We start from the raw sequence: 43,931 nt of genomic DNA on the forward strand, positions 1-43,931 counted from the left end.
ACGGATGCAGTACCGCCCCGGACTGCTGGTCGGCTTCCTGGCCAGCACCGGCTTGGAGTTCGGATCGTTCCTATAACAACCGCCCTTAATGATCTTTAGATCGTCTGCGGGTCTGCCACTCATCGAGTCGGACCCGTGACCCCTCCGAGTCCATAGGCAGTAGCGGCTTGATCGGTCACCCGACGCACACACTTCTCTCCCGCGAGACTTCCTGCCTCGCTGCTCGCCGCCGGTCGGGACGGCGACGCCGTCACGCTGCACCGCATCGCAGTTGATGCGCACCTGTTCGACCTGGGCAAGGGCCAAGCGCGGTCGTCAGACCCCGGCAGGCACGCCGTCGGCCGGGAGCCGACGGGCGGAGCTGAGGACGGCCCGGCCAGGCGCATCGACCCGGTGTCCCGCCGCCGCAGCGGGTCCTCGGCGGAAGGCTCGACAGACGGCGCAGCCGCCAGCTCCGCAGGGCGCGCCGCCGCCACGGTCAGCCGCGACTCCTCCATCAGCTTCCCCATCCCGCCGTCCCCGGCGTCGCGCAGCGCGCCAGCTGCGACGTTCCGCCGCCGAGGCGGCCGCCACCGTGACGTCCAGGGGCGAGCCCCGAGGGCCACCGCCGCGACGTTCCCGGTTCGGACCGGTGCTGGAGTGCCCGCTGATGCTCACGAGACGCCGGTGCCGCCGACACGCGCCCACCACGTCGCCGTCCGAGGGTCGCCGCGCCGCCGCCGTACACAACGGTTAACGTGTCTGGCAAGTGACCTAGGTCACCGTTAACGATCCGACTCCGCGACAGGCAGGCCGATGCTCTACACCGCTTACGAGATGAACCGCCGAGTGGGGGCGCCCGTCGTGGCGGCGTCCGAGCTGACCGCCCGCGCACTGCAGGCCCTGCCCACCCCGCTGGCCAAGGCACCGGCCGTCCGCCACATGCGCGCGGCCTGCGACATCCTCGCCAAGGCGCGGCCCACCCACGACCGCCCGGCGTTCGGCATTCCGACCGTGCCGGTCGACGGCCGCGAGGCCGACGTCTTCGAGCGCCCGGCGCTGACCACGCCCTTCGGCACCCTGCTGCACTTCGCCAAGCCCTCGGTGACCGGCCAGCCCGGCGTGCTCGTCGTCGGCCCCATGTCCGGCCACTTCACGACGCTCATCCGGCCGACGATCCGCACGCTCCTGTCCGACCACGACGTCTACGCCATCGACTGGCACAACGCCCGCGACGTCCCCGCCGAGCACGGGCCCTTCGGGCTCGACGAGTACATCGACCACGTCATGCAGGCGCTGCGCCACCTCGGCCCCGACACCCACGTCGTGGCCGTCTGCCAGCCCGCCGTCCCCGTGCTCGCCGCCGTCGCCCTGCTCGCGGAAGCGGACGACCCCGCCCAGCCCGCCAGCGTCACGCTCATGGCCGGCCCGATCGACACCCGGATCAACCCCAACCGGGTCAACGACTCGGCCACCACCAAGCCGCTCTCCTGGTTCGAGCGCCGGGTCGTCGACACCGTGCCGGCCCGGTACCCGGGCGCCGGACGGCGGGTCTACCCCGGCGTCGTCCAGCTGACCGCCTTCATGTCGATGAACCCCCGGCGACACGTGAGCGCGCACATGCGGATGTACCGCGACCTCGCGGCCGGCAACGCCGCCGCGGCCGCCACCACCCGCGCCTTCTACGACGAGTACGGCGCGGTCATGGACGTCCCCGCCGAGTTCTACCTGGAGACGGTCGGCCGCGTCTTCCAGCAGCACGAGCTCCCCCTCGGCCGCTTCACCTGGCGAGGACGGCGCGTCGACCCCGGCGCCATCCGCGACACCGCGCTGCTCACCGTGGAGGGCGGGAACGACGACATCTGCTCCCCCGGCCAGACCGAGGCGGCCCACCGGCTGTGCACCGGCATCCCGGAGGAGCGCAAGCGCCACCACCTGCAGGACGGGGTGGGCCACTACGGCGTCTTCAGCGGGTCCCGCTGGGAGGCCGAGATCTACCCCGTCGTCCGCGAGTTCATCGCCTCCGCCCGCACCGCCGAGCGGGCGACGGCCCTCGGCTGACCCGCACCCGCCAGGGGCGGGCGGTCGCAGAGCCGTCCGCCTCTGGCGACGCGGACGTCGCCGAGCGCACGGTTCCCATCCGGACCACCGGATCGGGAAGTCGCCGTGTACCTCACCCAGGGGCTGCACCGCCACGTCCAGCAACCCCCGGACGAGACCGCCACCGTCTGCACCGGTCGCACCCGGACCCATGCCGAGTCGGTCGACCGGATCGCCCGGCTCGCCGCCGCTCTCCGGCAGCTCGGGGTCCGGGACGGCGAGCGCGCGGCCATCCTGTCCCTGAACTCCGACCGCTACCACGAGTTCCTCGCCGCCAGGCTGTGGGCCGGCGGCGTCGTCGTCCCGGTCAACATCCGGTGGAGCGTCCCCGAGATCGCCGACTCGCTCGCCGAGGTCGACGCCCGGGTCCTGGTCGTCGACGACGTCTTCACGGCGTGCGTCGACGGCATCAGGTCAGCGCACAGCAGGCTGCAGCACGTCGTCCACTCCGGTGACGGACCTCCCCCCGATGGCATGCTCTCCGTCGAGGAGCTGGTCCATGCGCACGAGCCGGTCGAGGACGCCCGCCGCGGCGGTGACCAGCTCGCCGGCATCTTCTACACCGGCGGCACGACCGGCCGGTCCTACCGACCGCCTCAAGGACATGATCATCTCCGGCGGCGAGAACGTGTACTCGGTCGAGGTGGAGAGCGTCCTCGCCCAGCACCCGGCGGTGGCGACCTGCGCGGTCATCGGCATCCCCGACGAGACCTGGGGCGAGCGCGTGCACGCCGTCGTCGTCCCGGCGGCCGGCGCCGCCGTGACCCTCGACGAGCTGCGCGCCTTCTGCGCCGACCGGCTCGCCGGCTACAAGACGCCGAGGTCGACGGACGTCGTCGACGCGCTGCCGCTCTCCCCCGTCGGCAAGGTGCTCAAGCGTGAGCTGCGCAAGCCGTCCTGGGCCGGGCAGAAGCGCGCCGTCCACTGACCCCGGCTGCTGAGGTCGTGGAAGCGGCCCTCGGGCGTCCGGCGGAGTGATCAGCCGTCCCAGCGTCGTCGGTGCCGAGGTCGCGAGGCGCCACACGGCTGGCATCACTCCATGCGGCTCCCCGGTGACGCACCCGTCTCCTACTCTCGGGCCGTGTCCGTCGCCGACTCACTCAACCGTCTGCGCGCCGCCGCCGACGACGGGCGGCTCGACCATCTGGCCCGTCGGCACGGCATCGCGCTGATCACCGTCTTCGGCAGCGCCATCCGCACCCCGGAGCGGGCCCGTGACCTCGACGTCGCCGTGTCCCTCCCCGCAGGAACGCAGGGGCTGCTGGCGCTGGTCGGAGAACTCGCCGACCTGACCGCCAGTGACGACGTCGACGTGCTGGTCCTCGACGACGCCTCCCCGACGGCACGGTTCTCCGGACTGGTCGGCGCGCGACCGCTGTACGAGGCATCGGCCGGCCTGTTCGCACGAACGCAGATGGCTGCGGCCCTCGAGTTCTACGAGACGGCGTGGCTGCGCGACCTCGACCTGCAGCGGATGGCGACCTCGTGACGCCCCGCCCGGTCGACGTCGCCTCGGTGCAGGCCAAGCTCCGGTCGCTCGACGAGCTGGTCGGTGCGCTGCGCCTGGTCGGGGACGTGGACTCCGCCCGGCTCGAGCACGACGTGCTGCTCCGTCTGGCGGTGGAGCGAGCCCTGACCCAGGCCGTCGACCTGATCGTGGCGGTGTGCAGCCATGTGCTGGCCGCCGAGACGACGACGGTTCCGACGACGTACCGCGACGCCGTCCGTGCTGCGGCCGAGCACGGCCTGATCAGCACCGATCTGGCCGGGTCGCTGGTGGCCGCCGTCGGCCTGCGGAACATCCTGGTGCACGAGTACGCCCGTGCCGACCTCTCGATCGTCGCTGCGGCCGTACCCGTGGCGCAGCGGGACCTGGCGGACTTCGTCCGGCAGGTCGCGAGCTGGTTGCAGCACCGGAGGTGAGCCGACCTGACCCGCTTCGGGCACGCCGAGCGCGGACTCCGGCAGGAACTCACGGACGACGCACTGGCGGCCGTCGGCGCATCCGCCGGCGCCTTCCTCGCGGCCGCGCGCGAACGAGACGAGGACGATGCGGACCGGCCTCGTGCCGCGGAACTGATCACGAGCCGTCGGGCGGCCGCCCGCGCCACCCGCTGCTGGAGCGCGTGACCGTTGCCCTGGCCGGTGATCGAGACCTGCTCGCGGCCTGGCAGCACGAAGGTCTGCAGGTCCTCGACACTCGGTCCTGACCCGGCCGCCACTGCCGAGCCGGGACTCGCCAGCCGGGGCAGGAGCGCGCCGGCCACCGACCGCCCTGGTCGGCGCTACGGTCCGCCGGTGACCTCCGAGGACGGTGGGCCGCCGCGGGGCCGCCTCGCCCGGACGGCGCGGCTCGCCGCGCTGCCCGCGGCGTACGCCGGCCGCACCGCCCTCGGGATCGGCAAGCGCCTCGGCGGCCGCCCCGCGGAGGTGGTCGCCGCGCAGGTGCAGCAGCGCACCGCCGAGCAGCTGTTCGCCGTCCTCGGCCAGCTCAAGGGCGGCGCCATGAAGGTCGGCCAGGCGATGTCGGCAATGGAGGCCGCGCTGCCCGAGCAGCTGGTCGGCCCTTATCGAGAGGCGCTCGTCCGGCTGCAGGAGGCGGCGCCGGCCATGCCGACCGCCCTGGTGCACGGGCAGCTCGACACCGCGTTCGGACCCGACTGGCCGCAGCAACTCAAGAACTTCGACGACCGGCCCGTCGCGGCGGCCAGCGTGGGGCAGGTGCACCGCGCTACGTGGTCCGACGGCACGCCGGTGGCCGTGAAGGTCCAGTACCCGGGCGCCGCCCAGGCGCTCGTCGCCGACCTTCAAGTGCTGCAGACGCTGACGCCGATCGTGCAGGCGGCCGTGCCCGGCCTCGACGCCCGCCGGCTGCTCGCCGAGCTGCGCGACCGACTCGTCGAGGAGGTCGACTACGTCCGGGAGGCCGACGCTCAGACGGCGTTCGCCGACGCCTACCGCGACGACCCGGACATCGCCGTCCCCGACGTGCTGGCCGTCGAAGGCCAGGTCCTGGTCACCCGCTGGGTCGAGGGAACACCGCTGTCACGGGTCATCGCCGACGGCACCCAGGATGACCGGGACCGCGCCGGTCAGCTGCTGGTCCGACTGCTCGCCTCCGCACCCGTGCGCGCCCGCCGGCTGCACGGTGACCCGCACCCCGGGAATTTCCGGCTGCTGCCCGACCGCCGGCTCGCGGTCCTCGACTTCGGGGCGACCGAGGCTCTGCCGCACGGCTGGCCCGCCCGGCTCGGACCGCTGCTCGCCGCCGGCCGGGACGGCGACGCCGCTGCGTTGCACCGCATCGCCGCCTCCGCGGGACTGCTGCGGCCGGAGCAGGTCACCGCCCACGCCCTGCTGGCGCTGCTCGACCCCTACCTGCAGCCGCTGCGCAGCCCCACCTACCGGTTCACCCGGGCCTGGATGCAGGAGCAGACCCGGCTCGCCTCCGACCCGTTCAGCGCCGCCGCCCGCATCCAGCGCCGGCTGACCATCCCGCCGCGCCACCTGCTGCTCCAGCGCGTGGCCGCGGGGCTGGCCGGCGTCCTCTGTTCACTGGACGCCACGGTCGCCGTCGACGCCAAGCTCCGGCGGTGGCTGCCCGGCTACGACTCCCACCAGCGCCCGGGCACCCGGCGCTGACGGGGCGCGGTTCTCCGGCCACCGACCGTCTCCGCTGGTCACGCACGGGGACCGCACCGTCACTCAGCCGTCTGTCACACCCTCGTCGATGATGTAACGGAGATGACCAGGACCGATTGCGTCGACATCACGCTCTGCACGAACGGCGTGTTGACGTACGACGAGATCGGCGGACACCTGCGCCCTGCGGGCCCCGGACCCGTCGAGATCGACCTGACCAGGCTCAGGTTCATCGACCCGGCGGGTCTGGTGAGCCTCGCCGTCATCGCCGAGCGGGCGACGCTCCTGCGCCGTCCCATCCGCTTCCGCAAGCCCGAGGGTGGCGACGTCGCCAACTACCTCACCCGGATGCGGCTCGGTGAGCAGCTCGCCGGACTCGACGTGGTCCACGACCTGCCGGCGGTGCGGGAGCGCCGACTCGGCCACCGCCTCGTCGAGCTGCGCCGGTTCGACGGGGAGGCCGGGCTCGACACCGTCGCCGCCGCCCTGGTGCAGACCTACGTCGACGACCACCCCGAGCTCATCCAGCCGCTGTACGCCGCACTCGACGAGATGGCCCGGAACGTCCTGGAGCACAGCACCCGGACGCACGGCTACGTGGCGCTGCAGCGCTACGACAACAGGAGGGACATCTCGTTCGCCGTCGGTGACAGCGGCATCGGTCTGCGTGCGCGGCTCGCCGAAGCGATCCCCGTGCCCGACGACCGGACGGCGGTCGTGCGCGCGGCGCAGGTGCACGTCACCTCCATCGGCCGCCCCGGGCGCGGGCGTGGGATCAGCCGGGTCATCGGCATCACCGGCGAGCACCGCGGGAGCGTGACGCTGATGAGCGGAGCGGCCAGCGGCACCTTCCGGAGGGGTCAGCCGGATCCCGAGTTGACCGATCTCCCGGCGTCCTATCCCGGTACGCTCGCCCACGTGCGCCTGAGCCTGTGAGGAGGTCGATGACCGTGCCTGCAGTCCTCCCACCGATCGAGGTCCCCCAGCTGAGCGGCGGCCGCGAGCGCGCCCGTGCCCTGGTCGACGGCCTCGCGGACCGCATGGCCGGCGCCACCATCGTGGTCGACTTCCGCCGCATGGTCGCCGGGACGCCGTCCTTCGCCGACGAGCTGGTCACCCGCGTGCTGGTCGACGGTGGCGCCGCGCTGCTTCGCGCGGAACACGTCACCCGGGAGTTCGGCGAGTACCTCGTCGAGGCCGCCCGCGACCACGGCGTCGCGGAGCGCCTGAAGACCGTCTGACGGCACTCAGTCCGTGACGCGGACGGCCTCGCCGGTCACCCGCATCGCCGTCGCCCACGCCTCGGCCTCCGCCGCGGCGGTGCCGGAGTCGTCGCCCTGGAACCAGGGCAGTGCGGCCGTCTCCCAGGCCAGCGCGGCCTCCCGCGCAGGGGACGACGACACGCGGTGCACGAGCATCTGGTACCTCGACCGGGCGGCCGAGAGCTGCATGTCCGTGGCGCGGGAGGGCAGGATCTGGCTCCTGTCCCGCACCAGCGCCGCCCGGTAGTCGGCCATGGCGGCCTGCAGCTCGATCAGGGTCTCGCGCTCGAACTCGCGCGACGCGCGCTCGCGCTGGTCCTGTCGTGCCCGCGCCGCCGCGCGGGCCCTGAGGGACTCGGCCGTGGCCTGGGCGGCGACCGTGAGCAGCCCGCCGGCCACCACGCCGATGAAGGCCCAGACGGCTGTGCTCACTGCGCTCCCCCTCGCCCACCCAGAGTGAAGGCTAGGACCGGGTATGACAAGCGACCTCCGGTCGAGGTCCACTCTCAGGGGGAGCCTGGAAGGACACCGCCGCCTCGCCCCGACGCCTTGACGGAGGCCTCCCCCGGCGAGATCGTCGATGCGCTCCGGCCCCGAGGGGAGGCCGGCATGCAGACGCGCTTCACCGAGCTGGTCGGCTGCTCCGTGTCCGTCCAGCAGGCTCCGATGGGGACGATCTCCTCGCCGGACCTCGCCGTGGCGGTCGCCGATGCCGGTGGGGTCGGCACGGTCACCGCGCTGGGCCTTGCTCCGGAGGCCCTGGTCCGGCGCCTGGACGAGATGCGCCGGCGCACGTCCGGCGTGCTGTCGGCCAACGTCGTCAGCGAGGAGGTCGGCGAGCAGCTGGTCGTCGACGTCGCCGAGCGGGTGCGGCTGGTCGACTTCTTCTGGTTCGACCCGTCGCCGCGGATCGTGGAGCTCGTCCACCGGTCCGGGGCGCTCGTGGGGTGGCAGGTCGGCTCGGTCGCGGAGGCGCGCGCCGCGGAGGACGCCGGCTGCGACGTCGTCACGGTCCAAGGAGTCGAGGCCGGTGGCCACGTCCGGGGCTCCACGCCACTGCGCCGCCTGCTCCCAGAGGTGCTCGACGCGGTCGACGTCCCCGTGCTGGCGGCCGGCGGCATCACGGACGGACGGTCCTTCGCCGAGGTGCTGGCGGCCGGTGCGGCCGGTGCCCGCATCGGCACCCGGTTCATCGCGACCGTCGAGTCCGGCGCGCACCCGGCGTACAAGCAGGCCGTCGTCGACGCTGCCGGTGACGCCACGGTCATCACCGACGCCTTCGCCGACTGTCCCCTCTGCGCCACCAGCCCACGGGCCCGGGTGCTGCGGGCTGCGGTGGAGAGGGTCGCCGAGCTGGACGACGACGTGGTCGGGACGGCGACCATGGGCGGTACGCAGGTCCCCGTGCCGCGCGGGTCCGGCGTCCCGCCCGTTGCCGGTGCCGAGGGCCACCTGGACGCGATGGCCATGTACGCCGGGGCCGCCGTCGGCTCGGTGACCGACATCCGTCCGGCCGCCGAGGTCATCGCCGAGCTGGTGGCGGAGCTCGAGCGGCGTCTGCCCGCCGCACGCCGGAGCGGCGTCCGCTGAGCGCCGGGCCGGTGCACCTCCGTGGGCAATCGTGCTCTGCCCACCGTGGTGGGCAGAGCAGGAGTTCCCCGGGACGACCCCGGGGCCGGAGAGCCTGCGGGACGTCAGACCGCCCTCGGGACAGCGCCTCGTCGGCTGATCGGCTGCTCGCGTCGGAGGGCCGCAGTAGCGTCTGTCGGCGAGCCGAAGAGCAAGAAGCGAACCGAGCGCCGCCGTCCGGCTCAGCGCCGGACGTCGCCCGAGACGGAGCTGATGGACGCTCTGGCCGCCGGGGTCGACAGCCCCACCCCCAGTCCGCTGCTCGGCGTCGTCGGCCTGCTGCTCAGTGTGGCCGCGGGCAGCAGCCGGCCCATCGGTCAGACGACGGTCTGGACTCGACTACGGCCGGCCCGGAACAGTGTCGTGGCCGCGTCAGCGGCGGCGGTAGCCGCCGCCGTGGTGATCGGCTGGGCGTTGTAGCGCTGCCTGTTGCGGTCGCGACGCATCCGGTCGTAGTGCTGGGACGCGGCGTTCTCCGGCGGGGAGTCGAAGATGGCAGCCAGGAATCGGCCGAGGGCGTCGTGCTGGCCGGGGCCGTGTCTGGTGCGGCAGCCGTACGCCGCGAGCATGGCCTCGCCGACGTCGTGCGCGGCGTCATAGGCGAGGTTGTACGTGTTCTGCGCATGGGTGACGTTCGGCAGGTCGCTCAGCGCCGTCTCGGCCTGACTCAGGAACGCCGCGCAGCGCTGTTCGTCGACCGGGACCCGCTCGAGCCGGCGCGCCGCCACGAGCGCCTCGACGGCGCGCTGCTGCGCGGTCGTCAGGAGCATCACTGCCACGGCAGGTCTCCGATAATCGGCACGGTCGCGCTGCGTCGGACCTGGGCGAGGAACCCGCTGTGCTCCTGCATCTCCTCGGGGGTCATGATCGTCGCGTTGACCTCACGGCCGACCTGGTCACCGACCCGCTGGCATGCCTCGTAGACCGCCATCGGATCGGGGGTGCCCACCACCATGACGTCGATGTCGTTGGGTGCCTCACCGGGCTCGGCGCGCATCCGGGCGGCGAACGAGCCGTACAGGAACGCGGCCTGGACGCCGTCGATGTCGCGCAGCTCGGCGGCCAGCAGCGGGACCGGCCCCGCAGAGACCAGCAGCAGGTCTCGGACCGGCTGGGTCAGCGGGGACTCCGGGTTGGGCCGGACGAGCCGGGCCTGACCGACCCGCCGCTCGATGAGCAGCCCCGCCTCGAGCAGTCGGCGCACTTCCCGATGCACCGTGCCGTAGGCCAACCCAGCCCTGGTGGCGAGTTCGTTCAGGTTGAGCTCGTCCGCCCCGGACAAGAACAGCTCGGCCAGCAGGCGGGCCTGTCCGTCCGAGCGGAACAGGGGTGCCACGAGCGGCGGCGCAGTTCTCACAATGATGGAGGCTACTATCAAAGATAGAGATATCAAGTGGAGGTCGGTCCTCGGCCGGAAGCGAGCTCCATGTCCTCCGACACCACTACCCGGTCGGAGTTCAGGCGAACAGTCCGCGGATGTCCTCGGCCGTCAGGGCACCGGACAGGGCGCCGCCGTCGTCGTCCAGCACGCGGGCGAACAGGTCCCGCTTGCGCTCCTGCAGGGCCAGGACCTTCTGTTCGATGGTGCCCGCGGCCACCAGCCGGTACACCATCACCGTCTTGTCCTGGCCGATCCGGTGCGCCCGGTCGACCGCCTGCGCCTCCACCGCCGGGTTCCACCACGGGTCCAGCACGAACACGTAGTCGGCCTCGGTCAGGTTGAGCCCAAACCCGCCGGCCTTGAGGCTGATCAGGAAGACCGGGGCGCGCCCGCTGCGGAACTTGTCGATCCGCCGCTGCCGGTCCCGCGTGCGCCCGTCAAGGTAGGCGTACGGCAGCCCTGCGGCGTCCAGCCGCTGGCGGACCGTGCCGAGGAAGCCGGTGAACGAGCTGAACACCAGCGCGCGGTGCCCTTCGGCGACCACCTCCTGCAAGTGCTCCAGAAAGGCGTCCGCCTTGCTCGACCGGATCCCGGCGTAGGCCTCGTCCACCAGCGACGCGTCCAGGGCCAGCTGCCGCAGCAGGGTCAGCGACCGGAAGATGGTGAACCGGTTGCGCTGGAGGTCGTCGACGAGGCCGAGCACCTTGCGCCGCTCCCGCTGCAGGTGGGTGTCGTAGACCTTGCGGTGTCTCGGGTTGAGCGCCACCTCGAGCACCTGTTCCTGCTTGGGCGGCAGCTCGGCGGCGACCTGCTCCTTGGTGCGGCGGCGCATGAGCGGCCGGATCCGGCGGCGCAGCGCGGCCAGCACGTCGGCGTCCCCGCCCTTCTCGATCGGCGTCCGGTAGTGCTCGGTGAACTTCTGCGGGCTCGGGAAGAGCCCGGGCGCCACGATCGACAGCATCGACCACAGGTCCATCAGGTCGTTCTCCACCGGGGTGCCGGTGATGGCGAGCTTGAACCGGGCCGGCAGCCGCCGCGCGGCGGCGTAGGTCTTGGCTGCGTGGTTCTTCACGAACTGCGCCTCGTCGAGCACCAGCCCGCTCCACGGCAGCTCGCAGTAGTCGTCCTCGCCGAGACGCAGCAGCGTGTACGAGGTGATCACCAGGTCGGCACCGCCGACCGCCTCGGCCAGCGGCATGCCGAGCTTGCGGCCGGTGGCCTCGATGGTCCGGACGACGAGGCCGGGCGCGAACCGCGCCGCCTCGCGCGCCCAGTTCGACACCACGCTGGTCGGGGCCACCACGAGCACCGGCGCGGTCAGCTCGCCGGCCTCCTTCGCCCGGCACACCAGCGCCAGCGCCTGCAGCGTCTTGCCCAGACCCATGTCGTCGGCGAGCACGCCGCCGAGCCCGGCGTCCCACAGCACCGAGAGCCACTGGTAGCCCTGCAGCTGGTAGGGGCGCAGCTGCGCGGCCAGCCCTTCGGGCGCCACCGGCGGGACGGCGTCGTCGACGTCGAGCAGGGCCCGGACGTCCCGCGCCCACCGCTCGCTCTGCTCGGCCACCACCCCGAGCTCCACGAGCTCGTCCCACAGCCCGGCCTGGTAGCGGCTGATCCGCAGGCCCGGCCGCTCGGCGTCCTGCAGCGCCCGCGCCTCGTCGATCAGCCGGCGCAGGCGGTCGAACTCCGGACGGCGGATGTCGAACCACGTCCCGCTGGGCAGCACCAGGTGCGAGTCGCCGGCGGCCAGCGCGGTGAACAGCAGCGCGAACGGGATGTCCTCGCCGTCCACCGTGACCGTGACGCCGAGGTCGAACCAGTCGGCGTCCGGCCCGTCCGTGGCGGAGACCCGCACGACCGGGGCCGCGTCGGTGTGCCGGTAGTCCGCGGGCTCCCCGGTCACCTCCACCAGCACGCCGGCGTCCGCCAGCCGGGGCAGCACCTCGGTCGTGAGGACGACGGTGTCCATACCGGACAGCACCGCGGTCGGCGCCAGCCGCCGCTCCGGGCCGTTCTGCCAGAGCCGGGCCAACCGGTCCGTCGGCAGCGGCAGGGACCGCACCAGCCGCTCCTCGGCGGCGACGTCGCGGCCGGCGTCCGGGGCGGCGCCGTCCTCTCCTGCCAGCGGCAGCCGGCGGACGTCCTCGCCAGTGCGGTACTGCACCGACCAGGTGAGCCGCGCCCGGTGGTCCCCGGCGTGGTCGACCTGCAGGCACAGCCGCGGAGGGAGCACCTCCGGCAGCTCCACCGACCCGTCGGAGGAGCGGACCGGCAGTGCGCGGTGCAGTGCCGGGTAGAACCCGGTCAGGAAGCGCGCGCGGTCGCCCGCGGGCACGCGCAGGGACCCGGCGGTGAGCAGCTTCTCCACACGCCGGGGGACCGGCTGCACGGGCACGAGCAGCAGCCCCCGCTCCGGCACGAGGTCCGGGGGCAGCGCCGGGTCGCCGGGGAGCAGCACGGCGCCGTGCGGCGGGCTGCCGAGCAGGCCCACCGCCGCGGCGGGGACGCAGACGCCGGAGCCCAGGTCGACCACCGGCTCGATGCGCAGATCGGGGTCGGCATCGGGACCGGCATCGGGATCGCCGTCCCGGCGCAGGTCCACGGCGAGCGACACCGGCTCCGGGGCCACCCGTACGGGGCCGCCGCGGGTGGTCACAAGGGTCACCCCCTCGTCCACCACCTGCTGCAGGGCCGGCCACAGCGCGGGGCCGAACTCCTCGAGCCGCACCGGCGCGTCCCCGTAGCCGTAGCCGTAGTACCCGGGGCCGTCGTCGGCCGCCTGGTGGGTGCGGTGCAGTGCGCGCAGCGCGGCGGCGTGCGCCGGATCGCGCTGCGCGTGGTAGTCGTACTGCAGGTCGCGCCAGGACACCCCGGAGCGGATCCAGCGGCCCTTCGCGCCCGGCACGACCGGGCGCAGCCGCACCGACACCCCGGACGCGGCGGCGCGGCGGTTCGCCGCGTTCTCGACGTCGAACTGCAGTCCGATGGGGGTGCCCGTGCCGGAGCCGGACGGCGCCGCGGGGACCAGGTCGGCGAGCGCCGTCTCCCAGTCCGGAGCGCGGGCAGCTCCCGTCGGCGGCGCGTCGTCCAGGAACTCCCGGCCGGTGATCAGGACGGCGGCGACGTGCTTGCAGTCCGCGCCGACCGGGCAGCTGCACTCCCCCCACCAGCGGGCGCTCTCGGCGTCGTAGGCGACGATGGTCTCGTACCGGCGTCCCCCGCTACCGATCACCGTGGCGTCGAACTGGCCGAGCGTGCGGGAGCAGGCGATGTCCGAGACGCGGCCCTCGCCCGCGTAGGCCGCGCCGCGGCGGAAGGCGTCATGGCCGACCGAACGGCGGATGACGGAGTCGGTGAGCGTCGGCTGCAGCTCGTCCAGCACCCGTCCGAGGCTAACCGCGGCCAGTGTCACGGGAACCGTTCGTCCACAGCCGGCCGGGCGGCGTTCGTGCCGGCAGAGCCGATCGCGTCGGAGGGCCGCAGTAGCGTCTGCCGGCGATGCCGAAGAGCAAGAAGCGAGCCAACCGCCGCCGTCCGGGTCAGCGCCGGACGTCGCCCGAGACGGAGCTGATGGACGCCCTGGCCGCCGGGGTCGACAGCCCCACTCCCGGTCCGCTGCTCGGCGTCGTGGGTCTGCTGCTCGGTGTGGCCGCGGGCGGCGACGACCCGGCCGCCTCCCTCGACGACCTCGTCCGCAGCTTCTCCGCGGTGGACCGGGCCGAGACGTCGGCCGCCCTGCTCGCGATCGCCACGCTGACCGTCGAGGCCGACCTGCGGCGACGGGTGCGCCGCGAGATCGCCGAACGCGGGCACGTGCTCCCCCGCTGGCTCGCCGAGCTCGACCGCACCGAGCCGGTCGACCGGGCGGTCGAGATCAGCACGGTGTTCCGGGACGACGACGAGGTGCTCGTCGGGGTCACCGTGCCCGGCGGCCATCCCCTCACCGCCGTCGTGCGCATCGACAACGAGCTCGGCGCCGTCGCGACCGACGGGTACGTCGTGGAGTCCCCGCTCGCCTCGGTGGTCCCCCTGCTGGTCGAGGAGGACAACCCGGACGTCCGCGTGCGCGACGTCTCCCCCGCCGACGCCCGCGCCCGCATCACCGCGGCCCTCCAGGAGCTGGACCTCGGTCCCGGGCGGCTCGGCTCCGAGAACTGGGCCGAGTCGCGCCCGCTCGTCGAGTGGATGCTGTCGTTGCTGCCCGAGGGCGGTCGGGACGACGTGCTGCAGGAGCTGTCGGAGGACGAGCTCGACGAGATCGCCGGCCGCTTCCTCGCCACCGGCGCACCGTGGTCGGGCGACGACCTGCGTCCGCTGCTCGACGAGGTGCTGGTGGCCGGCTGCGCCAACGGCATCGGTGATCCGCTCGTGTGGAGCCCGCACAACGTGCACCGGCTGCTCGATCCGCGGCTCCTGCTCCTCTCCCCCGAGACGCTGTATCCCGACCGCGCACCGGACCTGCTCCGCGACCTGATCCGCTTCGGGCACGCCGAGCGTGGCCTCCGGCAGGAACTCACGGACGACGCGCTGGCTGCCGTTGACGCATCCGCGGGCGCCTTCCTCGCGGCCGTGCGCGAACCGGACGAGGACTGACCGCGAGCCCTCGCTGAGCTGCGAGAACTGTCAGTGCTGCTCGCTACGGTGCGGGCATGGAGGACGAAGGGGTGCCGCGGCCGCCGGAGGCCGGCGAACCGCTCCCCGTCCTGCCCTCGGAGGTGGTCTCGCCGCAGATCGGTGAGTTCGAGCTGGTCTGTGACATCTGGTCGGCCGATGCGCACATGGCCCGCGAGCACGCCCGTCAGGCGGCGACCATCGCCGAGCTGGCGCGCAGGCGCTCGGCCGAGCGGGACACCGCCTTCGGCGCCCGGGGCGGGCCCGGACCGGACTCCCGGGCGATGCGCCCGGCCGCACTCGCCGGCGTCTCCGACGACTTCGTCTCCGAGCTCGCGCTCATCCGCCACTGTTCGGAAGCCGAGGCCGGCCGGCTGGCGGCCGAGTCGCTGCTGCTCACCACCAAGCTGGCCGCGACCTGGTCGGAGCTCTACGCCGGGCGGCTGACGGTGCGCAAGGCGCGGATCCTGCTCGATCTGCTCGGCGACGCCGACGACGGCGTCGCCGCCGGGGTGCAGGCCCGGGTGCTCCCGGGTGCCGAGAACTGCCCGCCGGGCCGGCTCGGCGACCGGGCCCGCTACCATCTGTACCGGCTGGACGCCGACGCCAAGGAGCGCCGCCGGAAGGAGGCCGAGTGCAAGGCCGACGTGCACGTCGAGCGCACCGCTGACGACCTGGGCCGGCTGGTCGTGGAGGGGCCGCTGCCGGCCGTGCACGCGGCTCGTGACGCGGTCGACCAGTACGCGCGGTCGATGCGCGCCGACGGCGACGACCGCCCGATCGGCGTGCTGCGCTCCACCGCCGCCCTGGACCTGATCCTGCGGCCCTGGAACACCAGCCGCCCGCCCGTGACCGCCCATCTCCACATCCATGCCGCACTGCCCTCGCTGCGGGCCGACGCGTCGGCCGGCGCGGCCCCGGCGGAGATGGACGGGCAGTGGATCTCCGCCGCCCAGTGCCGCGAGCTGCTCCACTCGCTGGACATGCTGAACCTCGGGTCGGCTCCTGCGGGCGGGTCGGTCCACGTCGCGATCGACGATCCCGCCACTGGCGAGACCATCGCCGTGGCCACCCGAGCCGAGCTCCGCCGCGCCGCCGGCCGGGGACGCCGCATCCGCCGCCGCGGCCGAGAGAAGAGCAGCCGCGCCGCCGTGGGCACCGAGCGCGACGCCGGCGCAGCAGGCGGGACGCCCCCGGCCGGCGGGACAGGTGACGGACCCGGCCTGCGCCCTCCGCCGCCAACCGGCAGGTACCGGCCCACCGCCGCCCAGCGCCGCCTCGTCACGGCCCGCGACAGGCACTGCCGCATGCCCGGTTGCCGCCGCCGTCCCGGCCGCTACGACATCGACCACGGGCAGGCGTTCGCCGCCGGCGGTCCCACCGCCTGCTGGAACCTCTGTTGCCTCTGCCGACGGCACCACCGAATCAAGACCTTCGCCCGCGGATGGTCCTTCACCCTGCTCCCCGACGGCCGGCTCGTCGTCAGCACCCCGTCGGGGGTCTCCCGGACAACCCGCCCGTCCGGCTGGTGCCACGATCCCGAACCCGACCCGCCCTGGCTCGACGACCTCTCCCCACCTGATCCGCTCCGCATGTGACCGGCTCATCCACCGCCCGCGACGACCCCGCTCCTGCCGACATGTCGACCTGTCGAGACGCCGCCATGTCCACCGCCGGCGAGGTCCGGGGCGATGGCCCGCTCACGCCGCTGCGCACCGTGCCCGACAGGGACCGGCCGAAGGCCCGCACGGCCGAGGTCCGGAACGCAGAACACCCCGGCGACCGTGGTCGCCGGGGTGTTCGTGCTGGTCCGTCAGACGCCGGCGGGCACGCGGTCGGCCGGGCGACGGCGGGCGCCGAGGACGGTGCGGGCCAGGCGCATCGGGCCGGTCTCCCAGGGCCGCAGCGTCTCCACCGCCGACGGCAGCGGCGCCTCGGCCGCCGCAGCAGCACGCTCCGCCGCGCGGGCAGCCGCCGCCCGCTCGGCTGCAGCGGCCGCCTCGGCGGCCTCCCGCCGGGCGACGATCGCGGCCTTCTGCCGGTCGATCCGCTCCTGCTCGGCCATCACCAGCATCTCCTCGCGGGCTGCGGCCACGGTCAGCCGCGACTCCTTCTGCAGCTCCTCGATCTCCACGTCGCCGGAGTCCCGCAGCGCCGCGAGCTTGTCGTAGGCCGAGGGCGGGCCGAAGTTCAGCAGCAGCTTCATCAGCACGGGCAGGATCTCGATGCTCATGAACAGCAGCGACAGCATCACCTGCGCCGCGGCCAGCGTGGCGTTGCGGTCGCCCAGCCGGTCGAGGGCCTCCAGCCGCGCCAGGATCCCGTCGGCGTCCTCGACCGTCGCGTCGAACGCCGTCTGCAGCCGAACCTGCTCCGCGGTCAGCCGCTCCAGCTCGGCCCGGTCGGTCTCCAGCGACGCCGACGCCAGCTGCGCAGCCCGCCCCTCCGCCGCCGAGGCGGCCTCCGTCGCGGCGTCGAGCGCCGACCGCGCCGACGCCACCACAGCCGCCTGCGCGTCGGCCGCCGCCCGCGCCTCGACGTACGCCTGACCCGTGCCGGCCTCCCCGGTGCCGCAGGTGCCGTCCAACTCGCACTGCGCCTTCGCCTCGAGCTCGCGCTGGGTCGCCAGCGCCGCGTCGTAGGCCTGCTGCGCCGCCGTCGCGTCGCCGTGCACGACCGCCAACTGCGGGTCCGCGACACCACCGGAGGCCACGATCGACTCGCTCAGCGCCACCTCCTCGCGCAGCTCCGCCAGCCCGGCGAAGCGGGCGTCGGTCTCCAGCGACTCCCGGTAGGCGTCGGCCGCCTCGGCCTGCATCGCCTTGACCTCGGTGTCGATCTCGGAGGAGAACACCTGCAGCGTCAGCGGGGTCGCGATCACCGCGCCCAGGATGAGCGCCAGCCCCACCCGGGGGACGGCGAGCACCAGGTTCCGCTTCAGCGAGGCGTCGTGCGCCATCCCGACCAGCAGCATCCGGTCGAGGTTGACCACGACCGCGCCCCAGCCCAGGCCGACCAGCAGCGCCAGCGGCCACCACACACCGAGCGCCATCGCGACGGCGAACGCCATCGAGACGACGGCCAGCCCGCCGGTGCTCAGCAGGACACCGCCCAGCGCCACGAACCGCGGCCGCGCACCGGGCGCAGCCTCCAGCACGTCGGGGCGGGCGCCTCCGAGCACCGCCAGGCCGTCCCCGAGTCGTCGCTGCCATGCCGTCATATCGAGCCACTCCCGCGACGACGGGGGTAGAGATCAGTCCGTCGTCTCCCCCGGCTCATCGGCACTCAACCGGCGCGTCCGGACGAGCCAGTCACATCCGCCCCAGCCGCGACAGGCGCCGCCCGCCCGAGTTGCTGCGCCGTCCCGCCCGGTGGACGCTCGTCGTCTGCCCACCCCGGAGCCGTCATGCCCCGCGTCCGCTGCACCGTCGCGGCCCTCGCCGTCGTCCTGGCGACCGCCGCCTGCACGACCGACGGCGATGCGGGCCCCGCCCCACGCACCGGACCCGACGGCGGCCCCGCCCTGCTGGGCACCGTCGACCTCGACGCGGCAGTCGGCGGCGACGCCCGGTTGCTCGACCTCGCCGCTCACCCCGGTGACGACCCGGTGGCGCTGCTCAGCGACGGGGACACGCGCGGCTGGCTGGTCGCGGTCGGCCCCGGGGACGACGGCCCGACGGCGACGACGCTGCTCGAGCTGCCCGCCGTCGGCGACGACGCCGAGCTCACCGTCCTCGACGACGGCTCGTTCCTCGTCGCCAACACCAGCCCGACCGCCGGGTACCAGCTGCTCACCGTCCCGCCCGACGGGCAGGCTACCGTCACCGCCCTCGGCCTGCGCCCGGAGCGTGCGGCCACGGCCCTCTCCGCCGACGGGCGCACGCTCTTCGCCGCGCTCGCCCTCCCCGCCCCGGCCTCGGCCCAGCTGCTCACCGTCGACCTGTCCGCCGGCGTCATCACGATGACCGCACCGGTCGTCCCCGAGGGGACGGTCACCGCGCTCTCCGCGCACCCGGACGGCGGCGTCGTCGCGCTGGTCGAGACCGGCGACGGGCGGGCCTTGCTCACCGCGTACGACGCCGACCTGCGGACGGTCGGCGAGCCGGTCGACCTCGCGCCCGACGCCCCGGTCGGCGCGCCGGCCGACGTGGACGTCACCGCCGACGGCACCGTGGTCGCCACCCTGCACGTCGGTGACGGCCGCAGGCTCGGCCGGCTGGTCACCGTGGTGGACGGCGCGGTCGCGACCTCGGCCGAGCTGGACGGTGTCGGCGACTCCGCGCTCGACGTCGTCGTCTCCCCCGACGGCCGCTCGGCGTGGCTGCCGCAGGCCGACCTCTCCTACCCCGCCGAGCTGGTCACGATCGACCTGGCCAGCGGGGAGCGGGTCGCCACGGTGTCGCTGTGCGCCGGCGCGGCCGTGCTGGGCGACGTCGCCCCGCTCGACGGGGACGCCGGCCTGGTCGCCACCGGCTCGTGCGTGGACGGCGACGGCCCGCAGGCCACCGCCTTCCTCGTCGGCTGAGGCCCACCGCCACGTCTCCCCGCGGTGACCATGCGGTTGTTGCCGGCCTGCACGGCATGTCCGCGGGTGTCGGCGACAACGACCCCGTGATCAACACGGAGGGGGGCGCGGCTCAGCCCTTCATCGACCGGACGACCAGCGCGGCCGCGCCGTAGGCCACCGAGCTGGCGACCGCCCGCAGCGTGGTCGCCCGGCCGGCCTGCGCAGCCGCCGCGAGCGCGGTCAGCGCATCGATCGCGTTCATGCCGGCCACCACGGCCAGCCCGCGGTCGACCTCCTCGTCGGTGCGCGCGGTCAGCGCCAGGACGGAGATCGCCAGCGCCCGGCTGCCGAACAGCCGCTGCAGCTGCAGACCCGCCGCGGTGACCGGCACGCCGTACGTCCCGGCGACCGCCCTCGGCGCGACGATGCTGGCCAACCCGAAAGCCGCCCCCGTGGCGCCCAGCGCCCTCGCCAGCTGCTGCTTCGACATCCCCGCGACCGTCGTCGCCATGGCGCACCCCCAATGGACCAGCACGGACGGCTCGGCTCACCGCCTGCCGGGAGTCAACCAGCAACGCCGCCCCTTCGCAGGACGCCGGTGGCTACCGTCACGCCATGGTTGCCGACCCCGGTGTGGGTCCACACCCGCCGCCCGACGTCGAGCTCGCCCACCGCCCCACCACCTGGGGCGTGATGCGCAGCCGCACGGTCGGCACGCCGCACGACGGCGTCCCGGAGGTGGTCGTCGTCCCCGGCCTGGCCGTGGCCGACTACCTGCAGCCGGCGCTGTACGAGCTCGCCGCCTGGACCCGCGCCCACCTGGTCGAGCTGCCCGGCTTCTCCGGCAGCGGGGAGCCGCCGCACCCGCTGGACGTCGCGCAGTTCACCGACGCCGTCGTGCAGTGGCTCGACGCCAGCGGGCTCGACCGGGTGGTGCTCGCCGGGCACTCCAGCGGCACGCAGGTGGCCGCGCGGGTCGCGGTGCGCCGTCCGGACACCGTGCGGGCGCTGGTCCTGGCCAGCCCGACCATCGACCCGCGCTACCGCAGCCTGCGCCGGGTGCTGCTGGCCTGGCGCCGCAACCACGCGCTGGAGCCGCCGAGCCTCGACGCGGAGCACACCTCCGAGCGACAGCGGGCCGGGTTGCGCCGGGTCCGGCACGCGCTCTCGGCGCACCTCGCCGACGCGCTGGAGGACGTCGTCCCGCAGGTGCAGGTACCGATACTCGTGCTGCGCGGGGACCAGGACCGCCTCTGCACGGAGGAGTGGGCGCGGGAGCTCGCCGAGCTGGCACCCGACGGGCGGTTCCGTGCCGTGCCCGGCGCGCACAGCTTCGTCTGGACGGCGCCGGCCGCCTGGTCCGGACCGATCGAGGACCTCGCGCGCCGACCGGCGTGACCCGGCTGCGGGCGGCGCTACCGTCCGACGGTGGACCAGCCCGAGGACGGCCGACCGACCCGCGGCCGCCTCGCGCGCGTGGCCCGGCTCGCCGCGCTGCCGGCCGCCCACGCGGGCCGCACCGCCGTCGGCATCGGGAAGCGGATCGGCGGCCGCCCCGCCGAACTGGTCGCCGCACAGGTGCAGCAGCGCACCGCCGAGCAGCTGTTCGCCACGCTCGGGCAGCTCAAGGGCGGCGCGATGAAGCTGGGCCAGGCCATGTCCGCGATGGAGGCCGCGCTGCCCGAGCAGCTGGTCGGCCCCTACCGGGAGGCGCTCATCCGGCTGCAGGAGGCCGCCCCCGCCATGCCGGTGTCGATGGTCCACCAGCAGCTCGACACGGCCCTCGGAAGGAGCTGGCGGCAGCTGTTCCGCGACTTCGACGACCGGCCGGTCGCCGCGGCCAGCGTGGGGCAGGAGCACCGTGCCGCCTGGTCCGACGGCACCCCGGTGGCGGTGAAGGTCCAGTACCCGGGCGCCGGTGAGGCCCTCGTCGCCGACCTGGGGGTGCTGGAGAAGCTGGCGCCGGTCATCTCCGCGGCCGCGCCCGGCCTCGACGCGCGGCAGCTGCTCGCCGAACTGCGTGCGCGGCTCGTCGAGGAGGTCGACTACGTCCAGGAGGCCGACGCCCAGACCGCGTTCGCCGACGCCTACCGCGTTCGCCGACGCCTACCGCGACGACCCCGCCATCGTCGTCCCCGACGTGCTGGCCGCCGAGGACCGCGTGCTGGTCACCCGATGGGTCGACGGGACGCCGCTCTCCCGCGTCATCGCCGACGGCACCCGGGACGACCGGGACCACGCCGGCGCCCTGCTGCTGCGCCTGCTGGCCTCCGCTCCGGTGCGCGCCCGCCGGCTGCACGGCGACCCGCACCCCGGCAACTTCCGGCTGCTGCCCGACGGCCGGCTCGCCGTCCTCGACTTCGGCGCCACCGAGGACATGCCGCACGGCTGGCCGGCCCGGCTCGGCCCGCTGCTCGCCGCCGGGCGGGACGGCGACGCAACGGCCCTGCACCGCATCGCCGCCTCCGCGGACCTGCTGCGGCCGGACCACGTGACCGCACCTGCCCTGCTGGCGCTGCTCGACCCCTACCTCGAGCCGCTGCGCAGCCCGACGTACCGGTTCACGCGGGCCTGGCTGCAGGACCAGACCCGACGGGCCTCCGACCCCTTCAGCGCCGCCTCCCGCACCCAGCGCCGGCTGACCATCCCGCCGCGCCACCTGCTGCTGCAACGCGTGGCCAGCGGGCTGGTCGGTGTCCTCTGCTCGCTCGACGCCACCGTCGCCGTCGACACCGAGGTCCGGCACTGGCTGCCCGGCTACGCATCGGCGGGGTGAGGTGCAGCCGTGGCGTCTCCCTGCGAAGGCAGACCGCCCGGCGCCCGGGGAGTCACCGGCGCGTCGGCGCGTGTCGCAACGGCAACTCTCGACGAACGGAACGTTGATGTCTCGGTGTTGTCGGTACGTGCCCGACCCGTTCCGGATGGGTGATGGTGGTCCCCCCACCGCCGTCCTCCCCGGGAGAGCCCATGCGCCGCACCACCGCCGCCGCCGGTGTCCTCGTCACCGCCGTCCTCAGCCTCGGCGTCACCGGCACCGCGAGCGCCGCCACCGACCGTGACTGTCCCGACTTCGCCAGCCAGGCCGCCGCGCAGGCCGCCTTCGACGCCGTCCCGGGCGACCCCGAGCGCCTGGACGCCGACGACGACGGCATCGCCTGCGAGGACCAGCAGTACGCGCCGGCCTCGTCGACCAGCGGGCAGACCGGCACCGGCAGCTCGCAGGTCTCCACCCGGCCGGCCGGCGCCGTCGCCGCCGGTGACGGCAGCGCGAGCGAGGACGGCAGTACCCTGCCCTACGTCCTCGGCGGTGCGGCCCTGGCCGCCGCCGGTGGCGCGGCCGTCGCGGCCCGGCGCAGCTTCCGCGCCTCCGCCTGACCCGGCGGGCCGTGCCGCAGCGTCCGCCTCCTGCCCGCCCCGGTCCGTCCGCGACCGGGGCGGGCGGAGCCGCGCCCGGCACCGGCACGCTCGCCGTCCGGCTGCGCGACGACCCCGACGGCGACGTCCGGATCGTCGGCGCCTACCCGCCGCCGCTGGTCCCGGCGGACGTCGGTGCGCTGCTCGCCCGGCCACCCCGGGTCACCCGCTACGGCCGGCACCGGCGGCGCGGACCGCGCGCCGCCCGTGCCTGGTCCGCCGCCTCCGTCGTCCTCGCCGTGACCGGCGCCGGCCTCCTCGTGCTCGGCCCCACCCCCGCCGAGGCGCCCGTGCACCGCGTCGTCGCCGCGCCCGCCGAGCTGCCGCCGGAGCAGCCCGCCCGGGCGGCCTCCGCGGCCGTCGCGCCGGTCGCCGTCGTCCGCCAGTTGCCCGCGAGCCCGCCCACCGCGGTCCGCATCCCGGCCCTGGGGGTCAGCTCCGACGTCATGGAGCTGGGGCTGCGGCGGGACGGCGCCATGGAGGTCCCGCCGGGCGCGTACCCGGTGGGCTGGTACGACCGCAGCCCCACCCCCGGCCAGCTCGGGCCCGCCGTCCTGGCCGGGCACGTCGACTGGGCCGGCGAGCCCGGTGCCTTCGCCGGGCTGGACGAGCTGCTGCCCGGCGACACCGTCGAGGTCGACCGCGCCGACGGCAGCACCGCCGTCTTCCGCGTCGACCGGGTCGAGGAGCACGCCAAGGACGCCTTCCCCAGCGACGCCGTCTACGGCGACCTCGACCACGCCGGCCTGCGGCTGATCACCTGCGGCGGCACCTTCGACGAGGACACCGGCGACTACGCGGACAACGTCATCGTCTTCGCGCACCTCACAGGCTGAGGTCCGCGGTCCTCACCCTCCGCCGACTTACCATGACGGTCCGCGTCCCCCAGGGAGAACACCGCCCCATGCCGCACGCCCCGTCGGATCGCTGGCCCACCCGTCGCCGTCGTGGCCGCGGCACCACGACCGCCGACCGGCCCGCGGACGACTGGTCCGGGTACGGCAACGACTCGGCTCCGGTCCCTCCGCCGCGCTCGCCGTGGGACGACGTCGCCGACCGCTACGGCCCCCCGCCGAAGGAGCACCCCGGACGCCGGTCACGCCGCTCCGACCGCCGCGACCCCGACGAGCGGCGTCCCCGTGGTGGGCGGTGGGACCGCGACGACCGACCCGACCGGCCCCGGTCCCGCTCGCGCCGGCAGCTCGCCGGGCGGGTGGCGAAGGTGGTCGCGGTCGGCTTCGTCCTGCAGTTGCTGGTGATGGTGTCGCTGCGCTGGGTCGACCCGCCGACGACGGCGTTCATGGCGGCCAACCCGAACGGCGCGATCCAGCAGTCGGTGCCGGTCGAGCACGTGTCGCGCAACTTCCTGGCCGCGGTCATCGCGCACGAGGACGCCAAGCTGCCCTACCGCGCCGGCGCCTTCACCTGGGCGGAGATGCTGGGCCGCGCGCAGGCGCACCTCTCCGGCGAGGAGGACCCGTCAGGCTCGACCATCCCCCAGCAGGTCGCCAAGAACCTCTTCCTCAACCAGGAGATGAGCGCCTGGCGCAAGGCGGTCGAGGCCGGGCTGTCCGCGGAGCTGGCCCTGGCGGTCGACGACCGGCGGATGCTCGAGCTCTACGTCAACTACGCCCAGTTCGGGCCGTCGCTGTACGGCGTCTGCGCGGCGAGCTGGTACTACTTCGACCGCCCGCCGCAGGACCTCCCGGTCGGGCAGGCCGTGCAGATCGTCGGGCTGCTGCCCTCCCCCGGGCACGTGCAGCGGGCGCCCGGCGGCGGCCTGGACTTCGACGTCGCCGACGGTCAGGGCTGGCTCTCCCGCTCGCACGTCATCAACGCGCAGAACCGGGTGCCGCGGCACATCGAGCGCCTCGGGTTCCAGCCGGTCGAGGACGCCGGGATCACCGGCCTGGCCAGCGACCAGCCGGCCTCGGACGACGACTGCTCGACCCGACCGCAGGCGGTCGCCGACCTGATCGCCGCGGAGGGCACGGCCTGACGCAGCCTCAGCCCCTGCCCACAGTGCGGGGCACCGGCTGACCTCGACGCCTGCTCCCACCCGGAAGCAGGGGTCGAGGTCCGCGGAGGAGACGTCGGCCGGCCGGCCTCGGACGACGACTGCTCCACCCGGCCACGGGCGGTCGCCGACCTGATCGCCGCGGAGGGCACGGCCTGACGCAGCCTCCGCCCCTGCCCACAGTGCGGGGCACCGGCTGACCTCGAAGCACGACACCTCCCCGCGCGACCTCGCCCCCTGCTCCCACCTGGCAGCAGGGGGTCGAGGTCCGCGGAGGGGACGTCGGGCGGCCGGGGGTCAGCCCGCGTCGTCGTCCGAGTCGCCGGGGGTGTCGCTGCCGGTCGGGTCGTCGGTGTCGTCGTCATCGTCGATGCCGCCCGTGCCGGGGTCGACGCCGTCGGGGTCCTCCTCGCCGCCGTCCACCGGATCCGGGTCGCTCGAGCTGTCGGCCTCCTCGCTCGGCACCGCGTCGCCGGCCGGGTCACCCGCCGCGCTGCCCGAGCAGCCGGTCACCCCCAGGCTCACCGCCAGCACGGTCCCGGTCAGCCACCGTCGTGTCCTGCGCATGCCGCTCCTCCCTCGTCGGACTCCCGTCGGGGCTGCCCACGAGGCCGGCCGCCATGCCGGGACGACGACACCGACACGAGGTCGTCATCTACCGTCTGCCGACGCGATCCGAGACCGCGGGGGCACGCATGGACGTCATGGCACTGGCGCGCGCCGAGCGCGAGGACCTGCTCGACCTCCTCGTCACGCTCAGCCCGGAGCAGTGGCGGGCGCCGTCGCTGTGTGCGGGATGGAGCGTGCAGGACGTCGTCGCGCACGTGCTCAGCTACGAGGAACTGGGCCCGCGGCAGCTGGCCGCCCGCTTCACCCGCGGCCTGCTCGCGTTCGACCGCGTCAACGCCGTCGGGCTGCAGGAGTACGCCGTCCGCACGCCCGCCGAGCTGGTCGACCTGCTCCGCCGGCACCTCACGCCCACGGGGCTGACCGCCGGTCTGGGCGGCGCGATCGCCCTCACCGACGGGTTGGTCCACCACCAGGACATCCGGCGTCCGCTCGGCCTGCCCCGCGAGGTCCCGGCCGATCGGGTCGTGCCCGCGCTGCGCACGGCGCTGTTCGCCCCGACGCTGCGGGGCGTGGTGCGCGTCCGCGACGTGCGGCTGGTCGCCACCGACGTCGACTGGTCCTTCGGCCGCGGACCCGAGGTCCGGGGCACCGCCGAGGCGCTGCTCATGGCCGTCGCCGGTCGGCGCACCGTCACCGACGAGCTGACCGGCCCCGGCCGGGACCGGCTCGCCCGACGGCTCGCGGCCTGACCGGCCTCAGAGCGGGCGGACGGCGGCGGTGACCGAGCGGGTGCCGCCCATCCACGTCGGCAGCAGCGCCATCTTGACGCCCGGCCCGCCGGTGACCACGACCCGGACGTCGTCCGCCGAGGCCGCCACTCGCAGGTCGCCGGCCGCGTAGACCGGCGACACCCCGGCCACCCGCGCCGCGCCGGCCGCGAGCAGTGCGTTGCCCTCGTCGAACAGGAACGCGGCCGCCCGGCAGGCGTCCCAGCCGCGCGAGGACAGGAACCCGGCGAGCTCCGGTGGCAGCAGCAGGAAGTGCTCGCCGCCGCGGGAGCAGCCCGGGTCGCCGGCGGCGAGCGCCACCCCGGCCAGGGCCGCGGCGGCCGGCGCGAGCACCTCGGCCGGCGTCCGGTAGCCCGACGCCGGCAGCACCTCGAGCACCCCGCCGGCCCCGACGACGGTCACCGCGTCGCCGTCGGCCAGGGGCGGGAAGGGCTCCGGCAGCGACGCGGTGCAGCACGTGTACTTGCCCGGCCAGCCGATCGTCGCCATGTCGGTCAACCCGGCCCGGGCACCGCCGATGCCGGCCAGCGCCAGCGACACCGCCCGCCCGACGCAGGCGTTGGCCCGCGCGCCCGGACCGAGCCCGCCGGCGGCGGACAGTCCCAGCCCGGCGCACCCGTGCACCAGCACCGCCACCGCCGGCGACCCGGTCGTCGTCGCGATGCCCAGCAGGTTGAACCGCGGCTCGAGCGCCGCGCGCACCGCGGCCACCACCACCGGCAGCTCGGCCGGCCGGCACCCGCCCAGCACCGCGTACCAGGCGACCGCGCGCACGGTGAGCGCGCCGAACAGCGGCGGCACCTGCCCGAGGACGGCGTCCGGGTCGGCCGCGTCGTCCACCATCGCCGCGAGCCGCGCGGCGGTGGGTGGCACCACCGGCAGCCCGTCGCCGTGCCCGGCGGCGAGCAGCTCGGCCGCCACCGCGGCGGGGTCGGCGTCCGGGGCGGACAGCGGTAGGTCGGACACGGTTCAGGAACGGGCGGGCACGGCGCGCGACACCGCCGCCGTCGCTCCGAACGACGGGATCCACACCGAGTGCTTCCCCGCTCCCCCGGCCACCAGCACGTGCAGCCTCTCCGGGCCGGTGCTCACCGGGTACGCGTCGCCGTCGGGCAGCACGCCCCAGTCCTCGAACTGCCGCTGGTTGGCCTCCGAGACCCTCGACACCGGGATCCGCGCCCGCTCCCACAGCGCGTCGCGGACCGCGTCGGCCGTCCACCCGTCGCGGGCGAACGTCGCTGCGTGCTCCGGGCCGAGCACCAGGAAGTGCGGGCCCTTCACGTACACGTTGTTCGACCCCGGCTGGGCCATCGTCCCGGCGATGGTGAGCAGCAGGTCCTCGGCCGTCGTCCCGCCGTGGTCGTTGACGTTGTGCGGCCCCTCCGTCGCCGCGACGGTCACCACCGACTCCCCCGGCGCGAAGCCGCGGCGCACCGAGAACGGCGGGAACGGGCTCTCCTCCTCGTTCTCCCCGAAGCAGAAGGTGTACTTCGCCGGCCCGCCCTGCGTCGCCCGGTCCATGACGCCCGGCCGCGCCCCGCCGACGTGCGTGGTCACCAGCTGCACCGCCCGGCCGATGACCGCGTTGGCGCGGGTGCCCTGGCCCAGACAGTTGCTGCCGGAGTTGATGCCCAGCTCCGCGCGCACCGGGCCGCTCACCACGACCATCGGCGCGCACGGGTGCGTCGTCGCCAGCACGCCGTGCAGGTTGTACTCGGGCGCCTGCAGCGCGCGGACCGCGGCCAGCACCACCGGCAGGTCCGCCGGCCGGCACCCGGCCATCACCCCGTTGGCCGCGAGGCTCTCCCGGGTCGGCACCAGCCCGGACGGCGGCAGCGGCCCCAGCTCCAGGTCGATGCCGTCGAGCGCGGCCAGCGCCGCCGCGACCCGGGCCGGCGTCGGGGCCACCAGCGGCAGCCCGTCACCCCAGCCGCGGCGGTACGCCTCCTCCTGCCAGCTCTCCTCGGTCACCCCGGGCAGGTCGAGCACGGCACTCACGACAGACCCCTCGCCTCGTCGGCCATCCGCAGCAGCTCGGCCGCCGCACCGTCGATCCGCCCGGCCAGCTCATCGGCGTTCAGCCCGCCGACCGGGTGCGGGACGACGACGAGCCGCGGCTGCACCCGTCGCGCCTGGGCCTGCGCCTGCACCAGCGGCAGGAACGTCTCGGTCACCACCAGGGGTGCCACGACGCCGCGCTTCTCCAGTTCCACCGAGTCGTGGAGACTCCACGACGAGCACGAGCCCTAGTCGGCGACCGCGACCAGCACCATCTTGAAGCGCTGCGACAGCCAGTCGATCTGGTCCTCCTCGGCCGGCATCGAGGCGCTCTCCTTGGCCGCGAAGCCCAGTTCCGGCAGGCCCCAGTGCGCCTGCAGCCGCGCACCCAGCCCGCGCAGCAGCTCGGTCGCGTTCGGCTTGGAGTTGGTGAACAGCGCGACGTCGGTCCACGTCGCCGTGCTGGCGGCGGTGTCCACCGGCCCGGCGTCGTCCTCGGGCAGCACGCCGTACGTCGGGTCGACGATGCGCAGCGACCCGGCCGCGGCCGACAGCGCTGCCACCGCGGCCTCCCCGGCGGCGCGACCGTCGGCCTCGGCCGCGGCCAGCGACTGCTCCGCCCCGGCGCCCGCGTCGCCGGCCACGAGCACGCCGTCCCCCGGCAGCACGCGGCCCTCCGCGTCGGCGGACAGCCCGGCCACCAGGCCCTCCGGGCCGCGGCGGCCCACGAACGGGAACACCCCCGCGACCCCCAGCTCGCGCTCCCCGTCGGCCGTGCGGACGGCGAGCCCCGACAGCACGCCCTCGCCGCGCAGCGCGGTGACGGTCGCACCGGTCACCACCTCGACCGGCTCGGCCGCCGCCAGCCGCGCCGCGCGATCCGGCGACCAGCGCGGCGCGCCCGGCACCAGCACGGTCACCGCCGACGCGAAGCCGGCCAGCTCGAGCGCCTCCTCCGCCGTCCACTCGTCGTCGCCGACCACGGCGACCGCGCGGCCGCGGAACAGCGGCCCGTCGCAGCCCGCGCAGGTGGAGACGCCCCGGCCGACGAGCGCCTCCTCCCCCGGCAGTCCCAGCCGCCCGGCGGACAGCCCGGCCGCGACGACGACCACCCCGGCGGCCACCTCGCCGTCGGCGGTCTCCAGCCGCGCCGGCGTCCCGGGGTGCACCCGGGTGACCTCGGTGTGGGCGATCCGCACACCGGCGCCCTCGGCCGCCGCGGTCAGCGCCGCCGTCAGCTCGGGACCGGTCCCGCCGGGGTGGTCGTGCAGCGTCGTCAGGTTGACCAACTGCCCACCCGGGCTCATCCGTTCGTAGGCGACGACGCGCAACCCGCGCTCGGCGGCGGTCCGCGCGGCGGTGAGGCCGGCGATCCCCGCGCCGACGACGGCGACGTCCCAGTCGGTGTTCACGCGACCAGCCCCCTCGAGATGTGCGGCCACAACGCGTCGGCGCCCTCGGCGGCCAGCCGGCGGCCCAGCTCGCGGCTCCAGTACCGCTCGCCGCCGAACTCGTCGCGCCACGACCACAGCCGGCGGGTGAGCTGGCCCAGCTCGTACTCCTTGGTCATGCCGATCGCGCCGTGCGCCTGGTGGGCCGCCCGGGCGGCGACCGTCGCCGCCTCGCCGGCCGCCGCCTTGGCCGCCGCGACGTCGTCGAACGCGGGGTCCGGCCGGGCGTTCAGCGCGGCGACCTGCGCCGCGAGCCCGGCCAGCTGGGCCTCCTCCGCGATCGTCACCAGGTGCGCCTGCACCGCCTGGAAGCGGGCCACCGGGCGGCCGAACTGCTGGCGCTCGCCGGTGTAGCGCACGGTGAGCTCGGTGACCCGGGCCAGCGCGCCGGCGATCTGCGCTGTGCGGGCCAGTGCCCCGCGCAGCCGCAGCGCCGCGGTGTCCACCCCGTCCGGGGCCGGGGCGATGTCCGCGTCGGCGAGCTCGACGTCGTCCCACACGAGGGTGTCGCGCGGCTCGGCGGCGAGGTTGCGGCCCGGCGTGACGGTCGCCGCGTCGATCGGCGCCGCGACGACGAACCGCTGCCCGCCGCTCTCGGCGAGGGCGACCACCCGGGTGCTGCGCCCGCCCCACGGCACCCGGCTCAGCCGCGCGGAGAACCGCCGCCCGGTGAGCTCCGCGACGTCGTCGGGTCGGCCGACCGCCACCGACAGCGGGCCCCCGGGCAGCTCCAGCCCGGCGGCGGCCAGCGCCCAGCCGGCGAGCAGCCCGGTCTCGGCCAGCGGCACCGGGGCGGCGAACCGGCCGGCGACGGTCAGCAGCGCGCAGGCGTCGGCGACGTCCCCGCCGGAGCCGCCGGCCGCCTCGGGCACCGACACCAGCGGGAAGCCGGCCTCGGTGAGCGCGTCCCAGAGCCGCCCGCTCCAGCCGGTCGCCTCCGCGGCGACGACGTCCTCGGGCGTGCACAGGTCGCGGAACAGGCCGGTCGCGACCTCGGTCAGCATTCGCCGGTCGTCACTCATGCGGCCAGCCCCTTCGCGGCGACGGAGCGGAGGATCTCGGTGGTGCCGCCGCGCAGCGTGTACGACGGCGAGGTCAGCACCGCCTCGGCGAGCAGCGCCTGGAACAGCGAGTCCGAGCCCTGGTCCGGCTCGGACTCCGCCGCCTCGCGCAGCGCCTCGACGAGGTCCTGCTCGAAACGGGTGCCGACCTCCTTGACCAGCGCCGCCTCGACCGCGGGCGCCTCGCCCGCGTCGAGCGCGCGGGCGACCGACAGCGACAGGTGCCGGATCGCCCGTGCGCGGGCGGCCAGCCGGCCGAGGACGGCGGCCTCCTCGCCGGAGACGGCCGGCCCCCGCTCGCGCAGCCACGCGCGCAGCACCGGGAAGGTCGACAGCCAGCGGTCCGGACCGGAGCGCTCGTAGGCCAGCTCGCTGGTCACCTGCTTCCAGCCGGAGCCGAGCTCGCCGAGCACCATGTGGTCCGGTACGAAGACGTCCTCGAGCGCGACCTCGTTGAAGTGGTGCGAGCCGTCGAGGTACGGGATCGGTGAGATGCGGACGCCGTCCGCGTGCAGGTCGACGATCAGCTGGGACAGCCCGGCGTGCTTGTTGCCCTCCTCCATCGGCGAGGTCCGGCAGAGGACGGCGAAGTAGTGGTTGTTGTGCGCCTCGCTGGTCCACACCTTGGTGCCGGTGACCGTCCAGCCGCCCTCGACCCGGGTGGCGCGGGTACGCACCGAGGCGAGGTCGGAACCGGAGTCGGGCTCGCTCATGCCGAGGGAGAAGTAGACCTCGCCGGCGGCGATGCCGGGCAGGAACCTCCGCCGCTGCTCTTCGGTGCCGAAGTGCAGCAGCGCCGGCGCGGTCTGCCGGTCGGCGACGAAGTGCGCCCCGATCGGCGCGCCGGCGGCGAGCAGCTCCTCCGCGACGACGAACCGGTCGACCGCGCTGCGGCCGTGCCCGCCGTACTCGGGCGGGATGGCCATGCCGACCCAGCCGCGCTTCGCCAGCGTGCGGGAGAACTCGGGGTCGTGCCGGCCGGCGAAGCCGAGCGCGGGCCGGTGGTCCGGTGGCAGCTCGGTGGCGAGGAACGCGCGCACCTCGGCGCGCAGCGCCTCCTCGGCGGGGCTGAGCACGGTGGGGGCGAACTGCACGGCGTCCCTCCTGGGGGTGGGCCCCGCCGGGCCGGCGCCGTTGCCGGCCCGGCGGGGGTCGGGTCAGGCGGTCTCGCGCCGCCGCTGGGACCACATCTGGGTGGCCCGCTCGAAGTGCAGCGCGGCCTCCCAGCCGATCCCGGGCGGGCCGGCCTCGGTGCGGAAGGAGCGGGCCGCCTCCCGGGCCAGCTCGGGGTCCTTGGCCGCGCGGCCGGCGAGCTCGAGGGCGAGGTCCTCGACCTGGTCGTCGGGCACCGCCTTCCACGCCAGGCCGATCTCGGCGGCGCGGACACCGTCGATCTCCTCGCTGAACAGCCCCATGGCGGCGGTGGCCTCGCGGCCCGCCGTCCGGCTGCTGATCGTGAAGTAGCCGCCGCCCGGGTGCAGGCCGATGCGCAGGAAGCCGGCCAGCAGCCGGGCGTCCTCGGCGACGATGCGCAGGTCGGTGGAGAGCGCCAGGTTGATGCCGGCGCCGACCGCGGCACCGCGCACCGCGGCGATCGTCGGCACCTGCAGCGTGCCCACCCGGCGGAAGGCGGTGTAGACCGCGCCGAGCTCCTTGTAGGTCTTGTCCTCGGCCTGGTCGCTACCCGGCGTCCACCGCCGGCGGTCCGCGCCCGAGCAGAACGTGCCGCCCGCCCCGCGGACGACGGCCGCGCCGATCGCCGGGTCGGCGTCCACCTCGTCGCACAGCTCCGACAGCTGCAGCCCCATCTCCGGGGTGAGCCCGTTCTTGACGTCGGGCGAGTCGACCGTGAACACGGCGACGCCGCCGTGCCGCTCCAACTGGATCTGTCCCACGCTGGGTGTCCTGCCTCTCTGCTGGGGGGTGGTCTGCCGAGGATGCCTACTCGCCCACGGGCTCCCGCGAGCCGGTGGTGCGCACGAGGACGTCGACGGCGGTGGCGCCCCGCCCACGCGGCGCGACGATGAGCGGGTTGACCTCGAACTCGGTCAGCCGGTCGCCCGCGGCGAGCGCGGCCTGCGCCAGCCGGGCGACGGCGTCCACCGCGGCCGGGACGTCGGCGGGCTCGGCGCCGCGGAAGCCGGCCAGCAGCGGCCAGGCCCGCAGGCTGCGCAGCATCGCCCACGCCTCCTCCGGGGTCACCGGCGCCAGCGCCGAGGCGAGGTCGCGGTACAGCTCGGTGGTGACCCCGCCGAGGCCGACGGTCACCACGGGCGGGAAGCCGTCGCGCCCGGCGGTCACCGCGAGGATCAGCTCGGTGCCCGGCGGGACGAGCTCCTGCACGAGCACGCCCTCGACCCCGGGGACGTGGTGCGCCCGCGCGGCGTCGAGCAGCTCGGTGAAGACGGCGGCCGCCTCGTCGGGGCCCACGCCCACCCGCACCCCGCCGACCTCGCTCTTGTGCGCCAGGTCCCCGGCGGCCAGCTTGAGCACGCCCGGGCCGGGCAGCGCGGCGACCGCCTCCCGCGCCGCCTCGGGGGTGGTCACCAGCGTGGACGACGGCTGCGCGATGCCGACCGTCCGCAGCAGCGCCGCGCCGTCCACCACCGGGGCCTCGAGCAGCGCGCGCACCTCCGCGGCCGGGACCTCGGGCACCGGCGGCAGCGGCGGCGGGGTGCCGCGGTGCCGCTGCGGGGCCAGCCGGGCGGCGACCCGGGCGAGGTCGCCGACCGAGCCGAACACCGGGACGCCGGCCTCGCGGAAGACCCGTCGTCCCTCGACGGTGAGCTCCTGCCCGGCGATCCAGCCGACGAGCAGCGGGCACGGGAGCTTGGCGGCCGTGGCAACGAGGTCCTCGGCCAGCCGGGCGCCGGCTTCGCCGACGACCATGGTCACGAGGACGGCGACGACGTCCACCGCGTCGTCCTCGGCGATGATCCGGCAGACGTCGCCGAAAGCGTGCGCGCCCCGGTTGAACAGCTGCGCGGTGACGTCGACCGGGTTGGCCAGCGCGCCGAAGGGCGGGATCAGCGGGCGCAGCCGCGCCTGGGTGGCGGCCGAGAGCTCGAGCAGCTGCAGGCCGACGTCCTCGCACTGGTCGGCGGCCAGGCTGCCGGCTCCGCCGGAGGTCGTGACGACGGCGACCCGCGGCCCCTCCGCCGGCTTCCCGGCAGCCAGCACCGCGGCGACCGCGAGCAGCTCGTCGATGTCCTCGACGAGCACCACGCCGTATCGCCGGGAGGTGAGCACGAAGGCGACGTCGTCGCCGAGCATCGAGCCGGTGTGGCTGGCCACGGCCCGGCGCCCGGCGCTGGACCGCCCGGAGCGCAGCACGACCAGGTGCTTGCCGGCCTCCTGGGCGCGGCGGGCCAGCTCGGCGTAGGCGGCGCCGTCGCCGGTGGCCTCCACGTAGAGCATCAGCACCCGCACCGTCGGGTCGGCCAGCAGGTGCAGCGAGACCTCGGTCAGGTCGAGGTCGGCCTGGTTGCCGGTGCTGAACCACGCCGCCAGGCCCAGCCCCATGTCGGTGGCGAGGTCGAGCACCGAGCCGCCGACCGCACCGCTCTGCCCGACGTAGGCCACACCGCTGCCCGAGGTCAGCGGCCGGTCGGCGGCGGCCGTGAAGGTCGCCACCACGCCGGTGGGCGCGTAGAGGAAGCCCTGGCAGTTCGGCCCGACGACGCGGACGCCGGTCTCCCGTGCCACCGCCGTCAGCCGCTGCTGGAGCGCCACGCCCTCGGGGCCGACCTCGGCGAACCCGGAGGCGTAGACGACGGCCGCCTTGGCGCCGACCGCGGCGGCCTGCCGGATAGCGTCCTCGACCCGGTCGGCGGCGACGAGCACGAGCACCAGGTCGACCGGGCCCGGGACGTCGGCCAGCGTCGGGTAGCAGCGCCGGCCCACCAGCTCCTCGTAGTTCGGGTTGACCGGGTGGATGCCGCCCTCGTAGCCGTGCTCGACCAGGTAGCGAAGCGGCCGGGACATGAGGTTCTCCGACCGGCCCGAGATGCCCAGCAGCGCGATCCCGCGCGGCCGCAGCAGCGCCTGCAACCCGTCGTCGTCCGGGGGCGGCGTGGACGCGGTCATCGGGGGAACGCCTCCTCGGGAGCACGACAGGGCAGCTGATCGCAGCTAAGTTGACATCGACGTCAATGTCAACGAGTGCGCCCGGAGGAGCCCGTGCCTGCTGCCGACCCGTCCGCCGGCACGACCGCTCCCCCGGCCGTGCCGACCACCGAGCGCGGCCGCCGGATGCGGGCCCGGCTGCTCGCCGCAGCCCGAGAGGTCTTCGAGCGCGACGGCTTCCTCGAGGCCCGCGTCACCGACATCTCGGCGGCGGCCGGCGCCGCGCACGGCAGCTTCTACACGTACTTCGGCTCCAAGACCGCCGTCTTCCGGGCGCTCGTGGCCGAGACGATGGACGACCTCTACGCCTCGATGGCCACCCGCGGCGAGGCCGGTCCGCCGGACGGGTCCCCCGCCGAGGTCGCGGTGCACCGCATCGACCAGGCCAACCGCCGGTTCGTCGCCATGTACCGGCAGAACACCGCGCTCATGGCGCTCTTCGAGCAGGTGACCACCTTCGACCCGGAGGTCCGCGCCCAGCGGCAGGCGGCCCGGGAGCGCAACGTCGGCCGGGTGCGGCACAGCATCGAGCAGCTCCAGCGCGACGGCCTGGTCGCCGCCGACCTCGACGCCGAGTACGCCGCCCACGCGCTGGTCGCCATGGTCAACGGCGCGGTGCACTACTGGCTGGTGCTCGACGGTGAGTTCGAGGAGGAGCGGCTCGTCGCCACCCTGACCCGGCTGTGGGCCCAGGCCCTGGGTCTCCCGGTGCGCAGCTGACCGAGGCGTACCGACCTGCCCCGCTGACGGTCACCCCCTGCCCACCATGCGGGGCAAGGGCTGAGCGCGTGAGACGAGGACATCCAGCCATCCTCAGGCCCTGCCCACGATGCGGGGCAGGTGCTGAGGATGCCGGTGAGGAGCTCCCTCCTCCCTCCACCCCTGCCCACCGTGCGGGGCAGGGGTGGAGCATCCGTGAGGCCGTCCCACCTGCCGGCGACGCACCGCTCCCGCACGGTCCGACCTGTCCCCCGGAGGGTCAGCCGCTGCTCCCACCTGTGAGCACGGGCTGACTCTCCCGGGCGAGGACGTCTGTCAGGAACGGGGCCCGTACCCGGAGGACCGGCCTCCCCGGGCTCAGCTCGCGACGATGCGGGTGGACAGCGAACCGATGCCCTCGATGCTCACGGTCACCTCGTCGCCGGCCTGCAGCGGACCGACACCGGCCGGGGTGCCGGTCAGCACCACGTCGCCGGGCAGCAGGGTCATCGTCTGGCTGACCCAGGACACGCACGCGGCGACGTCGAGCAGCATGTCCGCGGTCGTGCCGTCCTGGCGCACCTCGCCGTTCACCGTCGTCCGCAGCGGCAGCGCCGACGGGTCCACGTCGGTCTCCACCCACGGCCCCAGCGGGCAGGACCGGTCGAAGCCCTTCGCGCGGGTCCACTGCTTCTCGGCCCGCTGCATGTCCCGCATCGTCAGGTCGTTGGCGACCGTGTAGCCGAGGACGACGTCGGCCACCCCCTCCGCCGGGACCCGCGTGCACTCCCGGCCGATGACGACCGCCAGCTCGCCCTCGAAGTGCAGGTTCTCCGTGTCCGGCGGGTAGGGCATCTCGGCGTCCGGGCCGACGACCGACGTGGAGAACTTGGCGAACACGACCGGGATCTCCGGCACCTCGTTGCCCAGCTCGCGGGCGTGCTCGGCGTAGTTGCGGCCGAGGCACAGCACCTTGCTCGGCTCGACCGGGGCCAGCAGCCGCACCTCGGCCAGCGGGGTGCGCTCCCCCGTCGTCCGGATCCCGTCGAAGGGCGGACCCTCCAGGCGGACGACGACCGCGTCGCCGCCGTCTCCCTCGACGAGGCCGTACGACGCCGGGCCGCCGGCGACGGGCTCATAGCGGGCGATGCGCATCAGATGGCCCGGACCATGCCGCCGTCGACCAGGAAGTTCTGACCGGTGACGTAGGTGTTGGCGCCCGAGGCGAGGAACGCCGCCACCTTGCCGAACTCCTCCGCGGTGCCGTAGCGGCCCAGCGGGATGCTCTTCTCGCTCTGCGCGCGGACCTCCTCGACCGACTGCCCGGTCTTCTCGGCGCGCCCGGCGTCGAGCGAGGCGACGCGGTCGGTGGCGATCCGGCCGGGGCCGATCGTGTTGACCAGCACGCCGTCCCCGGCCACCTCGAGCGCGACGCTCTTGGCCAGCCCGAGCAGGCCCACCCGGAACGTGTTGGACAGCGTGAGGTTCTCGATCGGCTGCTTGATCGACGAGGACGCGACGGTGACGATCCGGCCCCAGCCCTGTTCGCGCATGTGCGGCAGCACGCCGCGGAACAGCCGCACGGTGGAGAGCAGGTTCAGCTCGAAGGCCTGCTGCCACTGGGTGTCGTCTAGCGCGTCGAACCCGCCCGGCGGGGGCCCGCCGGCGTTGTTCACCAGCACGTCGACGCCGCCGAGGCGCTCCCGTGTCTCGCGCAGCAGCCGGTCGAGGTCGGCGGCGTCGGAGACGTCGGCCGGGCAGTGCTCGACCTGCACGCCGGTCGCGTCGGCGATCTCCGCGGCCGTCCGCGCCAGCTGGTCGGCGCCGCGACTGGAGATCATCACCCGCGCGCCCTCGGCGGCCAGCTGGGTGGCGGTGGCACGGCCCAGGCCCTTGGAGGCGGCGGTGACCAGGGCGACCCGGCCGGTGAGTTCGAGGTCCATCGGATGCGCTCCGTCGGTTGGGGGGCCGTCAGGCCACGGGGTTGATGAGCTCGCGGAAGCCGGTGATCTGCACGCCGGCGGTGTCGCCGGAGCGGATGTGCACCGCTCCGGGCGTGCCGGTCGAGATGACGTCGCCGGGCAGCAGGGTCATGACCCGCGAGTGGAAGGCGACCAGCCACCACGGCCGGAAGGTCATGTTCGAGACGACGTTGCGCCGGTGCACCTGCCCGTTGTGGACCGTCGCGACCTCGAGCGCGTCGACGTCGTCCACCTCGTCGACGGTCACCAGCTCCGGGCCGAAGCTGAAGAAGGTGTCGAAGCTCTTCGACCGGGTGAGGTAGCGCGGGTTCTTCTCGAGGATGTCCTCGGCGGTCATGTCGACGATCGTGGTAAAACCGGCGACCACCGAGGGGGCGTCGGCCTCGTCGACGTCCTTACACTCGCGGCCGATGACCACGCCCAGCTCGCCCTCGGCGGTGGTGCGCTGCGACTGCGGCGGGATCCGGATCGGGTCACCGGGGCCGATGATCGCGGTGTCGGGCTTGAGGAAGCTGGCCGGCTCGGTCGAGGGTGCCTTCTCCGACAGGTCGGCGGCGTGCTCGACGTAGTTCAGCCCGATGCCCCAGATCTTGCGCGGCCGGCGGTAGAGCGGTGCGTACACCAGCTGCTCCTGCGGCAGGACCAGCCCGTCGAGCCGGGCGGCGTCCTGGCCGGCCACCCAGTCGCGCAGCTCCTCGACCCGGCCGCGCTCGAGCAGCTCCTGCACGGTCCCCGGCCAGTCGGTGCCGAAGGCGTCGTTCAGCGCGGTCAGCGGCACCGCGCCACCGGGGCGCACCAGCGCCCCCGGCTCGGCGCCGTCCAGTCGCAGCGTCGTCAGTCGCACGGGCGTGTCCTCTCGCAGGCGGGACCCCGGGCGCGCGGCAGCGCGGCACCGGAGCGGTGGGTGGGACGGCAGGGCTACAGGCCGACGGCGGCGATGAGGTCGTCGAGCTCGGCGAGGGTCAGCTCATCGACCGGCGGCGCCGGGAAGCGGGCGTGCGGCGAGGCGATCGCGCCGCGGCGGGCGAAGACCTGCTTGCGGATGGTCACCCCGCCGACGCCGAGCTGGGCCTCGTAGCGGATCAGCGGCAGATACCGGAAGAAGAACTCCTGCGCGCCGGCCCGGTCGCCGGCGACGAACCGCTCGTAGGTGCCGACCAGCACCTGCGGGAAGCCGAAGCCGGTCATGATGCCGTCGGCGCCGCGCAGCAGCTCCTCGTACAGGTAGAGCCCGCCGAGGCCGCCGAAGACGCCCACCGGCTCCTTCGCCCGCTGCTTCACCGCAGTGATCTTCGGCAGCGTCGGCGTCTCCTCGAGCTTGAGGTAGCGGCAGCCCGCGATCTCGTCGAGCAGCCGCACGAGGAACGGCGCGGGCATCACGACCCCGGTGTTCACCGGCTCGTCCTGGACGACGACCGGCACCGACACCGCCTCGGCGACGAGCCGGAAGTGCTCGAAGACCAGGTTGAGGTTCCGGGTGTTGTCCGGCGGGGCGAGCATGACCGCCGCGGCGCCGGCGTCCTCCGCGCGGCGGGCGTAGTCCAGCGCCATGCGGGTGGCCCGCGCCGAGACGCCGGCGACGACCGGCACCCGGCCGGCCGTGGCCTGCAGGTAGCGGCGCAGCACCCGCTCGCGCTCCTCGTCGAGGAGCTTGGCGGCCTCGCCCATGATCCCGAGGACCGTCAGCCCGTGCGCCCCGGCGCCGAGGTAGTCCTCGACGAGGGTGTCGATGCTGCCCTCGTCGACCTCGCCGTCGTCGGTGAACGGGGTCAGTGTGATCGGTAGCACACCCGTGAGCGCGGTCATCGGGAACTACCCTGCGGACGGGGACGACGGCCTCGGGCCGGGAGGGCGACGGGGATCACACCGGTCACCGTAGCCGCCGGGCCGTGGGTCCCCAGGCCTGCCCCGCGGTGACGCGGCGGCACCCGGAGGACGGAGGACGATGCCGGTCCAGCGATACGCCGTGGTCGGTGGGGGGATCATCGGGACGGCGGTGGCCCGCCGGCTGCTCGCCGAGCGGCCCGACGCCGAGGTGACGGTCCTGGAGAAGGAGCCCCGGCTCGCCGCCCACCAGACCGGCCGCAACTCCGGCGTCGTGCACGCCGGCCTCTACTACGAGCCCGGCTCGCTCAAGGCCACGCTGTGCCGGCGCGGGGTCGCCCTGCTCAAGGAGTTCTGCGCCGAGCACGGGCTGCCCTACGACGAGATCGGCAAGGTGCTCGTGGCGCTCGACGGCGCCGAGGAGCGGCGGCTGGGCGCGATCGCCGAGCGGGCCCGCGCCAACGGCGTCCCCGGCGTCCGGGTGATCGACCGGGGGGAGCTGCGCGAGCTCGAGCCGCACGTCAGCGGCATCGCCGCGCTGCACTCGCCGACGACCGCGATCGTCGACTACGTCGCGGTCACCGAGCAGCTGGCGGCCGACGCCCGCGCGGCCGGGGCGACGGTCCGCACCGGCTTCGAGGTGGCCGCGTTCCGGTCCGCCGACGGGGAGGTCGTCGTCGGCGGCACGTCCGGCGAGGAGGTCGTCGCCGACCGGGTGGTGCTCTGCGCGGGCCTGCAGGTCGACCGGCTGGCCCGCCTGGCCGGGGACGACGACGCCCCGCGGATCGTGCCCTTCCGCGGCGAGTACTACGCGCTCACACCGGAGAAGCGGAGCCTGGTCAACGGCCTGGTCTACCCGGTCCCCGACCCCCGCTACCCGTTCCTCGGGGTGCACCTGACCCCGCGGGTGGACGGCGAGGTGCTGGTCGGCCCCAACGCCGTCCTGGCGCTGGCCCGCGAGGGCTACCGGTGGCGCGACGTCTCCCCCGCCGAGCTGGCCGCGATCGCCCGCTTCCCCGGGTTCCGGCGCTTCGCGAGGCAGCACTGGCGCACCGGCCTGGCGGAGATGCGCGGGTCGCTGTCCAAGCGGGCCTACACCGCGGCGGCCCGCCGCTACGTGCCCGAGCTGACCGTCGAGGACATGGTGCCGGCGGCCGCGGGGATCCGCGCCCAGGCGCTGGAGTCCGACGGCAGCCTGGTCGACGACTTCCGGATCACCCGGCGGGGCGCTGTGGTGGCCGTGCGCAACGCGCCCTCCCCCGCCGCCACGTCGTCGCTGGCGATCGCCGAGCACCTCGTCGGCGTGCTGCTGGCCGAGGACGGCCGGCCGTGAGCCGGGCCTCGTGAGCGGCGGCCGGGGACGGCCCGCGGGCCCGGCCCGTGCGGCGACCGCGGCGGTCACGGTGACCACCGCGGGCGTGCTCCCGGCCTACCTCGTCGGCGTGCTGTGGGTGCAGGTGCGCGCCGACCTCGGCCTCAGCACCTCCCTGCTCGGCCTGCTGGTCGCCGCGTTCTTCGCCACCTCGGCCGTCGCGGCGCTCTCCGCCGGCGCGCTGGTGCGGCGCCTGGGCACCGTGCCGGTTGTGCGCCTCTCCGGGCTGACCGCGGCGGTCACGATGCTCGTGGTGGCGCTGGCCGCCGCCCATCCCGCCGTCCTGGTCGCCGCGCTCGTCGTCGCCGGGTGGGGCAACGGCGTCGGCCAGCCGGCGAGCAACGACCTCATCGCCCGCTCGGTGTCCGCCGGGCGGCAGGGCCTGGCCTACGGCCTCAAGCAGGCGGCGATCCCGCTGTCGACGCTGCTGGCCGGGGTGGCGGTCCCGCTGGTCGCCATCCCGCTGGGCTGGCGCACGGCGTTCGGCCTCGGCGCCGTCCTGGCCCTGCTGGTGGTGCTCTCCGTGCCGGGTCCGCGGCGGCTGGGGTCGGCCGGGTCGTCGTCCCCGCCGTCGGAGGCGGCCGGGCCGTTCCGCCGCGCGCCGCTGTACGTGCTCGCCGCCGGCCTGGCGCTCGGCGCGGGTACCGGCAACGCGCTGGGCGCCTTCTCCGTCAGCACCGCCGTCGCCGGCGGCATCGCCCCCGCGACCGCCGGCGTGCTCGCCGCCGTGGCCAGCGGCGTGGGCGCGCTGGCCCGGGTGCTCTTCGGGTGGCTGGCCGACCGGGTGCGTACCCGCTGGCTGCTCGTCGTCGCCGCGCAGATGTCGGTGGGCGGGCTGTCCTACGCGCTGCTCGGCACCGGCGTCGAGGCGCTCATCGCGATCGGCGCGGTCGTCGGCTACTGCACCGGCTGGGCGTGGGCCGGGCTGTCGACCTACGCCGTCACCCGGATGCACCACGGCATGGCTGCCCAGGCCACGTCGATCACCCAGGGCGGCATGGGCCTGGGCGCCGCGCTCGGGCCGCTGGCGTTCGGCGGCCTGCTCTCGGTCAGCTCCTACGCCGTCGCCTGGACCGCGACCGCCGCCCTCGCCGTCGTCGGCGGGCTGGTCATCGTGCTCGGCCGGCACCTGCTGCTGCGCGAGCGCCCGGCGCTGGTGGCCGCGCACCGCCGCCGGGCCGCCGCCCGCGCCTGAGCGGGCTCCGGGGCGTGCGTGCACTGCGGTGCGCCTGGACGGTCGGTCGCGGCGGGGCCAGGCGACCAGTGGGTTCAGCTGCGCACGGGCCAGGCGGCCAGCGGCGGCTGGTCGTCGCCGTGGCTGCCCCCGGCGTGGGCGACGGCAGCCAGCACGAGGGTGAGGCCGTCGCGGTCCAGGCCGGCGGCCAGGTCGCCGAGGTCGACCGGCTGCCCGTCGGCGAGCGAGGCCGCGGCGCGCAGCAGGCGCAGCTGGCTCCCGCTGCCGCCGATGGTGCCGGCGCGCAGCGCGGCGTCGAGGTCGGGCCAGGCGACCTGCGCCCAGAGCCCGTCGCCGTCGACGTCCCCCAGGACGGAGATCAGGCCGGCACCCTGCAGCTGGGCCAGCCAGTGCCCACTGTTGGCCAGCAGCAGCACCGCGGCCTCGGCGGCGTAGTCGCCGACCGCGGCACGCAGCAGGGCGCTCTCGATGTCGACCAGGTCCAGATCGGTCGCTCTGGGCTCGAGGATCACCGCGTCCCTCCCCGGAGTGCGTGTGGCGTCTCGCCGATCCTGCCCGGACGGTCTGACAGTTCCGGTCGGCGGTGACCTCGATCCGCTGGTCCCGGCCGGTCAGATGCAGATGCGCTGCTCGGCCGCCCGGAACTATCGGACCCCGTACGTATGTTCGGGTCATGGGTCGGATGCGGGGTCAGCAGGCGGTGGAGGAGCTGCTGGTCGACTGGTCGGTGGCCCAGCCGCTGCCCGACCGCCGGCTGCCGGTGTCGCTGCTGACCCGGGAGCAGAAGGCCGCGGAGTTGCAGCGGGTGCAGGCCCGCCGGGCGATGGACGCCGCGTACGAGGCGGAGCTGGTGCTGGGGCTGGCCGACGACACCCCGGACACCCTGGATCCGCCGGCGGACCAGCCGGGTGCGCGGCGGGGATCGTGGGCGCCGGAGCCCGAGCTGCCCGGGGTGGCGCAGTTCTTTTCCGCCGAGCTGGCGGTGGTGCTCAACTGCGGCCGCCGCAGCGCGGCGAACCTGGCCCAGCGGGCGTGGACCTACCGGCAGCACCTGCCCGCCACCTGGGCGGCGCTGGCCGCCGGTGTGCTGGACGAGGCGCGCGCGAAGGTGCTCGCCGACGTGCTCGGCCTGACCTCGCCCGCGCTCGCCCGGCAGATCGAGGCCCAGGTCCTCGCGGAGGCCACCGACCTGTCGACCGGCCGGCTCAAGGCCAAGGCACTGGCCCTGCTACTCAAACTGGACGCCGACGCCGTCGACGCCCGCCGCAAGGACGCCAAGCGGCAAGCCGACGTGCGCACCTATCCCTCCCAGCTGGAGGGCATGGCCACCCTGGCCGCGGAGCTGCCCGCCGACGAGGCCGCCGAGGCCTTCGACCTGATCGACCAGCTGGCCCGGATGGCCAAGGCCGACGGCGATGACCGGCCGATCGGCCAGATCCGGGCCGAGGTCTGCTCGCTGCTGCTGCGCCGCCCCGCCGACCACGGCCTGCCCGGCGTCACGGCGAACGTGACGGTGACCGCCGCCCTGGACGCCCTGGAGGGCACCGCGGCCACGCCGGGATCGGTGAACGGCCTGCCGATCACCGCCGGGCACGTCCGCGAGCTGCTGGCCCGCCTCGGCGCGCTGGGCCTGCGCGCCCCCGAGGGCGGCTCGCTGACCTGCGCGCTCACCGACGCCGACGGGCGGCTGCTCGCGACGGCCACCCTCGAGCAGCTGGCCCGGGCCGCGCGCCGCGGCTGCCCCGACCACCGCACCGGCGACTGCGGCTGCCCGGTGCTGGACCGGCCGCCGCCCACCGAGGCGCACGACCCCACCGAGGCTCAGCACGCCTTCCTCACCACCCGCGACCGGGCCTGCCGCTTTCCCAACTGCGGCCAACGCACCGGCTGGGCCGACCGCGACCACGTCATCCCGCACGCCTGCGGCGGGGCCACCGACTGCGCCAACCTCTGTTGTCTGTGTCGCAGCCACCACCGGCTGAAGACCCACGCCCGCGGCTGGCGGTTCGTCATGGACCCCGACGGCACCCTGCACGTCACCACGCCCTCCGGCGTCACCCGCACCACCCGACCACCCGGGATGCGACCACCACCCGGCCCCGCACCCGCGCCCGATCCACCCGAGCCGGCCGGTGACCCGCCGCCGCACGCGTCGCCCAGCGACGACGATCCACCACCGTTCTCATATGGGGGCTGCCCGTTCTAGGGGCAGGGTGAGGCAGCCTCTCCAGCCGTCGCTCGAGGGGCTGCCTCTGGACCGTTGATGCGGGCCGGTGACGAGCGTGTCGGTGATCGACGCGTGGTCACTCTCATATGCGCGGGTC

Annotated in this window: 39 protein-coding genes and 3 pseudogenes; 23 read left to right on the forward strand and 19 right to left on the reverse strand. The window is 75.2% G+C overall.

Annotated features, from left to right (window positions below; genetic code table 11):
- The first annotated feature begins 795 nt into the window (after positions 1-795).
- The 8 genes and pseudogenes from CNO22_RS04785 to CNO22_RS04820 all read left to right on the forward strand — a co-directional run bounded on the left by CNO22_RS04785 (position 796) and on the right by CNO22_RS04820 (position 6,962).
- Complete coding sequence (locus CNO22_RS04785) at positions 796-2,040, forward strand: polyhydroxyalkanoate depolymerase (RefSeq protein ID WP_100498206.1); 1,245 nt, start codon at positions 796-798, stop codon at positions 2,038-2,040.
- Between the two features lie 105 nt (positions 2,041-2,145).
- Positions 2,146-2,601, forward strand: a pseudogene (locus CNO22_RS30060) (AMP-binding protein); the annotation flags it as partial.
- A gap of 82 nt (positions 2,602-2,683) precedes the next feature.
- Positions 2,684-3,007 carry an AMP-binding enzyme gene (locus tag CNO22_RS28145; RefSeq protein WP_408609691.1) on the forward strand — a complete coding sequence of 108 codons (324 nt, stop codon included), beginning with the start codon at positions 2,684-2,686 and terminating at the stop codon, positions 3,005-3,007.
- 153 nt (positions 3,008-3,160) lie between these two features.
- The gene (locus CNO22_RS04795) at positions 3,161-3,568 is read left to right on the forward strand and encodes a hypothetical protein (RefSeq protein WP_157936808.1); all 408 of its coding nucleotides are present in this window, start codon (positions 3,161-3,163) and stop codon (positions 3,566-3,568) included.
- Positions 3,565-4,002, forward strand: a complete 438-nt coding sequence (gene hepT, locus CNO22_RS04800; protein WP_157936809.1) for a type VII toxin-antitoxin system HepT family RNase toxin — start codon at positions 3,565-3,567, stop codon at positions 4,000-4,002. Before CNO22_RS04795 ends, hepT begins: the two co-directional genes overlap by 4 nt.
- Before the next feature lie 375 nt (positions 4,003-4,377).
- Complete coding sequence (locus CNO22_RS04810; protein WP_100498209.1) at positions 4,378-5,721, forward strand: ABC1 kinase family protein; 1,344 nt, start codon at positions 4,378-4,380, stop codon at positions 5,719-5,721.
- Positions 5,722-5,823: 102 nt separating this feature from the next.
- Positions 5,824-6,657, forward strand: coding sequence for an ATP-binding protein (locus tag CNO22_RS04815; protein WP_100498210.1), 834 nt, complete (start codon positions 5,824-5,826; stop codon positions 6,655-6,657).
- Positions 6,658-6,665: 8 nt separating this feature from the next.
- Entirely contained in the window at positions 6,666-6,962 is a 297-nt protein-coding gene (locus CNO22_RS04820) for a hypothetical protein (protein ID WP_100498211.1), read from the forward strand.
- 6 nt (positions 6,963-6,968) lie between these two features.
- Here CNO22_RS04820 and CNO22_RS04825 read toward each other — a convergent pair whose 3' ends face one another.
- Positions 6,969-7,415 (reverse strand): hypothetical protein, encoded by a 447-nt coding sequence (locus CNO22_RS04825; protein WP_100498212.1) that lies wholly within the window; start codon positions 7,413-7,415, stop codon positions 6,969-6,971.
- A 177-nt stretch (positions 7,416-7,592) separates the two neighbouring features.
- Here CNO22_RS04825 and CNO22_RS04830 point away from each other — a divergent pair, with 177 nt between their 5' ends.
- Entirely contained in the window at positions 7,593-8,573 is a 981-nt protein-coding gene (locus CNO22_RS04830; protein ID WP_100498242.1) for an NAD(P)H-dependent flavin oxidoreductase, read from the forward strand.
- A gap of 356 nt (positions 8,574-8,929) precedes the next feature.
- Here the strand turns inward: CNO22_RS04830 and CNO22_RS04835 are convergent, their stop codons facing one another.
- From CNO22_RS04835 to CNO22_RS04845, 3 genes are all read right to left on the reverse strand, one after another.
- Positions 8,930-9,391, reverse strand: coding sequence for a hypothetical protein (locus CNO22_RS04835; RefSeq protein WP_232806798.1), 462 nt, complete (start codon positions 9,389-9,391; stop codon positions 8,930-8,932).
- On the reverse strand, positions 9,382-9,969 hold the full coding sequence (locus CNO22_RS04840; RefSeq protein ID WP_232806799.1) for a helix-turn-helix domain-containing protein: 588 nt from the start codon (positions 9,967-9,969) through the stop codon (positions 9,382-9,384). The genes CNO22_RS04835 and CNO22_RS04840 overlap by 10 nt, the downstream gene beginning before the upstream one ends.
- Before the next feature lie 100 nt (positions 9,970-10,069).
- Positions 10,070-13,375: a DEAD/DEAH box helicase gene (locus CNO22_RS04845; RefSeq protein WP_100498215.1), complete on the reverse strand. Its 3,306-nt coding sequence runs from the start codon at positions 13,373-13,375 to the stop codon at positions 10,070-10,072.
- A gap of 116 nt (positions 13,376-13,491) precedes the next feature.
- Here CNO22_RS04845 and CNO22_RS04850 point away from each other — a divergent pair, with 116 nt between their 5' ends.
- Both CNO22_RS04850 and CNO22_RS04855 read left to right on the forward strand, forming a co-directional pair.
- Positions 13,492-14,586 carry a hypothetical protein gene (locus CNO22_RS04850; protein ID WP_100498216.1) on the forward strand — a complete coding sequence of 365 codons (1,095 nt, stop codon included), beginning with the start codon at positions 13,492-13,494 and terminating at the stop codon, positions 14,584-14,586.
- A gap of 56 nt (positions 14,587-14,642) precedes the next feature.
- Positions 14,643-16,202: an HNH endonuclease signature motif containing protein gene (locus tag CNO22_RS04855; RefSeq protein WP_157936810.1), complete on the forward strand. Its 1,560-nt coding sequence runs from the start codon at positions 14,643-14,645 to the stop codon at positions 16,200-16,202.
- Between the two features lie 215 nt (positions 16,203-16,417).
- Here the strand turns inward: CNO22_RS04855 and CNO22_RS04860 are convergent, their stop codons facing one another.
- Positions 16,418-17,824: a DUF4407 domain-containing protein gene (locus tag CNO22_RS04860; RefSeq protein WP_100498218.1), complete on the reverse strand. Its 1,407-nt coding sequence runs from the start codon at positions 17,822-17,824 to the stop codon at positions 16,418-16,420.
- Positions 17,825-18,010: 186 nt separating this feature from the next.
- Between CNO22_RS04860 and CNO22_RS04865 the strand changes: the two genes are divergently transcribed.
- Positions 18,011-19,129 (forward strand): hypothetical protein, encoded by a 1,119-nt coding sequence (locus tag CNO22_RS04865; protein WP_100498219.1) that lies wholly within the window; start codon positions 18,011-18,013, stop codon positions 19,127-19,129.
- A gap of 112 nt (positions 19,130-19,241) precedes the next feature.
- Here CNO22_RS04865 and CNO22_RS04870 read toward each other — a convergent pair whose 3' ends face one another.
- A complete protein-coding gene (locus tag CNO22_RS04870; protein WP_157936811.1) occupies positions 19,242-19,622 on the reverse strand; it encodes a hypothetical protein in 381 nt (126 codons plus the stop codon).
- Positions 19,623-19,726: 104 nt separating this feature from the next.
- Between CNO22_RS04870 and CNO22_RS04875 the strand changes: the two genes are divergently transcribed.
- From CNO22_RS04875 to CNO22_RS04895, 6 genes and pseudogenes are all read left to right on the forward strand, one after another.
- A complete protein-coding gene (locus tag CNO22_RS04875) occupies positions 19,727-20,509 on the forward strand; it encodes an alpha/beta fold hydrolase (RefSeq protein ID WP_100498221.1) in 783 nt (260 codons plus the stop codon).
- 357 nt (positions 20,510-20,866) lie between these two features.
- Positions 20,867-21,124 (forward strand): annotated as a pseudogene (locus tag CNO22_RS29620) (AarF/UbiB family protein); the annotation flags it as partial.
- 127 nt (positions 21,125-21,251) lie between these two features.
- Positions 21,252-21,887: an AarF/UbiB family protein gene (locus CNO22_RS29625; protein ID WP_269799568.1), complete on the forward strand. Its 636-nt coding sequence runs from the start codon at positions 21,252-21,254 to the stop codon at positions 21,885-21,887.
- 191 nt (positions 21,888-22,078) lie between these two features.
- Positions 22,079-22,486 (forward strand): excalibur calcium-binding domain-containing protein, encoded by a 408-nt coding sequence (locus CNO22_RS04885; protein ID WP_100498222.1) that lies wholly within the window; start codon positions 22,079-22,081, stop codon positions 22,484-22,486.
- Positions 22,487-22,497: 11 nt separating this feature from the next.
- Entirely contained in the window at positions 22,498-23,361 is an 864-nt protein-coding gene (locus CNO22_RS04890; RefSeq protein WP_232806800.1) for a class F sortase, read from the forward strand.
- A gap of 68 nt (positions 23,362-23,429) precedes the next feature.
- Positions 23,430-24,524 (forward strand): transglycosylase domain-containing protein, encoded by a 1,095-nt coding sequence (locus CNO22_RS04895; protein ID WP_100498223.1) that lies wholly within the window; start codon positions 23,430-23,432, stop codon positions 24,522-24,524.
- A gap of 315 nt (positions 24,525-24,839) precedes the next feature.
- On the opposite strand, the gene CNO22_RS04900 is transcribed toward CNO22_RS04895, so the two are convergent.
- The gene (locus CNO22_RS04900) at positions 24,840-25,109 is read right to left on the reverse strand and encodes a hypothetical protein (protein WP_100498224.1); all 270 of its coding nucleotides are present in this window, start codon (positions 25,107-25,109) and stop codon (positions 24,840-24,842) included.
- Between the two features lie 137 nt (positions 25,110-25,246).
- Here CNO22_RS04900 and CNO22_RS04905 point away from each other — a divergent pair, with 137 nt between their 5' ends.
- Complete coding sequence (locus tag CNO22_RS04905; RefSeq protein ID WP_198588111.1) at positions 25,247-25,861, forward strand: maleylpyruvate isomerase family mycothiol-dependent enzyme; 615 nt, start codon at positions 25,247-25,249, stop codon at positions 25,859-25,861.
- A 6-nt stretch (positions 25,862-25,867) separates the two neighbouring features.
- On the opposite strand, the gene CNO22_RS04910 is transcribed toward CNO22_RS04905, so the two are convergent.
- The 7 genes and pseudogenes from CNO22_RS04910 to CNO22_RS04945 form a co-directional block, all read right to left on the reverse strand.
- Positions 25,868-26,866 carry a hypothetical protein gene (locus CNO22_RS04910; protein ID WP_100498226.1) on the reverse strand — a complete coding sequence of 333 codons (999 nt, stop codon included), beginning with the start codon at positions 26,864-26,866 and terminating at the stop codon, positions 25,868-25,870.
- Positions 26,867-26,869: 3 nt separating this feature from the next.
- Positions 26,870-27,898, reverse strand: coding sequence for a hypothetical protein (locus tag CNO22_RS04915; RefSeq protein ID WP_198588112.1), 1,029 nt, complete (start codon positions 27,896-27,898; stop codon positions 26,870-26,872).
- A pseudogene (locus CNO22_RS04925) lies at positions 27,895-29,421 on the reverse strand (FAD-dependent oxidoreductase). Before CNO22_RS04925 ends, CNO22_RS04915 begins: the two are co-directional and overlap by 4 nt.
- Positions 29,307-30,371, reverse strand: coding sequence for an acyl-CoA dehydrogenase family protein (locus tag CNO22_RS04930; protein WP_100498229.1), 1,065 nt, complete (start codon positions 30,369-30,371; stop codon positions 29,307-29,309). The pseudogene CNO22_RS04925 and the gene CNO22_RS04930 overlap by 115 nt, the downstream one beginning before the upstream one ends.
- Positions 30,368-31,504 (reverse strand): acyl-CoA dehydrogenase family protein, encoded by a 1,137-nt coding sequence (locus tag CNO22_RS04935; protein ID WP_100498230.1) that lies wholly within the window; start codon positions 31,502-31,504, stop codon positions 30,368-30,370. Before CNO22_RS04935 ends, CNO22_RS04930 begins: the two co-directional genes overlap by 4 nt.
- 63 nt (positions 31,505-31,567) lie before the next feature.
- On the reverse strand, positions 31,568-32,305 hold the full coding sequence (locus tag CNO22_RS04940) for an enoyl-CoA hydratase/isomerase family protein (RefSeq protein ID WP_100498231.1): 738 nt from the start codon (positions 32,303-32,305) through the stop codon (positions 31,568-31,570).
- 46 nt (positions 32,306-32,351) lie between these two features.
- Positions 32,352-34,496, reverse strand: a complete 2,145-nt coding sequence (locus tag CNO22_RS04945) for an acetate--CoA ligase family protein (protein ID WP_100498232.1) — start codon at positions 34,494-34,496, stop codon at positions 32,352-32,354.
- A gap of 93 nt (positions 34,497-34,589) precedes the next feature.
- On the opposite strand from CNO22_RS04945, the gene CNO22_RS04950 reads away from it, so the two are divergent.
- Positions 34,590-35,255: a TetR/AcrR family transcriptional regulator gene (locus tag CNO22_RS04950; RefSeq protein ID WP_100498233.1), complete on the forward strand. Its 666-nt coding sequence runs from the start codon at positions 34,590-34,592 to the stop codon at positions 35,253-35,255.
- A 357-nt stretch (positions 35,256-35,612) separates the two neighbouring features.
- Here the strand turns inward: CNO22_RS04950 and CNO22_RS04955 are convergent, their stop codons facing one another.
- The 4 genes from CNO22_RS04955 to CNO22_RS04970 form a co-directional block, all read right to left on the reverse strand.
- The gene (locus CNO22_RS04955) at positions 35,613-36,389 is read right to left on the reverse strand and encodes a fumarylacetoacetate hydrolase family protein (protein WP_100498234.1); all 777 of its coding nucleotides are present in this window, start codon (positions 36,387-36,389) and stop codon (positions 35,613-35,615) included.
- Complete coding sequence (locus tag CNO22_RS04960) at positions 36,389-37,177, reverse strand: SDR family oxidoreductase (protein WP_100498235.1); 789 nt, start codon at positions 37,175-37,177, stop codon at positions 36,389-36,391. The genes CNO22_RS04955 and CNO22_RS04960 overlap by 1 nt, the downstream gene beginning before the upstream one ends.
- Positions 37,178-37,205: 28 nt before the next feature.
- Positions 37,206-38,060, reverse strand: a complete 855-nt coding sequence (locus tag CNO22_RS04965; RefSeq protein ID WP_100498236.1) for a fumarylacetoacetate hydrolase family protein — start codon at positions 38,058-38,060, stop codon at positions 37,206-37,208.
- A 74-nt stretch (positions 38,061-38,134) separates the two neighbouring features.
- On the reverse strand, positions 38,135-39,022 hold the full coding sequence (locus CNO22_RS04970; RefSeq protein ID WP_100498237.1) for a dihydrodipicolinate synthase family protein: 888 nt from the start codon (positions 39,020-39,022) through the stop codon (positions 38,135-38,137).
- Positions 39,023-39,161: 139 nt separating this feature from the next.
- On the opposite strand from CNO22_RS04970, the gene lhgO reads away from it, so the two are divergent.
- Positions 39,162-40,373, forward strand: a complete 1,212-nt coding sequence (gene lhgO, locus CNO22_RS04975; protein WP_100498238.1) for an L-2-hydroxyglutarate oxidase — start codon at positions 39,162-39,164, stop codon at positions 40,371-40,373.
- A 70-nt stretch (positions 40,374-40,443) separates the two neighbouring features.
- Positions 40,444-41,607 carry an MFS transporter gene (locus CNO22_RS04980; protein ID WP_232806801.1) on the forward strand — a complete coding sequence of 388 codons (1,164 nt, stop codon included), beginning with the start codon at positions 40,444-40,446 and terminating at the stop codon, positions 41,605-41,607.
- Positions 41,608-41,681: 74 nt separating this feature from the next.
- Here CNO22_RS04980 and CNO22_RS04985 read toward each other — a convergent pair whose 3' ends face one another.
- Positions 41,682-42,119 carry a hypothetical protein gene (locus tag CNO22_RS04985; RefSeq protein WP_100498240.1) on the reverse strand — a complete coding sequence of 146 codons (438 nt, stop codon included), beginning with the start codon at positions 42,117-42,119 and terminating at the stop codon, positions 41,682-41,684.
- A gap of 161 nt (positions 42,120-42,280) precedes the next feature.
- Here CNO22_RS04985 and CNO22_RS04990 point away from each other — a divergent pair, with 161 nt between their 5' ends.
- Positions 42,281-43,813, forward strand: coding sequence for an HNH endonuclease signature motif containing protein (locus tag CNO22_RS04990; protein ID WP_332870059.1), 1,533 nt, complete (start codon positions 42,281-42,283; stop codon positions 43,811-43,813).
- Positions 43,814-43,931 lie beyond the last annotated feature (118 nt).

The sequence above is a fragment of the Geodermatophilus chilensis genome, from assembly GCF_002802985.1.
In the GTDB taxonomy this organism is placed as follows: Bacteria; Actinomycetota; Actinomycetes; order Mycobacteriales; family Geodermatophilaceae; genus Geodermatophilus; species Geodermatophilus chilensis.

Excerpts from the sequence above, each read along its gene's own strand:
- CNO22_RS04785 (WP_100498206.1), top strand. The coding sequence starts at position 796 with ATGCTCTACACCGCTTACGAGATGAACCGCCGAGTGGGGGCGCCCGTC.
- CNO22_RS28145 (WP_408609691.1), top strand. The coding sequence starts at position 2,684 with ATGATCATCTCCGGCGGCGAGAACGTGTACTCGGTCGAGGTGGAGAGC.
- CNO22_RS04815 (WP_100498210.1), top strand. The coding sequence starts at position 5,824 with ATGACCAGGACCGATTGCGTCGACATCACGCTCTGCACGAACGGCGTG.
- CNO22_RS04820 (WP_100498211.1), top strand. The coding sequence starts at position 6,666 with ATGACCGTGCCTGCAGTCCTCCCACCGATCGAGGTCCCCCAGCTGAGC.
- CNO22_RS04830 (WP_100498242.1), top strand. The coding sequence starts at position 7,593 with ATGCAGACGCGCTTCACCGAGCTGGTCGGCTGCTCCGTGTCCGTCCAG.
- CNO22_RS04850 (WP_100498216.1), top strand. The coding sequence starts at position 13,492 with ATGCCGAAGAGCAAGAAGCGAGCCAACCGCCGCCGTCCGGGTCAGCGC.
- CNO22_RS04855 (WP_157936810.1), top strand. The coding sequence starts at position 14,643 with ATGGAGGACGAAGGGGTGCCGCGGCCGCCGGAGGCCGGCGAACCGCTC.
- CNO22_RS04860 (WP_100498218.1), bottom strand. The coding sequence starts at position 17,824 with ATGACGGCATGGCAGCGACGACTCGGGGACGGCCTGGCGGTGCTCGGA.
- CNO22_RS04865 (WP_100498219.1), top strand. The coding sequence starts at position 18,011 with ATGCCCCGCGTCCGCTGCACCGTCGCGGCCCTCGCCGTCGTCCTGGCG.
- CNO22_RS04870 (WP_157936811.1), bottom strand. The coding sequence starts at position 19,622 with ATGGCGACGACGGTCGCGGGGATGTCGAAGCAGCAGCTGGCGAGGGCG.
- CNO22_RS04875 (WP_100498221.1), top strand. The coding sequence starts at position 19,727 with ATGGTTGCCGACCCCGGTGTGGGTCCACACCCGCCGCCCGACGTCGAG.
- CNO22_RS04885 (WP_100498222.1), top strand. The coding sequence starts at position 22,079 with ATGCGCCGCACCACCGCCGCCGCCGGTGTCCTCGTCACCGCCGTCCTC.
- CNO22_RS04895 (WP_100498223.1), top strand. The coding sequence starts at position 23,430 with ATGCCGCACGCCCCGTCGGATCGCTGGCCCACCCGTCGCCGTCGTGGC.
- CNO22_RS04900 (WP_100498224.1), bottom strand. The coding sequence starts at position 25,109 with ATGCGCAGGACACGACGGTGGCTGACCGGGACCGTGCTGGCGGTGAGC.
- CNO22_RS04905 (WP_198588111.1), top strand. The coding sequence starts at position 25,247 with ATGGCACTGGCGCGCGCCGAGCGCGAGGACCTGCTCGACCTCCTCGTC.
- CNO22_RS04930 (WP_100498229.1), bottom strand. The coding sequence starts at position 30,371 with ATGAGTGACGACCGGCGAATGCTGACCGAGGTCGCGACCGGCCTGTTC.
- CNO22_RS04945 (WP_100498232.1), bottom strand. The coding sequence starts at position 34,496 with ATGACCGCGTCCACGCCGCCCCCGGACGACGACGGGTTGCAGGCGCTG.
- CNO22_RS04955 (WP_100498234.1), bottom strand. The coding sequence starts at position 36,389 with ATGCGCATCGCCCGCTATGAGCCCGTCGCCGGCGGCCCGGCGTCGTAC.
- CNO22_RS04960 (WP_100498235.1), bottom strand. The coding sequence starts at position 37,177 with ATGGACCTCGAACTCACCGGCCGGGTCGCCCTGGTCACCGCCGCCTCC.
- CNO22_RS04970 (WP_100498237.1), bottom strand. The coding sequence starts at position 39,022 with ATGACCGCGCTCACGGGTGTGCTACCGATCACACTGACCCCGTTCACC.
- lhgO (WP_100498238.1), top strand. The coding sequence starts at position 39,162 with ATGCCGGTCCAGCGATACGCCGTGGTCGGTGGGGGGATCATCGGGACG.
- CNO22_RS04990 (WP_332870059.1), top strand. The coding sequence starts at position 42,281 with ATGGGTCGGATGCGGGGTCAGCAGGCGGTGGAGGAGCTGCTGGTCGAC.